Raw genomic sequence first — 57259 nt, 5'->3', positions numbered from 1 at the left:
GCCCTCCGTGATCCGGGACGCCCGGACCGCCAGCGCGCCCGAGAAGATGCCGGGGAACGCCAGCACGTTGTTGATCTGGTTCGGGTAGTCGCTGCGCCCGGTCGCCACGACGGAGGCGTAGCGGGCGGCGACGACCGGGTGGATCTCCGGGTCCGGGTTGGCCATGGCGAAGATGAACGCCCCCGGCGCCATCTTGGCGACCGCCGGCTCCGGCACCGTTCCGCCGCTGACGCCGACGAAGACGTCCGCGCCGTCCAGGGCCGAGGCGAGCGAGCCGGTCAGCCCGGCCTTGTTGGTGAGGGCGGCCAACTCCCGCTTGACGTCCGTCAGATCCTCGCGGTCGCCGGAGACGATGCCCTTGCGGTCGCAGACCACGACGTCGCCGATGCCCGCGCCCAGCAGGATCTTGGCGATGGCGACACCGGCCGCGCCCGCGCCCGAGATCACCACCCGCAGCGAGTCCATCGCGCGGCCGGTCAGCCGGCAGGCGTTCCGCAGGGCGGCCAGGGTGACCACGGCGGTGCCGTGCTGGTCGTCGTGGAACACCGGGATGCTCACGCGCTCCTGGAGCTTGCGCTCGATCTCGAAGCAGCGCGGGGCCGAGATGTCCTCCAGGTTGATCCCGCCGAACGACGGCGCCATCCGCGCGATGGTCTCCACCAGCTCGTCGGGGTCGCGGCAGTCGAGCGCGACCGGGACCGCGTCCACGCCGCCGAAGTGCTTGAAGAGAACGGCCTTGCCCTCCATGACGGGCAGGGACGCCTCGGGACCGATGTCCCCGAGGCCCAGGACCGCGCTGCCGTCCGTGACGACGGCGACGACCTGCGACTTCCACGTGTAGTCGTGGACGAGCTCCGGCTGCTCCGCGATCGCGCTGCACACTCGGGCGACCCCGGGCGTGTACGCCAGGGAGAGGTCGTCCGCGTCACGCAGCGGCACCGTCATGCGGATGGCCATCTTTCCGCCCCGGTGCAGCGCGAACGCCGGATCGACCCCGGTATCCGGGAGATCATTTCGAGGATTGACGATCTCGGAAGTCATTGGAAGGAACCCCTTTACTGCATCACTGTTTTGGTGGCCGCTCCCCGGTCGGGAAACGGGCGGGCACCACGTCCGCGAGGGTGTGCAGCGGACGCCGGGCGCGTCGCACACGAGCCCAGGTCCCCGGGTGAGGGGTGTATCGGGTTGTTTTACCTGATCGATCAGCCACGTACGAGTTGATTCGGTATCGCGACGATGAACGCCCGCTTCCCGCGGTAGCGGAAAACGGGCAGCTTGTGGCCAGTGAGGTAATACCCGCACGGGATATCGGTTACTGGAGAGTCCGCCCGCGCGTGATGCATCTCTCACGCTCGGCGAGGAAACGCGCGCCGGCCGGGGAGTTGTTCACCCCCCGGTGACCGGTACCGGGTGTCCGTTATGCGATCTTGACGTTCCCGGGGTCTGAACGGGCGGCGACCGGTGGCAGGATGCCTCCATCGAAAAGGCACACAAAGCACAAGCGCGCGCGTGTTCCACCGCACACACCGTCGTGACACCCGGAGACGCGTGCCCGACCTCTCGGACCATCCGCCATCCCAGGAGGATCAGGCCATGACTCCCAGCCCCACCTGTCGCCCCCGTCGCTCCCCTCGCTCCCGCCGCCTCGCCGCGGCCGGGGCGCTCGCCGCCGCCGGCGCGCTGCTGCTGGGCGCGTGCGGCGACCAGACCGACGACGAGGGCGACGGTGGCACCGGAGGGCAGAACGCCTCCGAGGAGCCGGCCGGTGCGGACGCCCCGCTCTTCGACCTGCTGCCCGCGGACATCCAGGAGGCCGGCGAGATCAACGTCGGCTCCGACATCGCCTACGCCCCGATCGAGTTCATCGACGAGAACGACCGGATTACGGGCATTGATCCCGATATCGCCGCCGCGCTGGGCGAGGTGCTGGGCGTGGAGTTCACGTTCCAGAACGGCACGTTCGACGGCCTGATCCTCGGCATGAACAACGGCCGCCACGACATCATCATGTCCGCGATGACCGACACCAAGGAGCGCCAGGAGGGCGCCGGCGAGGACGCCCAGGGCGGCGCCGACTTCGTGAACTACTTCCAGGCGGGCTCGGCGATCCTGGTCCAGGCGGGCAACCCCGAGGGCATCGAGTCCCTGTCCGACCTGTGCGGCCTGACCGTCGCCGCACAGCAGGGCACCGCCAACGCCGACCTGGTGCTGGGTCAGCAGGAGGAGTGCGACGAGTCGCTGGAGCCCCTCATCAGCGAGGTGGACGCCGACTCGATCACCGCGCTCCAGACCGGCCGCGCCGCCGCCGTGGTCACCGACTACCCGGTCGCGCTCTACAACGAGCTGACCGCGGGCGGCGGCGACCTGTTCGAGGTCGTCGGCGAGCAGATCGACGCCGCGCCGTACGGCATCGCCGTCCCCAAGGACAACCCCGAGCTGCGCGACGCCCTCCAGGCCGCCGTCCAGGAGATCATCGACAACGGCACCTACGCGGAGGTCCTGGCGGAGTGGGGCGCCGAGGCCGGTGCCGTCGAAGAGGCGACCATCAACGCGGGCGAGTGACCCGTGCCCGACCTCACCAAGACACCAACGCCGCCCGCCCCCGGGGCGGAGCCCGGGGCCGAGGCCATCAGGGCCGTCCCGGTGCGTCACTACGGCCGCTGGTTCGGCGCTCTCGTCGTGATCGGGCTGCTGGCCCTGCTGGTCGTCGCGTTCGCCGGTGCCGAGATCGACTGGGGCGTGGTCGGGGAGTACCTCGACGACGGGACCATCGTCGACGGCGCCCGCAGCACGCTGTGGATCACGCTGCTGTCGATGCTGATCGGCGTCGGGCTCGGCGTGACGCTCGCCGTGATGCGGCTGTCGAAGAACCCGGTGCTGGCGGCCGTCGCCTGGGGCTACATCTGGTTCTTCCGGGGCACCCCGGTGCTCGTGCAGCTCGTCCTGTGGCTGAACCTGTCGTACGTCTTCGACACCCTCAACCTGGGCTTCTACAAGGACGAGATGAACGACGTCATGACGCCGTTCCTCGCCGCCCTCCTCGGTCTCGGCCTCAACGAGGCGGCCTACATGGCGGAGATCGCCCGCGCGGGCATCCTGTCGGTGGACCAGGGCCAGACCGAGGCCGCCCACGCGCTGGGCATGAGCAGGGCCAGGACCACGCGCCGGATCGTGCTGCCGCAGGCGATGCGGGTCATCATCCCGCCCACGGGCAACGAGTTCATCAACATGCTCAAGACGTCGTCGCTTGCGTACGTCATCTACTACGAGGAGCTGTTCCGGGCCGCCGACACCATCAGCTCCCGCAACCTCGCGGTGATGGAGCTGCTGATCGTCGCGACCGTCTGGTACCTGATCCTGACCACGGTCTTCAGCATTGGGCAGTTCTACCTGGAGCGTTACTACGCCAAGGGGTCGAGCCGCCGGCTGCCGCCGACGCCGTGGCAGCGGATCCGGGCCCAGCTCACGTCGTTCCGGCCGAAGAACAAGGTGGGAGGCGTCACCGTATGACCGGGCACCCCATGGTGAAGGCCGAGCGGGTCCACAAGTCCTTCGGTCTCGTCCCGGTGTTGCGGGGCATCGACCTGGAGGTGAAGGCCGGCGAGGTGTTCTGCGTCGTCGGCCCGTCCGGGTCCGGCAAGTCGACGTTCCTGCGCTGCGTCAACCACCTGGAGAAGATCAACGCGGGCCGCCTGTACGTCGACGGGGAGCTCGTCGGCTACCGGCAGAAGGGCAACAAGCTCTACGAGATGCGGGAGCGCGAAGTCGCCGCCCAGCGCCGGGACATCGGCATGGTCTTCCAGCGCTTCAACCTCTTCCCGCACATGACCGCCGCGCAGAACGTCATGGAAGCGCCCATGCAGGTCAAGGGCGTTCGCCGGGCGGAGGCGCGCGAGCGCGCCGAACAGCTGCTGGCCCGGGTCGGGCTGGCCGACCGCATGGAGAACTACCCGTCCCAGCTCTCCGGCGGCCAGCAGCAGCGCGTCGCCATCGCACGGGCGCTGGCGATGGACCCGAAGCTGATGCTGTTCGACGAGCCGACCTCGGCCCTCGACCCCGAGCTGGTCGGTGACGTCCTCGACGTGATGCGGGGGCTGGCCGAGGACGGGATGACCATGATCGTGGTCACGCACGAGATGGGCTTCGCGCGCGAGGTCGGCGACTCGCTGGTGTTCATGGACGAGGGCGTGGTCGTGGAGTCGGGCCGCCCGCGCGACGTGCTGAGCGACCCGCGCCACGAGCGCACACGGGCGTTCCTCTCCAAGGTGCTCTAGAGGGTGCTCCAGGGCGTCACGTCGTGTAGTCGGCGTTGACGCGGACGTATCCGGCGGACAGGTCGCAGCCGTAGACGGTGGCGGCGGCCTGTCCGAGGCCGAGGCCGATCACGATGTCCACCTCGTCCTGCCGCATGGCGGCGGCGAGGCCGGCCAGGGTGTCGGGGCCCGGCTCGTCCGGGTAGACCTCGACGGCGCCGAAGCGGACGGTCACGCGGCCGGGGACGATCGTCGTCTCGTCGGTGTTCTTCCCGATGGCCATCAGCACCCGGCCCCAGTTGGGGTCGGCGCCGTGCACGGCGGTCTTCACCAGCGGGGAGTTGACCACGCTCTTCGCCACGCGCCTGGCCTGCGCGGGGTCGGCGGCCCGCTCGACGGTGACCCGCAGCAGCTTGGTCGCGCCCTCGCCGTCGCTCGCGAGCTGCCGGGTGAGGTCCAGGCACAGGTCCGCCAGCACGGCGGCGAACGCGTCCGGATCGACCGGCCCCGCCGCGCCGTTGGCGATGACCGCCACCGTGTCGGAGGTGGAGGTGTCGGTGTCCACGCTCAGGCAGTTGAACGTGCGGTCCACGGCCGCGCGCAGCGCCGCGTCCAGGTCGGCCGGGGACAGGGCGGCGTCGGTGAAGAGGTAGGCCAGCATCGTGGCCATGTCGGGCTCCAGCATGCCGACGCCCTTGGCCACGCCGACGACGCGGGCCGGACCCACCGCGCGCCCGGCGGTCTTGGGGCGGGTGTCGGTGGTCATCATCGCGCGGGCCACGTCCAGCGGCCGGGCCCCGAAGGCCGCCGGGCCGCGCCCGGCCGCCTCGTCGAAGTGCGCGCGGAGGGCGTCCATCGGCAGCGGGCGGCCGATGACGCCGGTGGAGCCGATGAGCACCTCACCGGCCGGGATGCCGAGGAGCGCGGCGACCCGGCCGGTGATCTCGGCGGCGTTCTCCTCGCCCCGGCGGCCGGTGGCGACGTTGGCGTTCTGGGCGAGCGTGGTCACGGCCCGCAGCCGCTGCCCGGCGGCGTGCGCCCGGCTGAGCACCACGGCCGGTCCGGCGAAGAGGCTCCGGGTGAACATGGCGGCACTGACGGCCGGCCGGTCCGAGGCGACGATCGAGATGTCGTCACCGCTCCCGCGCAGCCCGCCGTGCCCGGTATGAGCGCGGAAACCGGCGGGCCAGGTCGTCGGATGGTTATGCGTCATGCCGCATATGTTTGCAGGGTGGGGCGCCGCCTGTACACCCCGGGCACGGAGTCAGGCCCGTCCCGTAGTGCCCGCGTGGCGGGGGCGGACCCAGGCCGCGTCGCCCGCCTCGACCCAGCCCCAGGAGCGGAGGGCCGCGTGGGCCGGGGCGTTGCCCGGCCCGGGCCGGGCGAGGACCAGATCCGCGCCGGCGCGCGACAGCAGCTCCCGCTGCATCCGCGTCGCCACGCCCTGCCCCCGCCGCCGGGGCACGACCATCAGCCCGGCGAGGAGGAACACCCGGCCTGTTCCCGCCAGTTCGGCCAGGCCGGGCGGAACCTCCGGGAGCTGGAAGCCGTAGGCACAGCCCACCGGCTTCGGATCGCCCGCCAGCACCAGGTCGAACCCCGGCCGGCCCAGGTCGTGATCCGCGAACGCGTGGACGAACTCCTCGCGTGGCAGCGGCCGTGGGCCGGGCGTGTCCTGGTGGGCCGCCACATACAGATCCGCGATCTGCTCCCGGTCCGTCTCGGCCTGCCACCTGCTCAGCCGCCGCAGGAAAACCGTGCTCATCGTCCCCCTCCCCGCGTGTGTCAATCGTCGCACCTCAGCGCCGCTTCTGGAATGGAGTGGTCCGTTGTGGCTAGCGTGTGGGCATGTTTGCTGCCTATGCCGCGCGATTCGACCGGGACGAGCCGCTGAACGGTCTCGAACTCGGTGACCGGCCCGCTCCCGAGGCCCGACCGAACTGGACGGTGGTCGACGTCAAGGCCGCTTCCCTCAACCACCACGACCTGTGGTCGCTGCGCGGCGTGGGGCTGGGCGAGGAGGCGCTGCCGATGATCCTCGGCTGCGACGCGGCGGGCGTGGACGCGGACGGCAACGAGGTCGTGCTGTATTCGGTCATCGGGGCGTCCGGGCACGGCGTCGGGCCGGCGGAGCGGCGGACGATCCTCACCGAGAAGTACCAGGGGACGTTCGCGGAGCGGGTCGCCGTCCCGGCGTGGAACGTGATCCCGAAGCCGAAGGAGCTGTCCTTCGAGGAGGCGGCCTGCCTGCCGACGGCGTGGCTGACGGCGTACCGGATGCTGTTCACCAACGCGGACGTGCGGCCCGGCGACAGCGTGCTCGTGCAGGGCGCGGGCGGCGGCGTCGCCACGGCGGCGATCGTGCTGGGCGCGGCGGCCGGGCTGCGGGTGTTCGTCACGAGCCGGGACGAGGCCAAGGGCAAGCGGGCCGTGGAGCTGGGCGCGGAGGCCGCGTTCGGGGCGGGCGAGCGGCTGCCGCACCGGATGGACGCGGTGATCGAGACGGTCGGCGCGGCGACGTGGTCCCACTCGGTCAAGTCCCTGCGCCCGGGCGGCACTCTGGTGATCTCCGGCGCCACCTCCGGCCAGGCGCCGCCGTCCGCCGAGCTGAACCGGATCTTCTTCCTGGAGCTGAAGGTCGTCGGCTCGACGATGGGCAGCAAGGAAGAGCTGACGTCCCTGCTGAACTTCTGCGCGGCAAAGGGCATCCGCCCCACCATCGACTCGGTCCTCCCCCTGGACCGGGCCCGCGAGGGCTTCGCCCGCATGGCCCGCGGCGACCTGTTCGGCAAGATCGTCCTGACCGTCTGACCCCCGCTGCCGCGCGCCGGTGACAGCCGGTGCGCGGGGTTGACGCCGGGGGAACCACGGGGCCGCACTCCGCGTGTGTCCTCGTATGACGGACAGTGGGGAGCGGCCCGCCGAGTTACCCGCCTATCCGGGGATGGGGGAGTTCGTCGGGGCGCTGGACAAGCTGGTCAGGCAGCCGCGGCGGCAGCGGCGGTGGTTGCCCGTGGTGCTGCTGCTCGGGGCCGGGGCCGCTGGATCTGTTCGACGAGATCGCGCGGCAGCTCGCCCGCACCACCCGTGCCTGTGACGGGGGAACGCTGCGGCTGCCGAGTCTCTGGCTGCTGACGACGGTGGCCGAGGCCGGCGAGGAGGTCAGGTCCGGCCAGTGGCGCGGGCTGCGCGACCACCTCTACGCCCGGTACCGGGAGCGGTCGGCGGTGGCCAGGGGGCTGTGGGCGCTGGGCGGCGAGGAGCCGGGCAGCGGGCTGCGCAACGACGCGGGGCCGCTCAACGCCGTGTGGAACTTCCTGGTGGGCTGGGCCTTCCAGACGCTGCCGCGCCGCCTGTTCGTGATGGGGGCCAAGCGGCGGCTGCGCTGGTTCACGCGGTGGGCGGAGAGCCAGCGCGGACCGATGCCGTTCTTCGAGCAGCTGTGCGAGCTGGTGCCCCGGGCGGCGGACGGTGAGCGGGCGGAGGACCTGGACCGGGTGCTGGTGCAGGCGCTGATGACCGACCTCGACCGGGAGGCCCGGGGCGGGTTCCCGAGGCCCTGGCGTCGGCGGCGGACCAACCGGTTCACCGTGCTGTTCGTGGAGACGGGCGACGAGGGCTCGCGGGTGCAGCGGTTCATCCGGGAGCTGCGGAACGAGGCGAAGGGGCGCGGCGCGACCTCGTTGCTGGTGGTGGCCGACGGGGTCGACGGCATCGCCCACTACATCCCGGACGAGGAGCAGGCCGGCTTCGGCGCGGCGGGGGAGTGGCTGCGGGACGGGCTCACGGACACCCGGCTGGTGGCGTCCGTGACCGGCCTGGTCGTGACGCGGCCGGTCGGGGACCGGCCCGACGACCCGCGCGCCGCCTACCAGCTCCGGCGGCACGCGCGGCTGAAGACCCGGCCGCACCGGATCGGGCCACGCGCCGAACTGGCGGCCGAGATCACGGCGGTGGCGGTGACCGCGGCGCTGGTCGCCGGCGCGTACGCGACGGACCGGCTGCCGCTGGTGGCGGACGACGACTGCCGGGGGCGGACGTTCCTCGGCTCGGACGGCACGTGCGTCGGCGTGCAGGACCTGACCGTGGTGGACGACGCCGCGATCCGCGAGGTGCTCGCGCGGATCGAGGCCGAGAACGCCCTGGTGAACGACGAGACCGCGGACTGGCCCGAGAACTGGCCGCGCCCGCGCACCGTCGTCTACATCGGGCCGCTCAGCGGCGGCGAGGGCCCCGACGACCCGGTGCGCGGCGGGGCGCTGGCCCAGCTCAGGGGGCTGGCGGTCGCGCAGCGGCACGGCAACGAGATCGCCCTCGACACCGGGGAGCGGGTGCCGCTGCGGGTCGTGGTGGCCGACGCCGGGGACCGGTACCGGGACGCCCCGCGGGTCGCCGAGCACATCGCGGAGCTGGCCGCGGACGACCCGTCGGTGATCGGCGTGGTCGGCATGGGGCAGAGCCGCGACACGGTCTTCGAGGGGCTGCGGGAGCTGGACCGGGCCGGGCTGCCGGTCATCGGCACGGCCGGCACGGCCGACGAACTGCTGCGGCACGGCGCGCACTACTACCAGAACGCGCCGACCAACAGCCGGGCGGCGGCGGCCATGGCGGCGTTCATGGAGCACGCCGAGCTGATCGAGCCGGGGACGCCGGCCGAACGGGCGCTGCTGGTGGCGGACGCCCGGGACGCGTACAGCGGCGGCCTGGCGGACTCCTTCCTGGACTCCTACGGCGCCGGGCGGACCACGACGCTGCTCTACAGCCGCGACGACGAGGTGCCCGAGGACGAGGAGACACCGCTGCCGGGGGAGACCGTGGCCAGCCTGCGCGACCTCGCCCGGCGGGTGTGCGACGCGGTCCGCGAGGAGCCGCGCACGGCCGTGGCGTGGGCGGCGCGCGGCAGCGACATCGAGCCGTTCCTGCGCAGCCTGCGGGAGCTGTCCGGGGACTGCCCGCGCCTGACGCTCGTCGGGGGCGACGAGGTCACCAACATGCGGATCTCCGATGCCGATCCCTGGGAGGTCTTCCCCGGGCTGAGCCTGTACTACGTGATGGACGGGGGCGGGCCGGTGCTGGAGGAGAGCCCGGAGGGCCAGGCGTTCGCCGACGCCTACCGGGCCGCCTACGGGGGCGAGGACGAACGGGAACTGACCCGGGCGCTGCGGCTCGACCCGCGCCCGGCCCTGGCCTGGGACGCGCTGCGGTACCTGTCGACGGCGGTGGACGAGACGTGGGAGGCGACCGGCCGCGCCAATGACCGGCTGGCACGGGAGCTGGTCCAGGTGACGCTCTATCAGGGTTTGGGCCCCGACGGCTTCGACGGCGCCACCGGCCGCCTCGACCCGGCGGGTGCCCGGGGCGGCGGGCGCGTGACCGAGGACAAGCTGGTCCTGATCGTGCACGACACCCCGGACGCGGACTCCCACGCGGAACTGATCTGCGGCGCCGTCACCGCCCGCGACATCAGGACGACCTGGGGAGACGGCCACCCCTGCCCGCCGCCGACGCCGGGCGGCGGCTGAACGGCGGCGCCGGGACGCGGGGTGCCGGGACGCGCGCTGCCCCTGGGCAGCGGGAGCGGGCGGGCTCAGCCGCCGGGGGCCCGCAGCAGGGCGACGAGGTGGGCGGCGGTGGCGGACAGGTGGCGGCGGGCCTCCCGCAGGGAGTCCTGTGTGACGCCGTGGTCCCGGGCCGCGTCCCGGACGTCGTCGCGGAGCTTGTCGAGCAGACGCTCCAGCTCGCGGGCCGGGTCGTCCACCGGCTCGGCGGGCTCCGCGCCCCAGCCCGGCGGGTGGGGGTGCTCCACGAACCGGGCCCAGCCGCCGATCTCGTGGCTCAGGCCGTCCAGGCTCTCGCGCACCGCGCCCGGCCAGTCGCCGCTGGCCGCCCGGGACTGCACCCGGTCGTGGATGCGGCGGGCCGCCTCCTCGAAGTGGTGCCGCGTCGCGTCGCTCGCCTCCCGGCGGGCGCGTGCCCTGCCCCCGGCCCCGGCCGCCGCGGCGCGGGTGGCGGCGGTGGCCTGCCGTATCTCCTGGCGCAGATCGCGGGCCGAACCGCTGACGTCCTCCCGGATGTCGGCGGCGAGCGCGGCGAGCGAATCGCGGATCTCCCGCTCCAGCTCGGTCAGCTCCTCGCCGCGCGTCAGCAGCTCGCGCTGGCCCTCGGGCGTCAGCGAGTACACCTTCCGGCCGCCCTCCTCGGTGCTGGTGACCAGGCCCTCGGCGGCCAGCTTCGCCAGCCGCGGGTAGACCGTGCCGGCGGAGGGCGCGTACAGCCCCTGGAAGCGCTCCTCCAGCAGCCGGATCACCTCGTACCCGTGCCGGGGCGCCTCGCCGAGCAGCTTCAGCAGATACAGGCGGAGACGGCCGTGGCCGAAGACGGGAGCCATGTCAGATCTCCTTGTGCGAGGAGGTGGCGGCCGGGTCCGCGTCGGCGGGCGGGCGGCGCAGCAGCGCGATCGGGCCGGAGACGGTCGAGCAGCGGACCATGCCCGCGCCGGAGCCGAGCGTGCCCCCTGCCTGCCGGGCGCCCCAGCCGCCGGTGACGGGCAGGGCGGGGAAGGCGGAGGACACCGCCCCGGCGGCGGTGGTCGCGGAGACGCGGGCGTCGAAGGGCTCGGGGAGGCGGAGCGCCAGCTCGCCGGAGACCGTGCTGAGCCGGATGTCGGGCGGGAGGCTGGAGGGGGCCAGGTCGACCAGCATGTCGCCGCTGACCGACTCACCGCTGAGCACGTGGCCCTGGGCGTCCACCACCGTCAGGTCCCCCGAGACGGAGGCGAACCGCAGCGCGCCGCCGAGCGCCTGGGCGTCGACGTCGCCGGAGACGGTCTCGGCGCGGACCGGGCCGCCGAGGCCGACCAGGGTGGTGTGCCCGCTGACGCCCCTGACCTCCGTGGGCCCCGCGATCCCGCTGACGACGGCCGAGGCGCCCACGACGCCGACCGTGAGCCGGGTGGTGGCGGGCACCGAGACCGACACGACGGCGGAGCGGCGTCGGCCCTTGCGGTCCAGCCAGGTGAGGAAGCCCTGCCAGGGCAGGTCGTCATAGGCGACGGTCAGCCGCCCGCCCTCGGCCCGCACGACCAGCGGCGGCCCCGTGACCTCGGCGATCTCGACGCGGGCGACGGGATCGTCCGTCCCCACCACGTTCACCGTGCCGCCCGCGACGCGGACGCTCAGCTCCTCGACGCGACGGTCGTCGAAGGTGAGCGTCCGGGGCTCGCCGACGGACCACTCGGACTTCTCCGCCATGGAAACCTCCCCTGGAGAGCGGCACACGAAGATATATCGCGTCTCTGGGAACACGATATATCGCGTGCGTCGCGTCGGCAAGGGCGGCCGTCCCGATTCCCCCGCGCGGGGTACCGCGCCGCGGCACCACGCGGGTGTCAGGCGTCCTCGTCGTCCTCGTCGTCCAGGCGGGCCAGCCAGGTGGCGAGGCGCTCGATCGGGATCTCGAAATCGGGGTTGAGGTCGACGAACAGGCGCAGCTGGTCGGCCAGCCACTCCAGCGTCACTTCCTCCTCCCCCCGCCGCTGGGCGAGTTCCTCGATGCCGCGGTCGGTGAAGTACACGAGATGCTCCTGTGGGACGGAACGGTGGGCACGGGGTGGTGAAGAAGAAGGCCAGGATAGGCAGCGGACGGTAGCGGCCGATAACCTGCATGCACACACGGCGACGGGGGGTCGTTATGAGCGGCGGAATCAGCCGGATCAGCCTGCCGGACGGGACCCCGGTCTGGGCCAGGATCTCGGGCGTCGAGCAGCCCGAGCCGGTCCCGGTGCCCGGCGTGCCCGGCCCCGCCGCGCCGCCCGGCGGATTCGGGTACGCCGACACCGGGTTCGCCGACCGCGCCGCCGCGCAGATGGAGAGCCTGCGCGGCCTGATCACCGGCGTCGCCGCCTCGGTCGCGGACGGGCTGCGCGCGGCCAGGCCCGACGAGGTCAGCGTCACCTTCGGCATCGAACTCACCGCCCGCGCGGGCCGGATCGTCGGCCTGCTGGCGGACGGCGAGGCCAAGGGCGCCATCACCGTCACCCTCACCTGGCAGGGCGGGCCCCCGGAGGACCTGGGAAGCGGCACCGCATGACCTGGGGCGACACCGGGGGCGCACAGCCGCTCGACGTGGACCCCTTCGAGACCCTGGCGCCGCTCGCCGCCGCCGCGACGGTACGCATCCATGAGCCGCCGACCGGGTATGACGGGACCGGGCAGGTTTCCCGTCCCTGGGGCAGTGGCTTCTTCGTCGCTCCGAACTGGGTGCTCACCTGCGCTCATGTGGCACTTCGCGGGGGAAGAGGCGAGGGAGGAAGGCGCGAAGTGGGGCTGACCGTCCAAGGCGTGGAGCGCCCCGTCCGGGGCCGGGTCGCGTGGGCGCGGCCGGAGGAGCACCCCGGCGGCGGCCTGTGGCCCGCGCCCGACCTCGCGCTGATCCGGCTGCTGGAGCCCGTTCCGCACGCCTGCGTCTGGCTCACCGAGCGGACCGCCAAGGTCTTCACCCGCAGCGAGGTGGCGTTCTTCGGCTGCGCCGAGTCCGGCGACGGCCTCGTGGAGCCCGTGAGCGGCCGGTGCAGCATCCGGGGCGAGCTGGGTTCCGAGGGCCTGCTGAAGCTGGGCAACGAGGACGAGGTGCCCGAGGGCGCCTCCGGCGGCCCGGTCGTGGACCTGCTGCGCGGCGAGGTCATCGGCGTGCTCAAGGCCCGCCGCCAGGTCGGCCGCGACGGCGGACTGGCCTCCTCCGTCGTGCAGTTGCGCCGCCTGCCCTCGCCCGCGGGACAGGTCCTCGACGAGCACGACGACCTCTACCAGAGCGTGCTGCACGCCCACGACCGCCATCACGCCGAGCGGCACCGCGACGCGCAGATCGCCGAACGCACCTGGACGGACGCCCAGATCGAGGTCCGCGCGACCGCGGGCCGCGCCCTCACGCCCGGTCAGCGGGTCGAACTGCTGGGGCTGCTCGCCGAGTTGCCGCCCCCCGTCTCCACCAGGCGGCTGGACGAGACGCTGACCGCCCTGCGCAGCAGGCCGTACGAGGGCACGCTGCCCGCCCCGCGCGGCTGGCGGGACGGCCTCGGCCTGCTGTACGACCTGCGGCAGGGCGTCACCGAGCTGGAGGCCGTGCTGCGGTACGCGATGTACGCGGCCACCGCCGAACGCCCGTTCCCCGCCTCGCCGGAGTCCGAGTCACGGCTGCTGGACTGGGTCCACGCCACCGCCGCCGCCAGCGCGGAGCTGCCCCGCTGGTTCCGGCACAACCTCCGCTCCGAGCAGGACGCCCGGCTGCGCGAACGGGACGGCGTCCCGACCGGCCCGGGGACCGGCCTGGCGCCGGTGACCATCGGGCCGCCCGCGCCCCTCCGGGCGGACGCCCCCGGACACCAGGCCGCCGGGTACCAGGACGCCGCCGCGCCCGGCGGGTTCGCGGACACCGGCCACGGACAGCCGTACGTGCTGCTGGAGATCACCCCGCGCGCCTGGGAGCGCGGCCGGTACGACTGGCGGGTGTGCGCCGCCCGCACCACCGGCGAACTGACCTCCGTCGACGAGGACTTCCGCGCCGTGGGCCCCGGCGAGCCGCCGGAGCGGCTGCGCGTGGCGCTGGCGGAGGCGTTCCGCCGTGGCGACGAGCCCGACCAGCCGGTGCCGCTGCACGTCGCGCTGCCGTACGCCCTGCTCGGCTTCCCGGTCGAGGAGTGGCGCCTGGCGCCGGACACCGGCCCGCTGGGCGAGCAGCGTCCCGTCGTCGTCCGCTGCACCAACCCCGTGCCCGACGCCGAGGACAGCGACGAGCTGCGCGTGCTGCGCCTCTCCCGCTGGGCCACGATCCACGCCGGCCGCATGGAACCGGACATCCTGGACTGCGCGGACAGCCGGCCGCGCCCCCTGCCGCAGCCCGCCGCGCTGATCGGGCGGGACCCGGCCACCGTTCCCGTCATGTGCCACACCCCGGCCACCGGCGGCGAGCCCGCCGCCCTGCACCGCGTCATGGCCAGCGGGTACAACGTCATCCTCTGGCGGCGCGAGGCGGCCGACCGCGACGAGAACTGCGACGCCTTCCACCGGGGCGTGAAGCGCGCCGTGGGCACGGCGGGGCAGGCCAGGCTCCTGCCCGCGGCGCTGTGGCGGCTGCGCTCGGCCGTCGGGCTCGGCGTGCCGGACGTCGCGTGGTCGCGGGGGCTCTCCCTGCTCTACGACGACCCGGGACGTCCGCTGCCCGGTGCGGACGATCCGCTGGAAACGCCGTGAGGGGCGTCGGCGGTGTGCGTGGCGCAACCCGCGCACATCGCGCGCCCCGCACGGGAAGCCGGACAACTATCCCCTGTGCGCGGCCTTTTCCTCCGGCTACGGTCGGGGGCGGGACGGCGGTCCGGACGGCGAACGAGCGACGAGGAGCAAGCTGTGGCACTGTCTGACGAGACTCCGGAAGGCCCCGGGGGAAGCTCCGTCCCCGGTGAATGGCTCATCTACCGGGGCGCCGGGGAGCCGCACGACGGCATCCGCTCGCTGCCCAAGCCCCCGCCGTGGCGGGACTTCGACGGGCAGCCGCTGGTCGCCCCCGGACCCGCCGCCGACAGCGCCTCCACGCGCCGCCTGGGCGCGTACCGGCACCTGGCCGAGATGCACCGGCCCAGTGCCGAGGAGCTGGAGATCATCAACGCCGCGCTCTACCTGCGCCGCCCCCTGCTGGTCACCGGCAGCCCCGGCACCGGCAAGAGCACGCTCGCGCACTCCGTGGCGTACGAGCTGGGCCTCGGCCGCGTGCTGCACTGGCCGATCGTCAGCCGCACCACACTCGGCGACGGGCTGTACCACTACGACGCGATAGCCCGGCTCCAGGACACCCAGATCGCCGCCGGCAGCCGCGCCGCGGGCGGCCCGGTCCAGGCCGTGCCGGGCGGCATCGGCAGCTACCTGCGCCTCGGCCCGCTCGGCACGGCGCTGCTGCCGACCGCCAAGCCGCGCGTGCTGCTCATCGACGAGCTGGACAAGAGCGACATCGACCTGCCCAACGACCTGCTCAACGTGCTGGAGGAGGGCGAGTTCGCCATCCCCGAGCTGGAGCGCATGGCGGAGCGCGAGCCCGAGGTCGAGGTGCTCACCGACGACGGCGCCAAGGTGACCGTCCGGGACGGCCGCGTCCGCTGCCACGCGTTCCCCTTCGTCGTCCTCACCAGCAACGGCGAGCGCGACTTCCCCGCCCCGCTGCTGCGCCGCTGCATCCACCTGGAGCTGGGCCGGCCCGACCACGAGCGGCTGGCCACGGTCGTACGCGCCCACCTGGGTGATGAGCTGGCGCGCGTGGGCGACGACCTGATCACCCGTTTCCTGGAACGCTCCAGGACCGAGCAGCTCGCGACCGATCAGCTTCTCAACGCCATCTACCTCACCCACCACGCCGAGCCGCCCACCCGCGACAGACTGGCCGACATGCTGATCCAGCGCCTCGACCGGCCGAGGTAGGCCGCCATGGACGACGCCGACTCCCCCGTCCCCGCCGCGGGGCGGGACCCCCTGGCGACCCTCATCCGCGCGCTGCGCGGCGCCGGGCTCGACCCCGACCGGGCCGGGCTGGCCGACGCCCTGTGGCTCGCGCAGTTCTCCCGGCCGTCCGCGCCCGGCGCGGGCGGTGCCGGGGACCCTGCGGACGGGGGTGAGCGGGCCGAGGGGGAGCGGGCCGCGGGGGAAGCCGGGGAGGGCCCGCCCGTCCCCCACACGGCCTACGCGGACCCCCGCGCGTCGTCGCACGACCCGGCGGACGACGCGAGCCGCGCGCCGTCCGGGACGGCGCACGCGGACGGCCGTGCCCCCCGCGCCGGGGACGACACGGTCCGGCTCTACGCCGACCCGGCCGGGTCGGGGCGCCACGCCGCCGGGCTGCCGGAGGACGCGCTGCGGATCGGCGTGCCCGAGGCCAGGGCGCTGCCCGGCCTGCTGGAGCTGGAGCGGGCGCTGCGGCCGTTGCAGCGGTACCGCCCGCCCGGCCGGCCGCCGCGCCGGGCGTCGGCCACGGACCTGGACGAGCACGAGACCGTCGAGCGCACCGCGCGGGCCGGCGGGCTGCTCATGCCCGCCTTCGTGGCGGACCCCCGCGCCCACACCGAGCTCCAGCTCCTGATGGACGCCGCGCCCGCCATGCGCGTGTGGCAGCGGATGCTGGGCGAGCTGGCCGAGGTGTTCGGGCGGCTCGGCGCGTTCCGCGACATCCAGGTGCACTACCTGCACGCCTCCCCGGACGGCGACCCCGCCGTCAGCCGCCGCTTCGACCCGGGAGAGGCGCCGCTGCGCCCGGCGCGGCAGCTCCAGGACCCGACCGGGCGCCGGCTCACCGTCGTCGTCAGCGACTGCGCCGGGCCGCTGTGGCGCGCCGGCGCCGCGCACCGGCTGCTGCACGCGCTCTCCCGGCACGCGCCCGTCGCCGTCGTCCAGCCGCTGCCGGAGCGGCTGTGGCCCCGCACCCGGCTGCCCGTCGAGCACGGCGTGCTGCACCGCGAGGAGGGCTCGCCCGGCCGGGCCAGGCTGCGGTTCACCCCGGAGGCGGGCGGCTGGCCGGCGCGGCCCGCGCCCCCCGGCGCCGTGCCGGTGCCCGTGCTGCCCCCGGGCGCCGGGTCGCTGGGCGCGTGGGCGCATCTGCTGTCCGGGCACGGGGCCGGGTCGGCCCCGGCCGCCGTGGGCTGGGTGCGGGCCGACCAGCCGCCCGCGCCCGCGCGGCGGCAGGACGGGCCGCCGCGCTCCTCGGCCGCGCTGGTCGCGCGGTTCCGCGCCACCGCCTCGCCGGTGGCCGGGCGGCTCGCGGTCTACCTGTCGGCCGCGCCGCTGTTCCTGCCGGTGATGCAGCTCATCCAGCGGACCATGCTGCCCGACTCGGGACCGGCCGAGCTGTCCGAGGTGATGCTCAGCGGGCTGCTGCGGCGGCAGGAGGGCTCGGCGGGCGACGGCCGCTGGTACGAGTTCGTGGACGGCGTCCACGACGAACTCCTCGCCGAGCTGGGCCACGACGAGGCGCTGCTCGTGCTGAAGCACTGCTCGGGCTACGTCGAGCAGCGGTTCGGCCGCACCGGGCCCAACTTCCCGGCGCTCGCCCTGGCCCAGCTGTCCGGCGAGGCCGGGCACGGCGAGGCGTCCGCCACGGCCGGCGAGGCGGCGGAGGAGCCCGCCAAGGAGCGGCTGCCGCAGCCGTTCGCGGAGGTCGCCGCCAAGGTGCTGCGCCGCTTCCTGCCCGAGGCCCCCCTGGCCCCCGCCCCGGCGGGCGAGACCGTGCCGCCGCCGTCCCTGGCGGTCGGTCAGGCCCGCGCGCTGGCCGAACGGTTCGCCGCCGACGGCAAGGTGCAGCACCTGCTCGACGCGGTCCGGACGCTGCGCCAGGCCGCCGACGGCCGCCGGGCCGCCGGGCAGGGCACGGACCCGGAGCTGCTGAGCGAGCTGGCCGAGCAGCTGCTGCGGCTGTGGCGGGTGCAGCGGGAGACCGAGCTGCTGACCGAGGCGCAGAACGTGGCGCGCGCCGCCGCCGCGCACCCCGGCTCGCTGCGCGCCCGCACCGCGCTGGCCCGCGTGCTGCACGTGACGGCGGGGGACAAGCGGGCGGCCGGGGACCCGCGGGCCGCCCTGGACCTGTGGCGGCGCGCCGACCGGGAGTTCGCCGCCGTCTGCGCCACCCCCGGCCTGGACCGGCGGTCCGCGCTGAACCTGACGCTGGAGCGCATCCAGGTGCTGGAGGAGCAGTGGCGGCTGGGCGGCGACACCGCGCTGCTCCAGGAGAGCGTCGGCATGGTGGAGGCCATGGTGGACGCCTGGCCCGCCGGCGAGCCGCAGCCCAGCGGGCTGCCCCTCGCCCACGGCCGCGCCCTGCTGCGCCTTGCGGGCGCGGCGCCGGACGCCGAGCGGGCGGGCGTGTACGCGGGGCAGGCGGCGGGCTCGCTGCGGCGCGGCTGCTGGGCGCTGGAGACGGAGAACGCGCCGCCCGTCGCGCGGGCGCGGGCGCTGCTGGACCTGGCGGACGCGCTGCTGCTGACCGAACGGGACTGGCCGGTCGCGGCGGAAGCCGTCGGCCAGGCCCGGCGGCTCGTGGAGGACCCGGCGCTGGTGGCCGCCTGCCTGGCCCGGTCCGGGCGGCTGTGCGTGCGCCGGTACGCGGCCGAGGGCAGGGCGTCGGACCTGGAGGAGGCGGCGCACTGGTTCCAGCGGGCGACCCGTTCGGTGTCCCGGGACCGGCCCGAGTACAGCGACCTGATCGAGGAGTGGGGCGCCGCCCTGCTGCGGCGGTCCACGCTGCCGGACGGCGGCGCGTTCGTGTCGCAGGCGGTCCGGGTGCTGCGGGACTGCCGGATGGAGACCCCGGCCGGCGACCCGCGGCTGCCGGAGCGGCTGCTGATGCTGGGCCGGGCCCTGACCGCGCGGTACCTCGACACGGTGGACCTGGTCGATCTGCGCGAGGCGGAGCACCTGTTCGGCCGCGCGGCGGCGGACGCGGCGACCGACCTGACGCGGGCCCGCGCCTGGTACGAGCTGGGCGAGACCCACCGCAGGGCCTACCGCCACACCCGCCGCCCCGAGTCGCTGGAGCAGGCGGCGCACGCGTACCGCAAGGCCGCCACGGCGGCCCGCTCGGCCGACCCGGACCCGGCCGACCCGGCCGAACCGGCCCGCCTGGCGGCACGGGCCCTCCACCAGCGCGGCTCGGTCTTCGAGGCGGCCGGGCGTCCCCTGGCGGCGGCCGACGCGTACCGGGCGGCGCTCCAGATGTGGCGCCACGTCCCCGACGCGACGACGGCCACCGCCGCCACCACGGCCCGCCTGGACGCGCTCCTGCGCCGGCGCTGACCCCCGGGAACCCGGGAGCCCGGGAGCCACGGCGCCGGAGAGCGTCGGTCCACCGCCCGGGGCGCGGGGCTCGCGCCGCCGGGGCGTCCTGGTGACGGCCGTGAGGAGCGGGCTCGCAGCGTCGCGGGGACCGGGTGCCGGGGGCCGGAGGGCCCCACGCCGCGGAGCCCCGCGGGGCCGCACTCCGCCGGGGCCCTCCCCTGCCGCGTGACGCGGCGGCCCCCCGTCGTCGTGAGGTGCCCGTCGGCAGCGGTGGGTTTCTCGTGTCGTTCCGGTGGGAATCTCCGCTGGGCCTCAGTCATCGGGAGGAACCATGACGACGCGCCCCCACGACAGGGACGCCGGGCCGCTGCCGGATCTGCTCGGGCTCAGCCTCACCGAGCTGCGCGGGCTCGACCACCCCGTGCTCAGCGCCGTGCTGGAGGAACTGCGCGGACGGGTGCTGGGGGACGGGGCCGGGCAGTTCTACCAGTTCAACCAGAACCTCGGCGATGACCTCGTGCCCGCCGATCCGTCCACCGTGGGGTGACCGCGAGCTTTCGGCCCTTTTCGGGGCTTGACCCGACATAGGGCCGCACCCCCGGTTTGCGCCGCCCGCGCGCCGGAAATTTTCTTCCGGAGCCGTGTGGACGGGCGGGAGGGGGTCGGCACAGCGTGCACGGGACAGCGGAAGCGGTCCGCGAGTCGGCGGTGCCCTTCCGGCAGTTCGTCGTCAAGGTCAACAGCCGGTGCAACCTGGCCTGCCGGTACTGCTACATGTACTTCGCCGCCGACCCCGGCTGGCGCCGGCAGCCCGTCGCCGCCGCGCCGGGCACCCTGCGCCGCGTCGCCCGCCGCATCGGGGAGCACGCCGCCGCCCACGGCCTGCCCGCCGTCTCCCTGGTCCTGCACGGCGGGGAGCCGCTGCTCACCGACCCCGCCGTCCTCGGCGCGTTCGCCGACGACGTCCGTGCCCGCGTGCCGCCCGGCTGCGCCGTCCACGTCACGCTCCAGACCAACGGCGTCCTCCTCACCGAGGAGAAGCTGGCCGTCCTCGCCGCGCACCGCATCACCGTGGGCCTCAGCCTCGACGGCGGCCTGCCCGGCCACAACCGGCAGCGCGTCGACCACGCCGGACGCCCCGCCTGGCCCGCCGTGGAGCGCGCCGCCCGGCTCCTGGCCGCCGCCGGGCACCGCGCCCGGTGGGCCGGGGTGCTCTGCGTCGTCGACCCGGCCACCGACCCGGCCGAGGTCTACGCGTCGGTGCTGCGCCTGGGCCCGCCCGCCGTGGACTTCCTGCTCCCGCACGGCAACTGGAGCCGGCCCCCGCCCGGCCTCCCGGCGCCGCCCGACGACCCCACCCCCTACGGCGACTGGCTGTGCGCCGTCTTCGACCTGTGGTGGCACGCCGACCGCCGCCACACCAGGATCAGGCTCTTCCAGGAGTGCCTGGCCCTGCTGCTGGGCCTCCCGGCCGCCACGGAGAGCCTGGGCCTCCAGCCGTTCACCGCCGTCGTCGTGGAGACCGACGGCACCATCGAACAGGTCGACTCGCTGAAGACCGCCTACCCCGGCGCCGCCGCCACCGGCCTCGACGTCTTCCACGACAGCTTCGACGACGCCCTCGCCCATCCCGGCGTCACCGCCCGCCACACCGGCCTGGCCGCCCTCGCCGGCGCCTGCCGCCGCTGCCCGCTCGTCCAGGTCTGCGGCGGCGGCCACTACGCCCACCGCTACCGCGACGGCCACGGCTTCGCCAACCCCTCGGTCTACTGCGCCGACCTCCAGCGGCTCATCCGCCACATCGCCGCAGCCCTGCGCCGGACGGCCGCGCCGTGACCGCCACCCTCACCGAGCGGGAGGTCCGCGACCTCGGCCGCGCCGAGGGCGGCGACGACACCCTCGCCCGGCTCGCCCTCAGCCAGCACACCCAGCGCCTGCTGCTGCTGCGGCTCCTGCTCGACGCCGTGGACGCCACCCCGGGACCGGCCGCCGCGCCCGCCCGGGACCACGCCCGCCTGCTGGAGGCCGCCGAACGGGCCGCCCCCGGCTCGGCGCGCCGCGTGCTGTTCTACTCGCTCACCGGCCCCTGGGCCGAGCGCTGCGTCCAGTGGCTGGAGACCGGCGCCGACCCGGGCGCCGACCCGGCGGCGGCCGGGGACCTCGCCCACCTCGGCTCCCTCGCCGCCGCCGTCGCGGCCCGCTCCGGCCTCGGCTTCACCACCCGCGTCGTCACCCACGGCGGGCGCCTCACCCTGCCCACCCTCGGCGCCCTGCGCGGCGAGGACCCCGACGGCACCCCGGTCGAGCTGAGCGGCGACGGCCCCACGCTGACCATCCGCCCCGCCGGCCGGCCGCCCGTCGAGGTGCGCCAGGCCCCGGCCGGCGTCTGGCTCTCCGACGACCCGCGCTGGCTGCCGCTGCACACCCTCGACGGCGGCCCCCGCACCGTCCTTCTCGACGACCTCGACCCCGGCCGCCTGGTCTACCGCAGCGGCGCCGTCGGCGTGGCGGCCCGCGACGTGCTCCGTCCCGAGGAACGCGCCCACTGGGCCGCCCTGTGGCGGGCGGCGCTGCCCCTGGTCTCGCTCGCCGGGACCGCCCGCACCGCCGAACTCGCCCTGCTGGACTGCATCGTCCCGCTCAGCGCGCCCGACGCCGCCAGCTCCGGCGGCATCAGCTCCCGCGCGTTCGGCGCCGTCATGACGACCCCGCCGCCCAGCCCCCTCTACTTCGCCGCCGGCCTCGCCCACGAGATCCAGCACCTGAAGCTGACCGCGCTCAGCGATCTGACGCCCCTGGCCCGCGTCGGGCCGGAGGCCCGCCACTGGGCCCCCTGGCGCCCCGACCCGCGCCCGTTCCACGGCCTGCTGCACGGCACCTACGCGCACCTCGCCCTCGCCGACTTCTGGCAGCGCCTCGCCCTCACCCTCGACGACCCCGCCGACCGCGACCACGCCTGGGCGGCCCACGCCCGCTGCTGGACGCAGGTCGGCGCCGTCCTCCCCGTGCTCACCGGCACCCGCCGGCTCACCGAGGCCGGACGCGTCTTCGTCCACGCCGTCGCGGAGCGCCACGAGGAGCTGCGCGAGCCCGCCCCGCCCCGGGGCCACCTGGTGCGCGCCGCGGCGTACGTGGACACCGCCCGCACGCTGTGGCTGCGCCAGCACGGCCGTTGACGCATGACCGGCGGGGGCCAGGTGTATGTTCCCTGAAAGGGCGCTGACGTTCCGTCGGAAACCGGCGCCGGGGGAGAAGCAGGCATCGCCGCAGGGACCCGTACGCATCAGCACGCAACGAGGGAGACGGTCGGATGGCTCCAGGGGAGAGCTCGGCGGGGAGCCGCCCGCCGGACACCGCCCGCCGGCGGATCACCATCAGCTTCGCCGGGTTCAACCGCGCCTGGGCCAGCTGGATCGCGGACCGGCTGGAGCGGCACGGCTGGCAGGTCGCCCTCCAGCCGTGGAACCCGCCGGTCGAGGTGCCGCTCGAGGTCGCCCTGCGCGACCTGCTGCTGGCCGAGGGCCGCATCCTCGTCGTCCTCAGCGACTGGTACTTCAAGCTCGGGCCGCGCACCGACGAGGAGTGGAACGCGGCGCTGCGCGCCGTCGTCGCGCCCCACTCCGACCGCTTCGTCGCCGTCTCCGTCAACGCCCACCCGGTGCCCACCGCCGCCTCCGCGTTCGGCGGCGCCGCCGAGCTGTGGGACATCGGCGCCCGCGAGGCGGAGCGGCGGCTGCTGGGCCTCGTCGGCCCGTCCCCCGCGGAGGGCGAGGCGCCGTCCTCCCGCACCCTCGGCGGCCGGAGCGGGCCGCGCTTCCCGCACGAGCCGCCCCACGTCTGGAGCGGGGTCCCGCGCCGCAACACCCGCTTCACCGGCCGCGAGCAGACCCTCCAGCGCGTCTCCGACCTGCTGCGGACCGCCGAGCCCGGCGCCGCCGTCGTCACCCTGTGGGGCATGTCCGGCGTCGGCAAGACCCAGGTCGCCGCCGAGTACGTCTACCGCTTCGCCACCGAGTACGACCTCGTGTGGTGGGTCCCCGCCGACCAGCGCGGCACGCTCCGCCAGCGGCTGGCCGAGCTGGCCCCCGCCCTCGGCCTGTCCACCGGCCCCGAGTACGGCGAACGGCTCCGCGCCGTGGGGAACGCGCTGCGCCGCGGCACGCCGTACGCGCGGTGGCTCATCGTGCTCGACGGCGCCGACGACCCCGGCCCCATCGCGGACCTCATCCCCAGCGGCCCCGGCCACGTCCTCATCACCTCCCAGAACCGCACCTGGGAGGACCACAACACCCTGCTCCACGAGGTCCCGCTCTACTCCCGCGACGAGTCCGTCGCGTTCATCCGCCGCCGCGCCACCCGCCTCAGCGCCGAGGACGCCGACCTGCTCGCCGAGGCCCTCGGCGACCTCCCGCTCGCCCTCGACCAGACCGCCGGCTGGCTGGCCGACTCCGTCATGTCGGTGCGGGACTACATCGACCTGCTCCAGCGCGGCAGTTACGTCGAGGTCGGCCTGCGCGTCGCCGCCGACTTCCCCATGTCGTACTTCACGGCCTTCGCGCTCCTGCTCAACCGGCTGCGCGAGACCGTGCCCGAGGCCGTCGACCTGCTGCGGCTGTGCGCCTACTTCGCGCCCGGCGCCATCCCCGTCCACCTGCTCCAGGGCATCCCGGCGGACGACCTCCCCGAGCCGCTGGTGGGCCTGATGAACGACCCGCTGCGGTGGAACGCGGCGATCAACAAGCTCGTGCAGTACTCGGTGATCCGCTTCGACGTCCCCGAGACCGAGGCCGACCCCGACGACTCCGGCACCATCCACCTCCACCGCATGGTCCACCAGACGGTCCGCGCCGGCATGGGCAAGGACGACGAGGAGGTCTACTCCCGGGCGGTGCGCCGCGGCCTGTCCGCCACCGACCCGCAGCTCTTCTCCGACACCCGGCGCTGGCCCCGCTTCGCCCGCATCGTGCCGCACCTCGACCCCTCCGGGGCGCTGCGCAGCCGCCACCCGGACATGCACCGGCTGATCTTCAACTGCCTGCGGTACGCGTACATCGCGGGCGAGCTGACCGTCGGCATCCAGCTGGCGGAGCGTACCGACCAGGAGTGGCGCGACATCTTCGGTGACGACCACCCGCTCGTGTGGGACCTCGCCTCCCTCAAGGCCACCCTGGTGCGCGCCACCGGCGACTACGTGCTCAGCGAGCGCCTCGACCGCGCCGTCATCGACCGGCTCAGCGCCCTGCGCGGCTCCCAGGACCTCACCGTGCTGCGCGCCGAGGAGGGCCTGGGCGGCGACCTGCGCGGCCTGGCCCGCTACGACGAGGCCCTGGAGGTCAGCCGCCGGGTGCGCGACGCCTACGCGGAGCTGGTCGGCGAGCGGGACCTGCGCACCCTCACCGCCAACCAGCAGGTCGCCACCTCGCTGCGCTTCCTCGGCCGGTACCAGGAGGCGCTGGATGCCGACCGCCGCATCCTCCAGGCCCGCCGGGAGCTGCTGCGCCCCCGGAGCAACTGGTCGCTCTCCTCGGAGAACGCCACCGCGCTCGATCTGCGGCTGCTCGGCCGGTACGCCGAGGCGCAGTCCCTCCAGGAGCAGAGCCTGGAGACGCACCGCGCGGTGATGGGCCCCGACCACCCGCAGACCCTGAGCGCCGAGTGGAACCTGGCGCTGTGCCTGCTGCGGGTCGGGGACCGGGCCACGGCCCTGGTCCGGCTCGGCGGGCTGCTGGACCGGGTCGAGCGGGTGCTCGGCGAGGTCGCGCCGCTCACGCTGGCCGTCGCCGCGTCGTACGCCTTCGTGCAGCGCGCCCACGGCAACCTCGACCAGGCGCGGGCCGTCGGGGAGCTGACCGCCAAGCGCTACGAACAGCGGCTCGGGCCCCGGCACCCGTACGCCATCGGCACCCGCGCCAACCACGCCCAGATGCTGCGCGCGGTCGGGGAGCGGCAGCAGGCGCACCTGGTCATCAAGGAGTGCCTGGCCGACATGACGTCAGTGCTCGGCCCCGACCACCCCTGGACCCTGGGCATCGCGCTCAACGCCTCCGCCGCCCGCAACCTCGACGGCGACGTGGAGGGCGCGGCCGAGCTGAGCGGGGACACCGTGCGCCGCGCCACCGCCGTGCTGGGCCCGCAGCACCCCCTCGTCCTGGCCGCCAAGGTGGCGCTGGCGACCGATCTGCGCGGGCTGCGGCAGCGCGAGCGGGCCGACGAGGTGGAGGAGGAGGCGCTGTCCGGGCTCACCGCCACGCTCGGCGCCCAGCACCCGGCCGCCGTCAGCGCCCGCTCCCGGGTGCGCCCCGAGTGGGACTTCGAGCCCATGGCGACCTGAGCGGCCCGGGCCGGCCCCGGAAGCCCCGGAAACCGGACGGGCCGGTGACCGCCGCGCGTCTGCGGCGGTCACCGGCCCGTCATGGGACCGGAGGGCCCCTACAGGTCGAACACCTCGTTCACCAGGGTCTGCTGCTCCGCCTGGTGCCGCTTGGCCGAGCCGACCGCGGGCGACGAGGACGCCGGGCGCGACACCCGCCGCAGCCGGTCCACGCGGTCGAGCTGCTCCGCCAGGTTGAGCGCGATGAACGGCCACGCGCCCTGGTTCGCCGGCTCCTCCTGCGCCCAGATGAACGTCCCGGCGTTCGCGTACCGGGCCAGCTCGGCGCGGACCTCGTCCAGCGGCAGCGGGTACAGCCGCTCCAGCCGGACCAGGGCGACGTCGTGCGCCCCGCGCTTCTCCCGCTCGGCCGCCAGGTCGTAGTAGACCTTGCCGGTGCTGAGGACGACCTTCCGCACGCCCGCCGGGTCCACCGTGGTGTCCCCGATGAGCGGCCGGAAGCCGCCCGTGGTGAACTCCTCCGCCGTCGAGGTCGCGGCCTTCAGCCGGAGCATCGACTTCGGGGTGAAGACGATCAGCGGCTTGTGGTGCGGGTTGTGCACCTGCCACCGCAGCAGGTGGAAGTAGTTCGACGGGAGGGTCGGCGCGGCCACCGTCATGTTGTTCTGCGCGCAGAGCTGGAGGAAGCGCTCGATGCGGGCCGAGGAGTGGTCCGGGCCCTGGCCCTCGTAGCCGTGCGGCAGCAGCAGCGTGACGCCCGAGGTCTGGCCCCACTTCTGCTCGGCCGACGAGATGAACTCGTCGATGACGGTCGAGGCGCCGTTGGCGAAGTCACCGAACTGCGCCTCCCACATCACCAGCGCCTCCGGACGGGCCAGCGAGTACCCGTACTCGAAGCCCATCGCCGCGTACTCGCTGAGGAACGAGTCGTAGACGTTGAACCGGGCCTGGTCCTCCGTGAGGTACAGCAGCGGGGTGTAGTCCTCGCCGGTCTTCCGGTCGATCAGCACCGCGTGCCGCTGGCCGAACGTGCCGCGCCGGGTGTCCTGGCCCGCGAGGCGGACCGGGGTGCCCTCCATCAGCAGGGAGCCGATGGCCAGCAGCTCGCCCATCGCCCAGTCGATCGTCCCCTCCTCGACCATCGCGGCCCGCCGCTGCAACTGCGGCAGCAGGCGCGGGTGCACGGTGATCCGCTCGGGGATGTTGACCTGGGACTCCGCGATCCGCTTGACGACCTCGGTGTTCACGCCGGTCTCCACCGCCGTGGGGAACTCCGGCCGCGGCGCGGTGACCTCGGTCGGGGCCGGGGTCACGGTGGCCTCGCGGACCTCCTTGAAGACCTTCTCCAGCTGGCCCTGGAAGTCCTGGAGCGCCTGCTCCGCCTCCTCCAGCGTGATGTCGCCGCGCCCGATCAGCGACTCGGTGTAGAGCTTGCGCACCGAGCGCTTCTTGTCGATCAGGTCGTACATCAGCGGCTGGGTGAACGACGGGTTGTCCGTCTCGTTGTGGCCGCGGCGCCGGTAGCAGACGAGGTCGATCACCACGTCCTTGTTGAACGCCTGCCGGTACTCGAAGGCCAGCCGGCCCACCCGGCACACCGCCTCCGGGTCGTCGCCGTTCACGTGGAAGATCGGCGCCTCGATCATGCGGGCCACGTCCGTGCAGTACGTGGAGGAGCGGGCCGCGGCGGCGGTGGCGGTGTAGCCCACCTGGTTGTTGATGACGATGTGGACCGTGCCGCCGGTGCGGTAGCCGCGGAGCTGCGACATGTTCAGCGTCTCGGCGACCACGCCCTGGCCGGCGAACGCGGCGTCGCCGTGGATCAGCACCGGCAGGACCGTGAAGTCCTTGCCGCCCCGGCCGATGACGTCCTGCTTGGCGCGGGCGACGCCCTCCACGATCGGGTCGACGGCCTCCAGGTGCGAGGGGTTCGCGGCCAGCGAGACCTTGATCGTCTCGCCGCACTGGCCGGTGAACGTGCCCTCGGTGCCCAGGTGGTACTTCACGTCACCCGAGCCGTGCATCGACTTGGGGTCGAGGTTCCCCTCGAACTCCCGGAAGATCTGCGCGTACGACTTGCCGACCACGTTGGCCAGGACGTTGAGCCGGCCGCGGTGGGCCATGCCGATGACGACCTCGTCCAGCTTGTCGGCGGCGGCCTCGTCCAGCACCGAGTCCAGCAGCGGGATGACCGTCTCGCCGCCCTCCAGCGAGAACCGCTTCTGGCCCACGTACTTGGTCTGGAGGAACGTCTCGAAGGCCTCCGAGGCGTTCAGCCGGCGCAGGATGCGGAGCTGCTCCTCGCGCTCCGGCGGGGTGTGCGGGCGCTCCACGCGGTCCTGGATCCACTTGCGCTCCTTGGGATCCTGGATGTGCATGTACTCGATGCCGGTGGTCCGGCAGTACGAGTCGCGCAGGACGCCGAGGATGTCGCGCAGCTTGAGCATCGACTTGCCGGCGAAGCCGCCGACCGCGAACTCGCGCTCCAGGTCCCACAGGGTGAGCCCGTGCTCCTTGATGTCCAGGTCGGGGTGCTTGCGCTGCTTGTACTCCAGCGGGTCGGTGTCGGCCATCAGGTGGCCGCGGACCCGGTAGGAGTGGATCAGCTCGAACACGCGGGCGGCCTTGGTGACTTCGTCGTCGTGGTTGACGTCGATGTCCCGCGCCCAGCGCACCGGCTCGTAGGGGATGCGCAGCGCCTCGAAGATCTTGTCGTAGAACTCCTGCTCGCCCAGCAGGAGCTGGCTCATCATCCGCAGGAACTCGCCGGAGGCCGCGCCCTGGATCACCCGGTGGTCGTAGGTGCTCGTCAGGGTCATGATCTTGGAGACGCCCAGGCGGTTGAGCGCCTCCTGCGAGGTGCCCTGGAACTCGGCCGGGTACTCCATGGAGCCCACGCCCAGGATCATGCTCTGGCCGGGCATCAGGCGGGGCACGGAGTGGACGGTGCCCAGGCCGCCGGGGTTGGTGAGGGAGGCGGTGACGCCGGAGAAGTCCTCCATCGTCAGCTTCCCGGTCCGGGCGCGGCGGACGATGTCCTCGTACGCCTGCCAGAACTCGAAGAAGGTCAGCGTCTCGGCCTTCTTGATGCCGGCCACGACGAGCTGGCGGTCGCCGTTCTCCTTGACCAGGTCGATGGCCAGGCCCAGGTTCACGTGCGGCGGCTTGACCAGGGTCGGCTTGCCGTCCTTCTCCGCGTAGGACCAGTTCATCGACGGCATCGCCTTCAGCGCCTGCACCATGGCGTAGCCGATGAGGTGCGTGAAGGACACCTTGCCGCCGCGGGCGCGCTTGAGGTGGTTGTTGATGACGATGCGGTTGTCGAACAGCAGCTTCACCGGGACCGCGCGGACGGAGGTGGCCGTCGGCAGGTCGCGGGAGGCGTTCATGTTCTTGGCCACGGCGGCGGCCGGGCCGCGGAGCGGCACCAGCTCGGGACCCTCGGCCTCGGCCGGGGCCGGCTTGGCCGCCGGCTTCGCCGCGGCGGGCCGGGCGGGTGCCGCGGCCTGCTGCGCCGGAGCGGCGGGCTTGGCCGGAGCCGGAGCCGCGGGCTGGGCGGGCGCGGCGGGTGCCGCGCCGCTCGCCGCGGGGGCGGCCGTCTCGGGCCGGGTGGGAGCCGGGGCCTGCGGGGCCTGGACGGCGCCTGAGCCGTTCGGCCCCGGGGGGGCGGTGGCGGCGGTCTCATCGCCGCCCGGCTTGTAGTCGGCGAAGAAGTCCCACCAGGCCCGGTCCACGGAGTTCGGGTCCTGGAGGTACTGCTGGTAGATCTCGTCGACGAGCCATTCGTTGGCACCGAAGCCGGCGGCCGGATTCTTCTCGGCGCTTTGGTCGGTCTCGGCACTCGGAGTGTTCGGGGACTGTGGCGACACGGCGGCAACCGCCCTCTTCCGCTTCGCAAGGTCATTGATAGCGGAAATCAAGGCTACGCCTCCCGGAGGGTCCGGCGCAGTCCTCTGCGACCAGACGTGGCCTACGCCACATTCGCGAGGGTGTTTCGGTGCCGGATAGTGCGGGAACGGCACCAAGTTCGGCTCGAAGCCGCTACAAAATCGCCCGTACGGAGCGCGACGGCCGCCGTTCCCGCTCTCAGCTGGGCGGACGGCGCTGTGAGCCGCGCGGGGCGGCCCGGCGCCGGTGCGGCGGCGGTGCGGCGGTGACGTGGACCGTGGGGCGCCCGGGACGGCCCGTGGTCAATTGTTTGCCAGCGCGTTACCCGGAAGGGTGAGGCGGATGCGGCAGCCGCGCCGCGATTCGGCCACGCCGATCGTGCCGCCGTGCAGATCGACCGCCCAGCGGGCGATCGCGAGGCCGAGACCGGTGCCGCCGTCACGCGGAGTGACGCCGTCGATGGTCCCGCGCCCGAAGCGTTCGAACACCAGCTCCCGCTGGGCCTGCGGGATGCCCGGACCCTCGTCCAGCACCTCCAGGACGAGACCGCCCGGCCCGTTGCCGGGGCGCGCCACGACGGTGACCTGACCGTTGCGGGGGCTGTGCTTGACGGCGTTGTCGACCAGGTTGGTGACGACCTGGTCCAGCCGCTCGGGGTCGGCGTGCGCGACCAGGTGCCCGGGGGTGACGTCGAGACGGAACTTGACGTCGGTCCTGGCGTGGCCGCGGCGCAGCGCGACGGTGGCGTCGTGGAGCACCGCGGTCAGGTACGGCTCGACCTCGAAGCCGCGCGGCTGGAGCGGCACGCCGACGCCGTTCTCCAGCCGGGAGAGGTCGAGGAGCTGCTCGACCAGGCGGCCGAGGCGCTCGGTCTGGCGCAGCGCGGTCGCCATCGTCTGCGGATCGGCCTCGGAGACGCCGTCCACCACGTTCTCCAGCACGGCGCGCAGCCCGGCGATGGGCGTGCGCAGCTCGTGCGAGACGTTGGCGACCAACTCCTTCCGCTGCCGGTCCACCGACTGGAGGTCGGCGGCCATGCGGTTGAACGCCAGGGCGAGGTCGCCCAGCTCGTCGCGGCGGGACACGCGGACCCGGCGGCTGTAGTTGCCACGGGCCATCGCCCTGGCGGCAGAGGTCATCTCCACCAGGGGCGCCGCCAGACTGTGCGCGACGAACTGGGTGACCAGCAGGGAGGCGATGATCGCGATGATGGCGATCACCTGGAGCTCGATGTCGGAGCGATAGGCCACCTGGATCAGCACGGTGGTGATCACCACCGAGAGAATCACCAGCCAGCCGAGAGCGGCCTTCACCGAGCGGAACGGATCGAACGGGCGCAGCACGCGCCACATCATGGGCCATACCCGCCGCCAGAGGGAATGGCGAACCGCCTCGGGCACGTGTTCAGACCTCGCTGCTGGCCTGGCTCCGTCCGGCCGGTTCGCCCGCGAATCCGGGGGGAGTTTCCAGGGCGTATCCGACTCCGTGGACCGTCCTGATGCGCTCGGCGCCGATCTTCCTCCGCAAAGCCTTCACATGGCTGTCGACGGTGCGGGTGCCCGAGGCGTCGGCCCAGTCCCAGACCTCGGCCAGCAACTGCTCGCGGGTGAGGACCGCGCGCGGGGAGCGGGCCAGGCACATGAGCAGGTCGAACTCGGTCGGCGTGAGGTGGATGTCCTTGCCGGCCGCGCGGACCCTGCGCTGGGTCCGGTCGATCTCCAGGTCGCCGAGGCGCACGCTGCCGGGACGCGGGGTCGTGGCGGCGACGGCGGCCCGCTCGATTCGTCTCAACAGGACGTGGGACCTGGCGACCAGCTCGCGCATGGAGAACGGCTTGGTCATGTAGTCGTCGGCGCCGACGCCGAGCCCGACGAGCATGTCGGTCTCGTCGTCGCGGGCCGTCAGCATGAGGACGGGCACCGGGCGTTGGGACTGGACCCGGCGGCAGACCTCCAGGCCGTCGAAGCCCGGCAGCATGACGTCGAGAATGAGCAGGTCGGGGTGCCAGGCGGCGGCCGTCTCCACGGCTGCCGGGCCGTCGGCGGCGGTCTGCACGAGGAAGCCCTCGGCCCGCAGCCGGGCGGCGATGGCCTCCACGATGGTGGGGTCGTCCTCGACCACGAGGACCCGCCGCTGGGCGCCGGGCGTGGTCACGGTGGTGGCGCTGTGGATGCTGGCCCGGTCCGGGGCTCCGTGCTCGGCCTGGCCGTTGGGTGACAGTGTCTTCTCCTGATGGTTCCGGTCCATCGGTGCTGTCCTGATGTCGGTCTGCGTCATATCCCGCCCCCGGGATCGTCCTGTGCCAGTTCCGCTGTTTCTGGCAATGAAATGTGCTTCAGATGTGCTGATGAGCACTGGCAAGAGCGTAGATGGCGAACTTGCGTGGCGGCTACGCGGACTGGCTGGCGAGATGGTGCGTGGCGAGAAACAGCACGTCGGGAACAGCTCGGACGTCTGGCACTTCTCTGGTGCGAATGTCATCGAATCCGGCATCGCGGAGATTCTGTGCGAAGTCGGTGGAGGGGGCGGCGGGCCGGACCGCCGGAATCCCCCCGTATGTGAGCCGATCGCGGCGACGTGGGAGCCCTGTGGGGGGAGTGGAGACCGCCGTCGTCCGCCGTGGCGGAACGGCGGACCCGCACGGCGACGCCGGAGCCGAACGGCGCCGTGCCGGGTGTCCGTCCTGTGCGGACGCGTGAGCGGATCGGTGGGGATCGCCCGGGCGCGCCGGTCCGCCGGCGACCGCCCGCTACAGCTCCACCACGATCGCGGTGGCGTCGTCCCCGGCCTTGCCGCGGGGAAACGCCACCCCGCCCGGATCGGCCGCCTCCGCCGCCCGCACCGCGGCGATCGCCGCCGCCGGGCCCCCGTCCCTGAGCAGCGCGAACAGCTCGGGCCAGCCACCGAGGCGGAACGTCTCCACCCACCGCCCGACCCCGTCCGTCACCGCCGCCAGCGCCCGCACCCGGGCGCGCGGCACCGACCCGGTCAACGCCCGTGCCACCACGGCCGGATCGGCCGCCGCCGTGAAGAAGCCGCCCTCCGCGTTCCGCAGGCCCTCCAGGAACCCGGCCCGCCGCCCGGGCGGCAACCGCCGCGCGGCCGGGCGCAGATCGTCCAGCCGCGTGTCCAGCAGCGCCTCGACGGCCCCGTCCGGCCCCTCGATCAGCAGCGCCGAGTCGGAAAGCACCAGGTACTCGACGGTGTCGTCGTCCCAGCGCGCGCCGACCACCGTGGCCTGCGGCGTCCGCGGGTGAGAAAGGTCACAGGAGGTGCGATGGCCGTCCGCCGTGCGGGAGATGGCCCCGGCCAGGCACTCGGCCAGCGGCACGTGCCGCTGGAAAGAGGCCAGTTCGAGCAGGGCCCCGCCCAGCCGGGTGGCGAACCACGCGACGCCGTGACGGCACCCGAAGTCACCCGCGGGGGCGGTCACTCCGTCGAGGAGGACGAGCGCGCCCCCGACTCCCGCCGCGGGTACGGCCGTCGCCGCGAAATCCTCGTTGGGGCGGCCCGGCGTACCGGCCTCGGTGGCGGAGTGGACGCGCATGGTGATCAGTCTGCCGTAGGCTGACTTTGTCAGTGAATGACGGGGTAACGGCCCGGGGCGGCACGGCGAATGCGGATCTTGCCAGGAGCGGAGGCGGAATTCCAGTGGGATGACGGGACTCCGGAGTGTCATGTTCTGTCTTGCGCTTGTCCCTCAACTCTCCTCTGTTGTTCACTCCTTCGGGTGGCCGCTTCGGGGAGCCCGCCCCCTGCCCTGTCGGCGCTGGCAAGGTCGGTGCCTACGTGACGAGAATGCGAGCACAGGTGCGGAAGACGACAGAGCATGACCCCGCCGACGCAGATCCGTCCGCCTCCGCTCCGTCAGCCACCCGCGCGCGCACGGCGCGCAGACGGCGCGTTCGGGTGCGGAACCGGCTGATGGCGGGGCTGCTGCTGACCGGCACCGCCGTGGCCATCGCCGGCGCGCCCGCCGTCTACGCGGGCGTCCGCGACCTGAGCGACTCCCGCGCCCTTGTCGCGGACGCCGGGCTCGCCGAGCGCACCGCCCTCCTCTCCCACCTCGTCGCCGACGAGCGGGACACCCTCGTCGCGGCCCTCGGCGGGGCCGGCGCGGGCGCGGCGGAGGCCGCCCTCCCCGAGGACGCCCGCGCCCGCCTCGACGCCCAGCTCACCGGCGTCCGCGCCGACGTCGAGCCGGAGGTCCGCACCCGCCTGGACGCCCTGACCGAGGCCAGGGAGGCGGCCCTGTCCGGGCGGAGCACCCCGGACGCCACCTACGCGGCGTACAGCGACGTCGTCACCGCCCTGGACGGCGTCCTGCGCGCGGTCAGCCGCGAGCGGCCCGAGCGGGCCGCCGACGCCACCGGCGACGCGCTGCCCGACCTCGCCCGCGCCGTGGACGCCTCCTCAGCAGCCCGCGGGCTGCTGCTCGCCGCCCTCGCCACGCAGGACGGCCAGAGCGGCGAGGGCGGCGAGGGCGACGCCGCCGGGGTCGTCGCCCTGGCCCAGCAGGCCGCCGCCCGCGAGCAGGCCGCCCTCGCCGACTTCCGCGCCACCGCCGACGCCGCCGCCTGGGAGGACTACGAACGGGCCGTCTCCGGGGACGAGGCGCGGACCGCCGGGGACATCCTCGCCGGGCTCACCGACGCCGCCGGGCTGTCCGCCCAGGAGTGGGCGCTCGTCCCGGCCGAGGTGGAGGAGGCCCTGGCCACCCGCACCGGCCTCCAGCGCGACATGCTCCTCTCGCTGGCCGGGGAGCGGACCGCGAGCCTGACCGAGCTGGCCGACGACGACATGACCCGGCTCCAGATCACGGCGGGCATCGTGCTCGCCGCGCTGGTGCTCGCCTTCTCCGTCAACGTGCACACCGCGCGCTCCCTCACCCAGCCGCTGGCCGCCGTCCGCCTCGGCAGCCGCCGCGTCGCCGCCGACCCCACCGGGCAGGAGCCCGTCCGGTTCACCGGCCGCAACGACGAGTTCGCCGAGGTCGTGCACTCCGTCAACGCGCTGCGCGCCCGCGTCGTGACCCTCCAGCAGCAGGCCGCCGCCGCCACCCGGGAGGCCGACGCGGCGGCCCGCGACAGCGGCGGGCTCCGCGCCGAGCGGGACCGCCTGCTGGCCGAGCACAACGAGCTGAACGCGCGCCTGGCCGCCCTGCACGGCGCCGTGCACGGCATGTTCGCCCACCACGCGCGGCGGCTGCTGGTCCTCGTCGGGGAGCAACTGTCGGTCATCGAGGGGCTGGAGGAGCACGAGACGGACCCGGACCGGCTCGCCGTGCTCTTCACCGTCGACCACCTCGCCGCCCGGATGCGGCGGCACGGCGAGAACCTGATGCTGCTGGCGGGCGCCGAGCCGCCGCCGCAGCTCGGGGAGCCGCTGTCGCTGATCGACGTGGCCCGCGCCGCCGTCAGCGAGATAGAGCGGTACGAGCTGGTGGAAACGGCCCCGCCGCCCCCGGCCGCGCGCATCGTCGGCGGCGCCGCGCGCGACGTCAGCCACCTGCTGGCCGAACTGCTGGACAACGCCACGGCGTTCTCCCCGGCCGGCGCGCGGGTGCGGCTGACCGCGCGCTGGGCGGAGGCCGAGCTGGTGTTCACTGTCGAGGACGACGGGGTCGGCCTGTCGGCCGACCGGCTGGCCGAGCTGAACGCCCGCATCGTGGACCCCGTCACCCCGCCGCCGGGCGCCGGGAGCGACGCGCCCGGCCCGGGCATCGGCATGGGCCTGTACACCGTGGCCCGGCTCGCCGCCCGCCACAGCCTGCGCTGCTGGCTCGACGCCCGGCCGGGCGGCGGCACGGTGGCGCACGTGGTGCTGCCGGGCGCGCTGGTCGAGCCGCTGGCGGAGCCGTATCCGTCGGTGCCGGCGCAGGCCGCCGCGCCGCCCGTCGCCGCGCCGCGCGCCGCTGCCGCCGAGGCGGTCGCGGAGCACGCCAGGGCGGCCGACACCACCCCCAGAACCAACGCCGTCACCGGAAGCGGGCTGCCGTTGCGCAACCCGTCCGCGACCGGCGTCGGACCGTCCCCGCAGCCCGCAGCGGGCCGGGCGCGGGCCGTCGACGCCGAGGAGTTGCGCCGCCGCCTCGGCGGGTTCCAGCGCGGCGCCAGGGAAGGACACCGGGACGCCGCCAGGGCGGCGAGCCCATACCCCGGCGAGGCCGGAGAGGAGCTGCCGTCATGACCGCACAGACACGTATGGCCCCGGGCGCGTACAGCAGGGCGGGAGACGACCTGCGCTGGCTGCTGACCCGCCTGGTGGAGGAGGTGCCGGGGGTCCTGTCGGTCGCCGTCGTCTCGGCGGACGGCCTCCCGTTGCTCTCCTCGGAACCCGCCGGCGCCCCCCAGCGCCGCGCGGTGGGCCCGCTGGGCGCGGCGGCCGACCTGGCGACGATCGTCTCCGGGCTCGGCAGCCTCACCACGGGCGCCGCGAACCTGATGGAGGGCGGCCCGGTCCGCCAGACGCTGGTCGCGATGGACACGGGCAACCTGCTGGTGATGTCGATCAGCGACGGCTCGCTGCTCGGCGTCTACACCGAGCCGGAGGCCGACATGGGCGTGGTGACGTACCACATGGCCCTGTTCGTGGGCCGCGCCGGCCACCTCCTGACCCCGGAGCTCCGCGCGGAGCTGCGCCAGGCCACCCCCCGCCCGAACCTGCGCTGACCACGGGCCGGCGGCCGGCGCGCCGCCGGCCCGCCCTCAGCCGGGGCGGACCGCGCCCAGGACCGGGTTGACGGCCACGGGGTCGAGGGTCACCTCGGTGCCGGGGCGGGGGGCGTGGAGGACCTGCGCGTCGCCCGCGTAGAGGCCGACGTGGCTGGCGTCCTCGTGATAGATCACCAGGTCGCCGGGGCGGAGTTCGGACAACGGGATCCTCGGCAGCTCCTGCCACTGCCCCTGGCTGGTGCGGGGGATCGTGACGCCCGCGTGGGACCAGGCGCGGGAGGTCAGCCCGGAGCAGTCGAACGCGTCGGGGCCCTCCGCGCCCCACGCGTAGGGCTTGCCGAGCTGGCCCAAGGCCCAGGTCAGCGCCCGTTCGCCGGCCGGGGAGGGGGGCCGGCCGTCGTCGCCGAGGGCCCCGGAGGCCAGCAGGTCGCGCTGGGCCTCGTCGATGTCCGCCAGTTCGAGGGCCGCCAGGTCGGCCGCCTCCGCCGCGGTCAGGCCCGCGAGCAGCGCGGTCAGTTCGTCCAGGCGGCGGTGGATCTCGTCGCGCTGCCGCCGCCGTTCCTCGGCCAGGGCCTCCTCGGCGGCCAGCGCCTCGCGGGCGGCGGTGGCGAGCGCGTCGGCGCGCCGCTCGTTCGCCACCAGGCGGTCGATCTCGGCGGCCTGGGCCGCCACCACGCGGGTCGCGACCGTCTCGTCGTGCAGGGCCTGCCCCGGCTCCTCGCCCAGCAGCAGCCGCAGCGCGGGCGGCAGCGACACGCCACCCGAGCGGTACTGCCCGGCGGCCAGCCGGCCCGCCAGGCGGCGGGCGCGGGCCAGGTCGGTGCGGGTGCCGGCCAGCCGCTCGGTCAGCCGCTCGACCTCGGCGCGCTGGGCGCTCAGCCGTTCGCCGGTCTCGTTGTACGCGTCGGTCGCGGCGCCCGTCTGCTGGTACAGGGTCCGCAGCTCGGTCAGCAGCGCCTCGGGCCCGCGCGGTTCGGCGGCGGCGGGCGGCGCGGTGAGCGAGGCCAGCGCGAGGGCGGTCAGGGAGGCGGCCAGGGTCTTGATCATCAACGGCACGCACAGCACCCCACCACAGGTCGCGCGCGGGCGCGCGCCGGACGCGTGCGAACGGGGGGTCAGCTCCGCCGGCGGTGGGCGCGGCGCGGCGCGGCGTCGGGCGCGTACACGTAGCGCCAGCCGCGCGGGAGGCGCAGCAGGCGGGTCTGGCCGGCGGCTTCGAGCCGGTACACGTGGACCGTCCCGGGCGCGCCGTCCGCGCCCGGCACGGGCACCTCGTACACCCGGGGCGGCTTGCCGGTCGGGCCCACGAGCACGGGCAGCGTCCGGCCGTCCAGCGGGCCGCCGACGAACGGCGTCTCCTCGCTTCTCACGACGCGGTCCTCACGGCTCGGTCCTCACGGCTCGGAGGACTCCATGGAGTCCAGCTCGTCCAGCGGCAGGTTGGCGAAGATCTCGAAGATGCCCTGCATGCGCGTGATCAGGGAGTCGATCCGGCCGCCCGGCTCCTCCGTGGCGGCGGCGAGCAGCACGGCCCGCGCGACGTCCTCGTCGCGGGCGGCGGTGGCCGCGAGCTGGAGCAGGAGCTGGTCGACCAGCCAGTCGCGCAGCTCCTCCACGGACAGGCCCCGGTTCTCGTCCAGCCAGATCAGCGAGGCGGCCTCCACCGCCGTGATCCAGGTGCGCACCGCCATCGCCAGCCGGGGCCCGGGGGCGGGGGACTGGAGGTGCAGGAACACCTGGCGCGCCGCCGCCCGGCGCACGCCGTCCACGATGGCGGAGGTGCCGGAGGTCTCCACCACGCTGCCGCCCTTGAGCAGCGCGGCAAAGCCCTCGTCGTGCTCCACGACGAAGGCCAGGTAGCGGTCGAGGCCCCGGGCGAGACGCTCGCTGAGCGGGCCCTCGGCGGGCACGGCGAAGCACAGCTCCAGGTCGGCCGCCGCGCTGCTCAGCGCGGCCTCGTAGAGCTGCTGCTTGCCGCCGGGGAAGTACCGGTAGACCAGCGGGCGGGAGACACCGGCCTCGCGGGCGACGTCGTCGAGCGAGACGTCCTCGGGCGGATTGTGGGCGAACAGCCGCAGGGCGGTGGCGATGAGCTGTCCTCGGCGTTTCTCCACGCTGAGCCTGCGGTAGGCAGGTCCGGGTAGTGCGGGGCGGCTGCTCATGTCCTGAAGGGTAGCCGCCCCGCCCGGCGCGGGCGCCGTCAGGCCAGCAGGCCGGAGCTGCGCCACAGGCGGCGGCCCACGCCGCTCATCATCCCGATCTCCTCCAGGAACTCCGTCAGGCGCCGGGCGCCCTCCTGCATCACCCGGCGCCGGTGCTCGCTCGCCCTGACCTGCGCGACGGCCTCGGCCCGGTCCAGGCCGACGTTGGTGTAGACCTGCGGATTCACGAACGCGAGGGAGAAGACGCGGGCGAACTCGCCGGAGGTCAGGCGGGTCACCTCGCGCTCCCAGCGCGGCGCGACCTTCATCTGGCGGCGCAGCTCCTCGCGGGCGTACCGCACGTGCCGCGCCTCCTCGACCACGTGGATCCGGGTCACGCCGCGGATCAGCGGCTGCACGCGCTCGTCGGGGAAGGTCAGGCGCTGCATCCAGTCGAGCACCTCCTCGCCCAGCAGGGTCGCGGTGAACGAACCCGGCGTGGTGGAGACGGTCTTGAAGACGCGGGCGAGGTTGTGGTGGAGCCGGTTCGGCGGGTAGGCGGGCGTGCCGCCCTTGCCGATGGCCCGCGCGAACATCATCGAGTGCCGGCACTCGTCGGCGATCTCGGTGAGCGCGTACCGGACATGCGCGCTGGTGGTGGGCTTGTCGTAGATGTGCCGGACCAGGAGCTGGATCAGGATGATCTCGAACCAGATGCCGAGCGAGGCCAGGGCGGCCGTCTCGTGCCGGGACAGCTCGACGCGCTGCTCCTCGGACATCTCGTACCAGAGCGGGGTGTCGTAGAGGGAGACCAGCTCCGGCGGCCAGAACCACTTGCCCTCCACCCAGGGGGCGTCCCAGTCCAGCTCGGTGTCGGGATCGAAGGAGTGCTTGGCGGAGGCGGCCAGCAGTCGTTCGGCCACCCGCTCGCGGTCCTTGAGGGCGCCGAGCGCGTCCCGCAGCGTCTCGAAGTCGGGGTCGGTGCCGATGACCGGGTCCAGAGCGGCGACCGTACCCGCGGCGGATGAGCGTGTCATGGTTCTTATGAGACTCCCCGTCAACAGGCCAGTCAATGCCCGGGACATGATGGGTTCACGCAAACGTTCGCCCCACCCCCGTCGCGGCCCCCGCGCGTCCCTCGCACCTCATCCGCGCGCGCCCCCGCGCGCCGCCCGTACACCGAGCCGCGCCCTGCCGTTCACCTCCGAGTTCACGCCGGGCGTTCATTTCCGCGACACGGGTTCCCGGCCCTCCGGTAACCGGGTTTCGGTGTGCTGGGTGACTATGACGCGACGACGGACGGCCCGGCTGCCGAGCTGGAGCACCATCCGGGGCCGGGTGGCCATCGTGCTCGCCGTGCCCACCTGCCTTCTCCTCGTGCTGGCCGGAGCCGGGGTCGCCGACCGGGCGGCCGACTGGTCCGCGGCACGCGAGAGCGGGGACCGGGTCACGCTCGCGCTCGACGTGCAGAACCTCGTCCGCGAGCTGCAACGCGAGCACGGCCTGACCAGTGGTCTCCTTGTCGGGGCCGGCCGCTACCGCCCCGAGCTGGCCGACACCAGGCGGCGGGTGGACGCCATCCTGGGCGAGCTGCAGGAGCGGGTCGACGAGGGCGGCGCCCCCGCCTACGCGGACGCCCTCGCCGGGCTGGACCGACTGCCCGAGGTGCGCGCCGGGGTGGACGAGGACGCCATCGACCGCGCCGACGGGCTGGCGTTCTTCTCCGAGGTGATCGCCGACCTCAACGACGCGCAGCTCGCCGAGTACGCCGGCCACGGCGACCAGCGGCTGAGCGACGGCATGGGCGCGCTCCAGGCGCTGTCCGGCGCGACCGAGGCCCTGGCCCGCGAACGCGGCCTGCTGAACGGCGTGTTCGTCGCGCGCCACTTCGAGGAGGGCCAGTTCCTGGAGTTCGCCGCCGCCCGCGCCGACCGCACGTCCGCGATCCGCTACTACGACCAGCTCGCCACCGAGGAGCAGCGCGCCGCGCTGGACGCCGTGTTCGCCAGCGAGGAGGCCGAACTCGTCCGGAGCCTGGAAGGGCGGGCCGAGGCGGGCGCCGACGGCACCCCGCTCGACGTCGACGCCGACGAGTGGTGGGCCGCCGCCACCGCGCTCACCGACCTGCTGCACGAGACGCAGCAGCGCATCGGCACCGATGTCGCCGACCGCACCGACGACCTGCGCGCGGCGGCCACCCGCGAGCTGGTCGGCTTCGTCGCCCTCGGCCTGCTGATCCTCGGGGTCGCGATCGCGCTCGCCCTCCTCGCCTCCCGCTCGATCACCCGGCCGCTGGACGAACTGACCCGGCAGGCCGAGAACGTCGCGGGCCACCGGCTCCCCGAGACCGTCCGCGCCATTCAGGAGGCCGAGCCGGAGGAGGCGGAACGCCTCGAACCGCCCCTGCCCGACCCGCGCCTCGGCGGGGGTGCGGAGGAAGTCACCCGCCTGGCCGCCGCGTTGCACGACGTCGAACGGACCGCCGTCGGCCTCGCCGCCGAGCAGACCGTGCTGCGGCGCAACGGCACCGAGTCCCTGGCCAACCTCGGCCACCGCAACCAGCGCCTGGTCCGCCGCCAACTGCGCCTGATCACCGCGCTGGAGAGCAAGGAGCTGGACCCGGACGCGCTGGCCGAGCTGTTCGAGCTGGACCACCTCGCCACCCGCATGCGCCGCAACGCCGACTCGCTGCTGATCCTCACCGGCCAGCCGCTGCCGCCCCGCGTGTGGACCGGCACCGCGGAGATCGCGGAGGTGGTGCGGTCGGCGGTCTCGGAGGTCGAGGACTACCGGCGCGTGTCGCTGGTCGAGGCCGAGGCATGCCAGGTCCAGGGCTGGGTCGTCTACGAACTGTCGCACCTCCTCGCCGAGTTGATCGAGAACGCGCTGACCGCCTCGCCGCCCGCCCGGCCTGTCGAGGTGTACGGCTGGTGGGACGGCGCCGAGTACTGCCTGGCCGTGGTGGACCGGGGCAACGGCATGACCGAGGAGGAGCTGGCGCGCGCCAACGCCCGCCTGGCGGGCCAGGAGAACTTCCTGGTGGCGCCCACCCGCTTCCTCGGCCACTACGTCGTGGGCACGATCGCGGCCCGGCTCGGCGTCCAGGTGGAGGTCCGGCACACGCAGAGCGCCCCGACGACGCCGACCGCCCGCGGCGCGGGCGTCTCGGCGTACGTCGCGCTGCCGCCCCGGCTGCTGAGCCCGGGGGTGGCGCAGGAGCACCCGACCAGCACGGTCCCGGCCTGAGGAGACGGCGGGCGGGTCAGGCGGCGCGCTCCGCGGGCGGCGGCAGGATCCGGCTCCGGGCGTCGGCGGGCGAGTCGAGCCAGAGCCGGTGCGAGCCGTCGGCGCCGACGGTGAGCCCGTACCGCTCCGGACCCGGCCGCCCGGCCGCCGTCCAGTCCGCCAGCAGCGCCGCGCGTTCCGCCCACAGGTCGCGCGGGCCGTCGTACTGGATGCGGCCGGTCCCGTCCTCGCGCGGCGCCAGCCGCGCCCACGACTGGGACGCCGGGTGCACCAGCCCGTACAGCCGCCGGCCGTCGGCGTCGATGAGGCACAGCTCGTGCACGTCGGGCTGCGCCAGGCCGCCGAGGAACCGGGTCATGTCCCCGCCGGGGTCGGCGGGGACCGCGACCTCGGCCTGCCGGCCCAGCGGCACCAGAAGCGCCGGGATGTAGCTGCGGGCGCCGGGCGGGGTGACGGCGGACGGCCGGTCGAGGACCGGCAGGAACCGCCCGGTGGCCGTGCCGTCCTCCCGGACCGTCAGCACCGCGATCCCCAGCCGCAGCGCGGCCACGATGGTCCCGCCGGGCACGACCTGCGCCGCCCACGCCGGGGGCACCCGGCCGTCGGCGCTGACGGCCAGCAGCCCGCTGAAGGGGGCGTGTTCGGGACAGCCGCGCGCCGGGTCGCCGGGCACCACGGTCGGCGCGAACCCGGCGCGGGCCAGCCGGGCGGCGGCGTCCTCGGTGGCCAGGGACACCACCCGGTCCGCGCCGAGCCCGTGGCACAGCAGCGCCGCGCCGTACCCGTTGCCCTGCCCCACCTCCAGCACGCGGCCGGTCCCGGCCAGGCCGGCGCCGAGCGCTTCGAGCATGGCCGCCGCCGTGCCCGGCCGCACGCTCAGCAGCGGCTCGTCGGCGTGGACCGCCGCCAGGTACTCGGGCTCGCCCGGCCGGTGGGCGTGGAAGTCGGAGACGAAGGTCTCCCGGGGCACCTCGGCGAACGCGGCGTGCCAGCGGTCGTCGCGCAGCAGGCCCTCGGCGGCGAGCACGTCGGCCAGCTCCCGGCGCAACGCGGCGGCCGGACGGGTGGCGGTGGTCATGGGCGGTTCCTCCAGGACGTCGGCGTCACGCGGAGCGTGACTGCGGGGTGTCGCGGTGGTTCGCGATGCCCAACGAGCGGCGGCGCGCGACGTAGTGCGGAGGAAGGTTTCCCGACGACAAGGAAACGGCGGGCGTCGCGTGACCGGCCGCGCGCGCCGAGGGGCCCGGCGGCGGGTGCGCGGCCCCGGGCTCAGCAGCGGAACGTGGCGGCGCCGTGGGTCTCGATGTCGGCGGCCGGGGCCCAGGCGTAGTGGTCGGTGCGGACGAGGAACCACGCGTCGCCCGCGTCGCCCTCGGCGGCGCAGATGACGGTGACGCGCTCCCCCTGGGCGAGGAAGGTGAGCGGCGGGGCGTCCCGGTCCGGCGCCTCCCGCAGCTCGGTCCCCGCGCCCGCGCCCACCTCGGCCCCCGGCGGGCCCGTGTCCGCGTCCCCCTCCTCGGCGGCGGTCCCGGCGATCACCGCCACGGCCACGGCGCCGGCGACGGCGTAGAACGAGAGCCTTCCGAGCAGCGACATGGCGCGCCTCCTCACTCCCCGTGAAACAGCACCAGGCTAAAGGGGGCCGAATGGGCACGCAATTCGTCACGGGGAGTGACGGCGGGTGGTTCTCAGGGCGCGACGAGGGCCTGGAGGGCCGGGCGGAGCATCTCCGTGACGGCGTGCGGCGGCAGGTCCCGCAAGGCGTCGACGCCCACCATCTGGTGACCGATCGTCACGCCGACCACCACGCAGATCAGCAGCGCGGCACGGGCGTCGGCGTCCGGGCCCGGCAGGACGGCGGTGATCTCCTCCACCTGCCGGCCGAAGGTCTCCCGGGCGATCCGCCCGGCCTCGGGGTGGGTGAGCATCGACCGCATCATCGCCAGCGTGGTGGCCGGCAGATTGCCGAGTTTGCTGCCGAGCGTCGTCAGCAGCGCCTCCACGAGCTGGTCGGCGTCCTGCGCGGCGGGGGTCGCCAGCGGCACCGGCACCTGCGCGGCCCGCGCGAACAGCTCCTGCTTGGAGCCGTAGTACTGCATCACCAGCGCCGGATCCACGCCCGCCGCCGCCGCGACGCCGCGGATGGTGGTGCGTTCGAAGCCATGCTGGGCGAACAGGTCCCGCGCCGAGTCCAGGATGCGTTCCTGCGTCCGCCGACGGCGCTCGGCGCGGGAGAGACCGGTGGCCTCGGCGGATCCGGGGGACGTGCTCATGACCCCTGACTCTACTGCTGTGTTCGCGGCCGGGAGCGGTCCTTCCCAATCCCCCGCGAGACCCCCCGAAGATCAGCGCCCCCGCACCGCCCGGTTCACGTCCGAGGGCGCGACGATGCCGACGAGCGCGCCGTCGTCGTCCACCACCAGCGTCCGGTTGGCCGCGCCCGGGTCCAGCCACGGCACCAGGTCCGCCAGCGGCTCGTCCGGCCGCGCCCGCCGCGCCTTCGCCAGCGGCACCATGATCTCGCCCACCGTCGTCCGGCGCCGCTCCGGCACCGGCACCCCGGTGGCCCGGTCCAGGGTGACCAGGCCGACCGGCCCGCCCCGGTCGTTCGTCACCGGGAACGCCACGTGCCCGTGCGACAGCCCCGGATCGGACAGCATCCCGCCGACCGTCAGCCGCTCCGGGACCGTCACCGGGTCGGGCGTCATCGCGGTGCGCACCGGCACCCCGCCCAGGGCGGCGCGCAGCCGCGCCTGCCGGGCCTCCTCCGTCGCCGCCACCACCAGGAACCAGCCGATCAGCGCGGTCCACGCCGCGCCCAGCGCCCCCGTCCACAGGAACGCCCACAGCCCCAGCGCCACCAGCACCCAGCCGAAGACCCGCCCGGCCGCCGACGCGCCCGTCGTCGCCCGCAGCCGGTCGCCGGTCCGCCACCACAGGAACGCGCGCAGCAGCCGCCCGCCGTCCAGCGGCGCGGCCGGGATCGCGTTGAACACCGCCAGCAGCACGTTGATCGCCGCCAGCCAGGCCGCCGCCTCCACCGCCAGGGCGGACGCGGAGGCCGCGGCGAGCAGCCACGCGGCCCCGGTGAACAGCACCCCGAGCAGCAGGCTGACCAGCGGGCCCGAGCCGGCGATCCGCAGCTCGGCCCGCGGCGTCGGCGCCTCGGCGCGCATCCGCGTCGCGCCACCCAGCAGCCACAGCACGATGTCGTCGACCCCGACGCCGTTCCGCCGCGCCACCACCGCGTGCGCCAGCTCGTGCGCGAGCAGCGAGGCGAAGAAGACGACGGCCGTGACCAGGCCCGTCACCCAGTACAGCGGCCAGTCCCGGTCCGGGTAGGCCACCGGCAGCCGCCGGGCCGCCAGCCCGAAGACCACCAGGCCGAAGATCAGCAGAACGCTCCAGTTCACCCCGATCCGGATGCCCGCGATCCGGCCCAGCGAGAAGGTCGCCCGCACCGCGCTCACCTCGTTCCCTTACTCGGCCGCCTGCGGGTACCCGGCCGCCGTCCCGCCATGCCGACCCGCCGCCCCTTCCCTAGACTGGTGTCATGGCTCGGCCGAACGAGGAGGTCGAGGCGCTGCTCCAGGAGTACGCCGACCTCATCGCGATCACCGGCGGAGACGCGTTCAAGCAGCGCGCCTACGAGAGAGCCGCGCGCGCCATCGGCCGCCACTCGGCGGACATCTCCACGCTGGACGCCAGGAGCCTGCGCGAGATCCCCGGCGTCGGGAAGTCCATCGCGGACAAGGTCGAGGAGTACCTGCGCACGGGCCACGTCGCCGCCGTCGAGGAGAGCCGGACCGCCGTGCCGCCCGGCGTCCGCGAGCTGATGGGCATTCCCACCCTCGGCCCCAAGAAGGCGATGACCCTCTACCAGGACCGGGGCATCGCGTCGGTGGACGAGCTGGTCGCGGCCATCCGCGCCGACAGGCTGGACGGGCTGAAGGGCTTCGGCCCCAGGACGCGGGAGAACATCCTGCACGGCGTCGAGGTCCGGCGGCAGTCGGGCGGGCGCATCCTGCTCGACGCGGCCATGCGGCTGGCGGACGAGGCCGTCGCCGGGATCGCGCGGGCCCCCGGGTGCGAACGCTGCGCCTACGCCGGGTCGTTGCGGCGGATGCGGGAGACGATCGGCGACATCGACGTGCTGGCCGCCGCCGGGGACCCGGACCCGGTGATGGACGCGTTCACCGCGCTGCCGCTGGCCGCCGAGGTGATCGTGCGCGGCAGCAAGAAGACGTCGATCCGCACGGTCACCGGCTTCCAGCTCGACCTGCGGGTGCTGCCGCCCGACGCGTGGGGCGCGGGCCTGCAGTACTTCACCGGCTCCCAGGCGCACAACATCCGCACCCGCGAGATCGCCGTGCGGAAGAAGCTGAAGCTGTCGGAGTACGGGCTGTTCGAGGCGAAGAGCGGCAAGAAGGTCGCGGCCGGGACCGAGGAGGAGGTCTACGACCGGCTCGGCCTGCCGTGGATCCCGCCCGCGCTCCGCGAGGACCGGGGCGAGGTCGCCGCCGCGCTGCGCGGGGAGCTGCCCGAGCTGGTCACCGAGGACGACATCCGGGGCGACCTGCACACCCACACCGACCTGACCGACGGGCTGGCCCCGCTGGAGGAGATGGTGGCCACGGCGGCGGCGCGCGGCTACGCGTACTACGCCGTCACCGACCACGCCCCCGAGCTGCGGATGCAGCGCATGACGCGGGAGAAGATGCTCGCCCAGCGGGACCGGGTCCGGGCGCTGGACGTCGCGCACCGGCGGATGCGGCTCCTGCACGGCACCGAGCTGAACATCGACCCGGAGGGGAACGTCGACTGGCCCGGCGACTTCCTGGCCGGGTTCGACCTGTGCGTGGCGTCGATCCACTCGCACTTCGGGCTGGACCGGGACGCCCAGACCCGCCGCCTGATCCGGGCCTGCGAGAACCCGCACGTCAACATCGTCGGCCACCTCACCACCCGCAAGATCGGCAAGCGCGCGGGCATCGACGTGGACCTCGACGCGGTCTTCGCCGCCGCCGCCCGCACCGGCACCGCCATCGAGGTCAACGGTCACCCCAACCGCCTCGACCTGCGCGACGAGCACATCCTGCTGGCGCGGCGGCACGGCGTGCGGTTCGCCGTGGACAGCGACGCGCACGCCACGGCGGAGCTGGGCAACATGCGCTACGGCGTCGGCACCGCACAGCGCGGCTGGCTCACCCGGGACGAGGTGATCAACGCCTGGCCGCTCACGCGGCTGAGGCGCTTCCTCGCGAAGAGCCGGCGGAGCTGAAGTGTGTCAGGAACCAGTCGCGGGCCAGCTCCGCCACCTCCGACAGGGCGCCGGGCTCCTCGAACAGGTGGGTGGCGCCCGGCACCAGGGTCAGTTCGTTCGGGCAGCGCAGTGACTGCCGGGCGGTCCGGTTCAGCTCGATGACCTGCGGGTCGTTGCCGCCGACGATGAGGAGGGTGGGCGCGGCCACCTCGGCCAGCCGGTGGTCGGCCAGGTCCGGGCGCCCGCCGCGCGAGACGACGGCGGCGATCCGCTGCCGCCGCTCCGGCTCGGCCGCCGCCCACAGCGCGGCGGCGGCGCCGGTGCTCGCGCCGAAGTAGCCGACGGGCAGGTCGGTCACCGCCGTCTCCAGCCACCCCGTGGCGTCCGTGAGGCGGCGGGCCAGCAGGCCGATGTCGAACACGTTGGTCCGGTCGTGCTCCTCGTCGGCGGTCAGCAGATCGAACAGCAGCGTGCCCAGGCCGGAGTGGTTGAGCGCCTCCGCGACGAAGCGGTTGCGCGGGCTGTGCCGGCCGCTGCCGCTGCCGTGCGCGAAGACGACGACGCCCGGCGCGCCGTCCGGGACCGACAGCTCGCCCGCCAGCTCGGCGTCCCCGGCCGGGATGGTGACCTCGTGGGAGGTGCCGTGCTCCAGACAGGCGATGACCTCGGCGTCGGTGGTCGGCGCGAAGTCCCGGTAGAACTGGCCGACCGCCGCGAAGCCGGCCGGGGTGTGCGGGCAGACGAACTCGTCGGCGTCGTCCCCGACCCGCAGCGCCGCGTCGCCCGGCGCGACCGGGACGGCCAGCACGACGCGGGCGGCGCCCCGCGCGCGGGCCGAGCGGCAGGCGGCGCGGGCCGTGGCGCCGGTCGCGACCCCGTCGTCCACGATCACGACGGTGCGGCCGGTCACCGAGATCCGGGGCCGTTCCCCCCGGTACTGCTCGGCCCGCCGCGCCAGCTCGGCCCGTTCCCCGGCCTCGACCTCGGCCAGCGCGGCGTCGCCCACGCGGGCACGGCGCAGCACCTCCTCGTTGATCACCCGGGCGCCGTCCTCCGCGATGGCGCCCATGGCCACCTCCGGCTGGAACGGCACCCCGAGCTTGCGCACGAGACAGACGTCCAGGGGCGCCCGCAGCGCCCCGGCCACCTCGGCGGCGACCGGGACCCCGCCCCGGGGCAGCCCCAGCACCACCGGGTCCCGCCCGCGCAGCGGCTCCCGCAGGGCCTGGGCGAGCCGCCGCCCGGCGTCGATGCGATCGGCGAAGATCATGCCGCTGTCCTCCTCGGCATCCCGGGCCTCCTTCGCGGCGCCTTCTCGGAAGCCCTCCCTGTCTCCATGGAACCGCTTCGGACGGCCCCGCGCGCGGCGGGCCGCCCGGGGGGGCGACCCGCTCGGGTCCGGGTTCAGTCCGCCGGGGCCACCTCCACGGCCAGGTCGTTGTCCACCGTGTAGTACGGGCGGACCGCCGTCGTGCCGACCGTCGTCGACGGGTACAGGAAGACGTGCTTCTTGTCCGCCACGTCGTCCAGCAGGCGGGCCACCCGGACGCGCGGGGCCTTCCGCGCCGGGCGGACGAAGACGTCCCAGAACGCCGGGTCGGGGCCGGGCGGCGGCGGGAAGTCGTAGGGGGCCGTGAAGGAGAACGCGTCGGGGGCGTCCGCCGTCAGCGGCGCCTCCACGACCGGGCCGCCCTTGCCCCGGCAGCGCAGCAGGGCCGCCGCGCCGTCGCCCAGGGTGGTGCCCAGCAGGCGGCCCCGGACCGTCATCGCGCCCTCCGCCACCCGGATCTCGGCGGCCTCGGCGTGGGCGGGCCGCAGCCAGGCCCGGAGGGCGAACCAGCGGTCCTTCGTCGCGTACGGGATGCGGACGGCCAGCGGCGGCGCGCCGGTGGGGTGCCCCCCGGCGGCCAGGACGCGGACGTCGCGCAGCCCGGGGCGCAGGCGCCGGCGCTCGGTCTCCGGGGCGTCGGGGCGGGGCAGCGCGAACACGTCCCAGCGGCCCTCGGCCAGCGGCGGCTCCGGTTCGAGAACGGCCCGCAGCCGCCCGGGGGTGCCGGGGACGGGCGCGAGGTCCAGGGTGCGGGTCTCCGTCTCCGGCTCGTCCTTCTTCTTCGGGCGCAGCCGCAGCAGCAGCCGCTCGTCCCCGGTGGTCTCCGGGAGGCCGAACTCGATCGTGACCCGGCCCTCGCCGTCCACCGAGCAGTCCGCGCGCGGTGCCTCGTTCATCGTGGTCCCTGTCCCTTCCGTACGGTCCGCAGCGTGGTGACGGCCACCGCGAACGCGGCGTCCTTGACGGCGTGGCCGCTGCTGACCAGCCGCCGGCGGAACGGGATCCGCAGGCCCCGCGCGCGCCGGCCGCGCTTGGCGGCCAGCAGATCGGCGAACAGCTCCTCCGCCTGCCGGACCACCGGCACCGGGTCGTAGCGCCGCGAGTTCTGCAGCGCGGCCCGGCCCATCCGCAGCCGCAGCTCGTCGTCGCGGATCAGGTCCAGCAGCGCGGCGGCCAGCGCGGCCTCGTCGCCCACCGGGACCAGCCGGCCGTCCATGCCGTCCTTGATGATCTCGCCGGGCCCGTACGGGCAGTCGGTGGAGACCACCGGCAGGCCGCAGCGCATGGCCTCCACGATCGTCATGCCGAACGGCTCGAAGCTGGAGGTGACGGCGGCGATCGAGCCCTTGACCCACTCCGCCTCGATGGGGGTGACGGGCCCCATGAGGAAGGCGTGGTCGTTCAGGCCCAGTTCGTCGATGACCTCGCGCAGCCGGTCCTTCTGGTCGCCCTTGCCGTAGACGCGGAGCTGCCAGTCGGGCCGTTCGGCGGCGACCCGGGCGAAGGCGCGGATCAGCAGCTCGTGGCGCTTGGAGCGGACCAGCCGCCCGGCGGCGATGACGATCTTGCCGGTGGAGTCGGCGGGCGGCAGGACCGGCTCGGGGACGCTGTTGGGCAGCGCCGTCACCCGCACGTCGGGCAGCCGCATCTTGCGCCGGTACGCCTCGGCGTCCGCGTGGGTGACGGTCGTCAGCGCGTCGAGCCGGGAGTAGACGCGGCGCAGCTCGTTGCGCAGCGCCGGCGGGTGGCTGTCGAGGGTCAGGTGCTCCTGGCCGACCAGCACGGCGTGCCGGGGCCCCTGGAGGGCGAGGTGCACGTTGAGGCCGGGGCGGGTGCCGATGACGACGTCCGCGTCGAGGTCGGCCAGGGTGGCGGCGATCCGCTCGTCGGTCAGCTCGCTGTACTGGTCGTGCCGGTACTCGGCGGCGGGGAAGACGCGGGCCGGCTTCTGGTGCAGCGGGTGATCCTTCTCGGTCCTGAGGTCCACCAGGGCCCGGATTCGCACTTTCGGGCTGATGGTGAAGTTGGGCTCCTCACGGTGCCGGTTGATCGAGATGATCTCCACGTCGTGCCGTTCGGCGAGGGCCTGCGCCAGGTTGAACGTGGTCTTGATCGTCCCCCCGATCCCGTAGGCGTTGTGAAGGAGGAAAGAAATCTTCATGGGGGCATAGACCTCTGCGGTGCACGGGCGGTTGCCGCCGTTCGTTGGGAGACGAACGTAGCGCAGCAATCCGTGCCCGGACACTCACACTGCGCAGTCGGGTGCCCGTCCCCCGTCGCGTGGGCGGGCCCGGGGGTCAGCCCCGCCCGCCGTTCCACGCCCACTCCGTGACCTCGGGCAGGTCGGTGCCCTGCTCGCGGATCCAGTGGTGGTGCCGGTACCGGATGTCGGCCATCCGCTGCCGCAGGTGCGCGGCGCGGACGGCGAGGCCGGGGACGCGGTCGATGACGTCCATGACCAGCCGGTAGCGGTCGAGGTCGTTGCCGACCACCATGTCGAACGGGGTGGTGGTGGTGCCGCGCTCCAGATAGCCGCGCACGTGCGTCTGGTCGTGGTTGGCGCGCTTGTAGGTGAGGCGGTGGATCAGCCACGGGTAGCCGTGGTACGCGAAGATCACCGGCCGGTCGCGGGTGAACAGCGCGTCGTAGTCGCGGTCCGGCAGGCCGTGCGGGTGGGCGTCGGAGGGCAGCAGGCGCGCGATGTCCACGACGTTGACGACGCGGACGGCCAGTTCGGGCAGGTGTTCACGGAGCAACTGGGCGGCGGCCATGATCTCCAGCGTCGGCACGTCCCCGGCGCAGGCCAGCACCACGTCCGGCTCCGTGCCGTTGACCTCGGTGCCCGCCCACTCCCAGATCCCGGCGCCGCGCGCGCAGTGGGCGCGGGCGTTGTCGATGCTCAGCCAGTCGAAGCAGGGCTGTTTCCCGGCGACGACGACGTTGACGTACTCGCGGCTGCGCAGTACGTGATCCGCCACCGCCAGCAGGGTGTTGGCGTCCGGCGGCAGGTACACGCGCACGACCTCGGGGGACTTGTTGAGGACGTGGTCGACGAAGCCGGGGTCCTGGTGGCTGAAGCCGTTGTGGTCCTGCCGCCAGACGTGGGACGTGAGCAGGTAGTTGAGGGAGGCGATGGGCCGGCGCCAGTCCAGGCGGCGGGAGGTGAGCAGCCACTTGATGTGCTGGTTCGCCATCGAGTCGATGATGTGGATGAACGCCTCGTAGCTGGAGAACATCCCGTGCCGCCCGGTGAGCAGGTAGCCCTCCAGCCAGCCCTGGCAGAGGTGTTCGGACAGCACCTCCATCACCCGGCCGCCGCGCGCCAGGTGTTCGTCGACCGGCAGGACCTGCGCGTCCCACGCCTTGTCGGTCGCGTCGTAGACGGCCTGGAGCCGGTTGGACGCGGTCTCGTCCGGGCCGACCAGGCGGAAGTCGCGGCGCTCGCGCGTCGCGGCCATCAGCCGGGCGAGCAACTCGCCCAGCACACGGGTCGGTTCGTGCGCGGTCGCGCCGGGGGACGGCACCGGCACGGCGCAGTCGGCCAGCGGCGGAACGGGCAGCTCGCGCAGCAGCAGGCCGCCGTTGGCGTGCGGGTTGGCGCCCAGGCGGCGCGGCCCCTCCGGCATCGCGGCCAGCACCCGGTCGGTCGGGGTGCCGTCCTGGTGGAACAGTTCGCGCGGCCGGTAGGAGCGCATCCAGGACTCCAGCTGCCGCAGGTGATCGGGGTTCTCCCGGGCGGAGTCGAGCGGGATCTGGTGCGAGCGCCACGTTCCCTCGACGGGCAGGCCGTCCACCTCCGCCGGGCCGGTCCAGCCCTTGGGGGTGCGCAGCACGATCACCGGCCACCGGGGGCGTTCCGTCGCGCCGTCGAAGCGGGCGGCGCGCTGGGCGGCGTCGATCCGGTCCAGCGCGGTGTCCATGGCGGCGGCCAGGGCCTGGTGCACGGCGGCCGGGTCGTCGCCCGGCTCGCCCGTGACGTGGATCGGCTCGTGGCCGTAGCCGCGCAGCAGCGCGTCCAGTTCGGCCCGGGGGAGACGGGCCAGGACGGTGGGGTTGGCGATCTTGTAGCCGTTGAGGTGCAGGATCGGCAGCACGGCGCCGTCGTGCACCGGGTCGAGGAACTTGTTGGCGTGCCAGGACGCGGCCAGCGGCCCGGTCTCGGCCTCGCCGTCGCCGATGACGCAGGCCACCAGCAGCCCGGGGTTGTCGAACGCGGCGCCGTACGCGTGCGCGAGGGAGTACCCCAGCTCGCCGCCCTCGTGGATCGAGCCGGGCGTCTCCGGCGCGACGTGGCTGGGGATGCCGCCGGGGAAGGAGAACTGCTTGAACAGCCGCGCCATGCCCGCCGCGTCGCGGGTGATGTCGGGGTAGGTCTCCGTGTAGCTGCCGTCCAGCCAGGAGTTGGCGACGACGGCCGGTCCGCCGTGCCCGGGGCCCCAGACGCAGATCGCGTCCAGGTCCCGGGCGCGGATCACCCGGTTCAGGTGCGTGTGCACGAGGTTGAGCCCCGGCGAGGTGCCCCAGTGGCCCAGCAGCCGGGGCTTGACGTGCTCCGGCCGCAGCGGCTCGGTGAGCAGTGGGTTGGCGAGGAGGTAGATCTGGCCCACGGAGAGGTAGTTGGCGGCCCGCCAGTGCGCGTCGAGCGCGGCCAGCTCTTCGGGCCCCAGCGGCGTGGGCGTGGCGGTCGTCGGGGCCTGCGTCATGTGCGCTCCTTCACGCGTGCTCCCTGTGCGGCGCGCCGACCGGCTTCGACTCGGGCGAGCCGCGCTGCCGCAGGTGGACGGAGAGAACCGCCATCGAGGCGATGGCGAGGAACTCGGACTGCCAGTTCTGGAGCGTCCGGCTCCAGAACTCGGCGGAGGTCACGTACTGGCCCCAGTCGTCGGTGTCCCGGCGCCGGAGCCGCTGCTCGTCGTTGTAGGCGGTCAGGGCCTGTCTTCCGGATCGTGGGGGCACCTCCCGGACGCCGGTCCGGGGGAGGATCAGGCCGCGGGGTCTGGCTCCCCCGGGCCCCTCGGGGGCCCAGGAGGTACCCCCATGCGCCGGCAAGGCGCCGGATCGCAGCTCGTACGGTGGGGGCACCTCCCAGCCGCCGGGCTGGGGGAGCGTCGTAGCCCCGCGAAGATCCGGAATCCGGAAGAGAGGCCCTGGGCCGGACGCCGACTGGGCGAGCCACGACAGCGCGAACAGCCCGCCCATGGCGAGGCCGGGCGAACGGGAGTACACCGCCTCCCGCCAGCCGCCGGCGCCCGCCCAGCGCGGCGCGCCGGGCGGCGCGTACCGGCCCACGCGCTGCTCGCGCCGCGATCCGGTCCCGGTCCGCGCGGCGGGCTTGGACTCGGGGGAGCCGCGCTGGACCAGCCAGACGGTGGCGAAGACGTAGGGGAAGAACCGCAGGCACTCCGACTGCCGGTTCTCGGTGACGTCCACCGCGAAGTCGGCGGAGGTGACATACGCGCCGAACGCCACCGGCCCGGCGCCCTCGGCACGCCGCTCGCTGTGCACTCGGTGTGCCCGGCCACCGCCTGCCCGGCCAGCGCGAGCAGGAACGCGGCCCCGAACGCCAGGCCGAGCCCGTTGTCGCGCAGGAACCGGCGCACGGCGCGCGCTCCCGGCCGCCCCTCAGCGGCCTCTGGCCTTGCGGGTGTCGGAGCGGTTCTCCTTGCGGATCGCGTCCCGCAGCTCGGACTTGCTCATCCGGGACCGCCCGTCGATGCCGAGCTTCTTGGCGACGCCGTACAGATGCTCCTTCGACGCCTGCTCGTCCACGCCTTCGCCGCTGCGCCCGCCCTGCTGCCGGGGCCGGGCCGACCGCGGGTCGGAGGGGCCCTTGCGGTTCTTCTCCTTGGGCTCCCAGTGGTCGCCCACCTTCTCGTGGGTGTGCTTCAGCGCCCCGTACGCGACCCGGTGGGCCCGCTGGCCCTCGCCGTACTGCTCCACCGCCGAGTCGTGCGCCTTGATCCAGGTCCGCTGGGCCTTGGCGTCCGAGCGCTCCAGCGTCGACGGCAGTTCCTCGCGTCCCGGCACGGTCACCACCTCCATGGTCCTCGGTCCTCGCTTCACGGATCTTCGCGGGTACCCGGCCGCGAAGCGGCGAAACGGTGACGAACCGCGCGGCCCCGGTGGCAGCCGGTTACCTGTCGGCGCGCCGGACTTTGTAGCGTTCCCCGTGTGACCTCTTCCCTCGCACAGACCTCAGCACCGGGCGGCATCACCGGGTGGGCGACCGGGCTCATGGACACGCTCGGCGCGCCGGGGGCCGGGGCGGCCATCGCCCTGGAGAACCTCTTCCCGCCGCTGCCCAGCGAGGTGATCCTGCCGCTGGCCGGGTTCACCGCCAGCCAGGGACAGATGAACCTGTGGGCCGCGCTCCTGTGCACCACGCTGGGGTCGGTGGTGGGGGCGGTCGCGCTCTACGGGGTCGGGGCGCTGCTGGGCCGGGACCGGCTGATAGCCGTCGCGGCGAAGCTGCCGCTGGTGAAGGTCGCGGACATCGAGAAGACCGAGCGGTGGTTCCTCAGGCACGGGCCGAAGGCGGTGTTCCTGGGCCGGATGATCCCGCTGTTCCGCAGCCTGATCTCCGTTCCGGCGGGCGTGGAGCGGATGTCGCTGCCCCTGTTCACGGTGCTGACCACCGTGGGGTCGGCGGTCTGGAACACCCTGTTCGTGCTGGCCGGTTACCGCCTGGGCGAGGACTGGTCGAAGGTCACCGACGCCGTCGGGCTGTACTCCAAGGGCGTCGGCGCCTTCGCGGCCCTGGCGGTGCTGGCGTTCCTCGTCGTGCGGCTGACCCGCCCCGGCCCGGGCAAGCGCCGGGCCTGAGCGGGCCGTCGGCCTCAGGCCGGTTCGACGCCGGGGCGGCCGTTCTCGACGCGCAGGCGGGCCTGGGTGCGGGCGGGCGACGTCCGCTCGCGGACCGTGCCGACCACCCGGACCCGGGCGTCGACGCCGTCGGGGCCGATGTCGAACAGGTGGTAGCCGCGGTGGGCGTCCACCAGCTTCCAGTGCGGGTTGTCCGGCAGCCGCGGGTCCCACTGGGCGTGGAACGCGGCCTGGTCCTCGTCGCCGTTGGAGCTGATCGAGCAGCCCACGAACTCGGCGCCGACGACCGGTGACGACGGGTCGGCGAAGTCCCGCTTCAGATCGGCCACCATGGTCAGGTGGCGGTCGCCGGTGAGCACCACCGGGTTGCGGACCTCGGCCAGCACCCCGAGCAGCTCGTCGCGTTCGGCCTGGTAGCCGTCCCACGCGTCGTAGTACCAGCGCTTGCCGGCGCCGGGCAGCAGGTCGGTCTCGGCCATCATGATCTGCGAGCCGATCAGGTTCCAGCGGGCGGGGGAGCGGCGCAGCCCGTTGATCAGCCACTCCTTCTGCTCGGCGCCGAGCATCGTCATCCACGGGCGCCGCGCGGCCTCCTCGCTGGTGGCCTGGTCGCTGCGGTACTGGCGGGTGTCCAGCACCTGGAGCCGGGCCAGGCGGCCGAAGTCGAGGCTGCGGTGCATGCGGATGTGCGGGCCGTCGGGGATCGCGGTGGCGCGGACCGGCATGTGCTCGTAGTACGCCTGGTAGGCGGCGGTCAGCCGCTGCGCGAACGCGCCGGGCGACTGCCGGTCGGGATCCTGCGGGATCTGGCCCGCGAAGTCGTTGTCCACCTCGTGGTCGTCGAACGTGACGATCCACGGCGCGGAGGCGTGCATCCGGGCCAGGTCGGGGTCCGAGCGGTACTGGGCGTAGCGATTGCGGTACTGGACGAGGGAGTACGGCTCGCCGGAGCCCTCGTGGCGCCGGACGGCGGTGCTGGAGGGGGCGGACTCGTAGATGTAGTCGCCGGTGAACAGCACGGCGTCCACGTCCTGTTCGGCCATGTCGGCATAGGCGTTGAACCAGCCGTGCTGCCAGTTCTGGCAGGACGCCAGGGCCAGCCGCAGGTGCCCGGTGGAGGCCAGCGGGTGCGGCGCGGTGCGGGTGCGGCCGACCGGGGACAGTTCGCCGCCGGCGCGGAAGCGGTACCAGTGGTCGCGGTGCGCGCGCAGGCCGCGCACGTCCACGTGCACGCTGTGGCCGAAGCCCGGTTCGGCCGTCGCCGTGCCGCCGCGGACGATCCGGCGGAACGCGGCGTCCTCGGCGACCTGCCACTCCACCTCCACGGCCCGGTCGGGCATGCCGCCGCCGGCCAGCGGGGCGGGCGCCAGCCGCGTCCACAGGACGACACCGTCGGGGAGCGGGTCGCCGGAGGCGACGCCGAGCGTGAACAGTCCCGCGGGGAGCGGGCGGGTCGCGGCGCGGACGGAGCCGGGGGAGGCCAGCGGGCCGACGGCGGCGGCCCCGACCGCCGCCGCGCCACCAACGAGGAATCGACGCCTGGCGGTTGCGGACATGTGGGGGTCCCTCTCGTCGATCGGACGATCTGTCTTGGGTGACCGAGAGGGACGGTGACAGCCGAGCGGGACGGTGCCCTGGCCGCATCCTGAACGTCCGGGATCGGGGACATGACAGCCTGTTTCCGCAGGGCGGAAACGGCCGGCACCGGTGTTCCGCCGCCCGCCCTGGGCGAACGGGTACGCCGACCGGGCCCGTTGAACGGGTGGACCCATGGGACGGGCAGGTGGGACGGGCAGAAGAGAGAGCTGTCGGGACCGGTGGCCCGACCGGCACGCTGAGGGCATCGGTCCTCATCAGCAGCCGAGGAGACACCTCACATGGCAGTGACCACGAACCCCCTCACGGGGAACAGCACTTCCCTGCCCGGCGGCGGCACGTCCGCCCCGGCCACCACCGAACGCCCGGATCACGCGATCCGGTCGAGACTGACGGCGCTGAACGCGTTCCTGCTGAGCGGCCTCACCCTCTGGCTGGGGCTGGTCACGCTCAACAACGTCGACGACTTCGGCACCAACAAGGCGCTCATCACCAGCATGATCACCATGGGCGACCTCAAGGACGACCCGGTGCGCGGCAACGGCCTGGAGTGGCGGGCCCTGCCGGAGTCCCTGGCGAGCCCCGCCCTCATCGGCGTCATCGTCTACGAGGTCGTCGCCGTGGCGCTGCTCGCCTGGGCGGCGACGGCGATGTGGCGCCGGGCGCGCGGCGAGACCGTCAGCATCAACACCACCCGGCGCGCCAACTACGCGCTCGCCGGATTCATGGGGCTGTTCTTCGTCTTCCTGTGCGGCGGCATGTTCTACGGATACTGGATCTACATCGGCTCCGCGCAGCAGGTGCACTTCACGGGCCTGATCATCGGCCTGCTGACGACCGTCCTGGTCAACCTGCCGTCGGTGACCGGAGCCCAGAAGGAACACTGACCCCCGAGCACCCCCACCACCCCCGGC

Annotated in this window: 45 protein-coding genes (1 of these 45 cut by a window edge); 20 read left to right on the top strand and 25 right to left on the bottom strand. The window is 74.4% G+C overall.

Features of this window, described 5'->3' with window-relative positions; all coding sequences use genetic code 11:
* Positions 1-1041, bottom strand: partial view of an NAD(P)-dependent malic enzyme gene (locus ACSNOC_RS00225; protein WP_436745108.1) — the 5' portion only. The gene continues 156 nt to the left of window position 1, outside the view; only the first 1041 of its 1197 coding nucleotides appear in the window; it begins with the start codon at positions 1039-1041; its stop codon lies beyond the left edge, outside the window.
* A gap of 552 nt (positions 1042-1593) precedes the next feature.
* On the opposite strand from ACSNOC_RS00225, the gene ACSNOC_RS00220 reads away from it, so the two are divergent.
* Genes ACSNOC_RS00220 through ACSNOC_RS00210 form a run of 3 tightly spaced genes read left to right on the top strand, consistent with a single transcriptional unit; the run spans position 1594 to position 4274 of the window.
* Positions 1594-2562, top strand: a complete 969-nt coding sequence (locus ACSNOC_RS00220; RefSeq protein WP_436745107.1) for an ABC transporter substrate-binding protein — start codon at positions 1594-1596, stop codon at positions 2560-2562.
* A 3-nt stretch (positions 2563-2565) separates the two neighbouring features.
* The gene (locus ACSNOC_RS00215) at positions 2566-3510 is read left to right on the top strand and encodes an amino acid ABC transporter permease (RefSeq protein ID WP_436745106.1); all 945 of its coding nucleotides are present in this window, start codon (positions 2566-2568) and stop codon (positions 3508-3510) included.
* An 11-nt stretch (positions 3511-3521) separates the two neighbouring features.
* A complete protein-coding gene (locus ACSNOC_RS00210) occupies positions 3522-4274 on the top strand; it encodes an amino acid ABC transporter ATP-binding protein (RefSeq protein WP_436745182.1) in 753 nt (250 codons plus the stop codon).
* A gap of 16 nt (positions 4275-4290) precedes the next feature.
* Here the strand turns inward: ACSNOC_RS00210 and argJ are convergent, their stop codons facing one another.
* Both argJ and ACSNOC_RS00200 read right to left on the bottom strand, forming a co-directional pair.
* Positions 4291-5466, bottom strand: a complete 1176-nt coding sequence (argJ, locus tag ACSNOC_RS00205; RefSeq protein ID WP_436745105.1) for a bifunctional glutamate N-acetyltransferase/amino-acid acetyltransferase ArgJ — start codon at positions 5464-5466, stop codon at positions 4291-4293.
* Between the two features lie 51 nt (positions 5467-5517).
* Positions 5518-6018, bottom strand: coding sequence for an N-acetyltransferase family protein (locus tag ACSNOC_RS00200; RefSeq protein WP_436745104.1), 501 nt, complete (start codon positions 6016-6018; stop codon positions 5518-5520).
* An 83-nt stretch (positions 6019-6101) separates the two neighbouring features.
* Between ACSNOC_RS00200 and ACSNOC_RS00195 the strand changes: the two genes are divergently transcribed.
* From ACSNOC_RS00195 to ACSNOC_RS00185, 3 genes are all read left to right on the top strand, one after another.
* Positions 6102-7064, top strand: a complete 963-nt coding sequence (locus ACSNOC_RS00195) for a zinc-binding dehydrogenase (RefSeq protein ID WP_436745103.1) — start codon at positions 6102-6104, stop codon at positions 7062-7064.
* 85 nt (positions 7065-7149) lie between these two features.
* Complete coding sequence (locus ACSNOC_RS00190) at positions 7150-7350, top strand: hypothetical protein (protein WP_436745102.1); 201 nt, start codon at positions 7150-7152, stop codon at positions 7348-7350.
* A gap of 43 nt (positions 7351-7393) precedes the next feature.
* A complete protein-coding gene (locus ACSNOC_RS00185; protein ID WP_436745101.1) occupies positions 7394-9775 on the top strand; it encodes an ABC transporter substrate-binding protein in 2382 nt (793 codons plus the stop codon).
* 65 nt (positions 9776-9840) lie between these two features.
* On the opposite strand, the gene ACSNOC_RS00180 is transcribed toward ACSNOC_RS00185, so the two are convergent.
* The 3 genes from ACSNOC_RS00180 to ACSNOC_RS00170 form a co-directional block, all read right to left on the bottom strand.
* On the bottom strand, positions 9841-10641 hold the full coding sequence (locus tag ACSNOC_RS00180; RefSeq protein WP_436745100.1) for a PadR family transcriptional regulator: 801 nt from the start codon (positions 10639-10641) through the stop codon (positions 9841-9843).
* A gap of 1 nt (position 10642) precedes the next feature.
* Positions 10643-11503, bottom strand: coding sequence for a DUF4097 family beta strand repeat-containing protein (locus ACSNOC_RS00175; RefSeq protein ID WP_436745099.1), 861 nt, complete (start codon positions 11501-11503; stop codon positions 10643-10645).
* A gap of 137 nt (positions 11504-11640) precedes the next feature.
* The gene (locus ACSNOC_RS00170) at positions 11641-11826 is read right to left on the bottom strand and encodes a DUF6104 family protein (RefSeq protein WP_436745098.1); all 186 of its coding nucleotides are present in this window, start codon (positions 11824-11826) and stop codon (positions 11641-11643) included.
* A 116-nt stretch (positions 11827-11942) separates the two neighbouring features.
* Here ACSNOC_RS00170 and ACSNOC_RS00165 point away from each other — a divergent pair, with 116 nt between their 5' ends.
* The 8 genes from ACSNOC_RS00165 to fxsT all read left to right on the top strand — a co-directional run bounded on the left by ACSNOC_RS00165 (position 11943) and on the right by fxsT (position 25385).
* On the top strand, positions 11943-12341 hold the full coding sequence (locus tag ACSNOC_RS00165) for a CU044_2847 family protein (protein WP_436745097.1): 399 nt from the start codon (positions 11943-11945) through the stop codon (positions 12339-12341).
* Positions 12338-14500 (top strand): trypsin-like peptidase domain-containing protein, encoded by a 2163-nt coding sequence (locus ACSNOC_RS00160; protein WP_436745096.1) that lies wholly within the window; start codon positions 12338-12340, stop codon positions 14498-14500. The genes ACSNOC_RS00165 and ACSNOC_RS00160 overlap by 4 nt, the downstream gene beginning before the upstream one ends.
* Before the next feature lie 153 nt (positions 14501-14653).
* Positions 14654-15715, top strand: a complete 1062-nt coding sequence (locus ACSNOC_RS00155; RefSeq protein WP_436745095.1) for an AAA family ATPase — start codon at positions 14654-14656, stop codon at positions 15713-15715.
* 6 nt (positions 15716-15721) lie between these two features.
* Positions 15722-19072: an SAV_2336 N-terminal domain-related protein gene (locus ACSNOC_RS00150; protein ID WP_436745094.1), complete on the top strand. Its 3351-nt coding sequence runs from the start codon at positions 15722-15724 to the stop codon at positions 19070-19072.
* Between the two features lie 313 nt (positions 19073-19385).
* A complete protein-coding gene (fxsA, locus tag ACSNOC_RS00145) occupies positions 19386-19601 on the top strand; it encodes an FxSxx-COOH cyclophane-containing RiPP peptide (RefSeq protein WP_436745093.1) in 216 nt (71 codons plus the stop codon).
* 125 nt (positions 19602-19726) lie between these two features.
* Positions 19727-20890 carry an FxsB family cyclophane-forming radical SAM/SPASM peptide maturase gene (locus ACSNOC_RS00140; RefSeq protein WP_436745092.1) on the top strand — a complete coding sequence of 388 codons (1164 nt, stop codon included), beginning with the start codon at positions 19727-19729 and terminating at the stop codon, positions 20888-20890.
* Positions 20887-22230, top strand: coding sequence for an aKG-HExxH-type peptide beta-hydroxylase (locus tag ACSNOC_RS00135; protein ID WP_436745091.1), 1344 nt, complete (start codon positions 20887-20889; stop codon positions 22228-22230). The genes ACSNOC_RS00140 and ACSNOC_RS00135 overlap by 4 nt, the downstream gene beginning before the upstream one ends.
* Positions 22231-22364: 134 nt before the next feature.
* A complete protein-coding gene (fxsT, locus tag ACSNOC_RS00130; RefSeq protein ID WP_436745090.1) occupies positions 22365-25385 on the top strand; it encodes an FxSxx-COOH system tetratricopeptide repeat protein in 3021 nt (1006 codons plus the stop codon).
* Between the two features lie 98 nt (positions 25386-25483).
* On the opposite strand, the gene ACSNOC_RS00125 is transcribed toward fxsT, so the two are convergent.
* The 4 genes from ACSNOC_RS00125 to ACSNOC_RS00110 form a co-directional block, all read right to left on the bottom strand.
* Complete coding sequence (locus ACSNOC_RS00125; protein ID WP_436745089.1) at positions 25484-29254, bottom strand: multifunctional oxoglutarate decarboxylase/oxoglutarate dehydrogenase thiamine pyrophosphate-binding subunit/dihydrolipoyllysine-residue succinyltransferase subunit; 3771 nt, start codon at positions 29252-29254, stop codon at positions 25484-25486.
* A gap of 321 nt (positions 29255-29575) precedes the next feature.
* Positions 29576-30628 carry a HAMP domain-containing sensor histidine kinase gene (locus ACSNOC_RS00120; protein WP_436745088.1) on the bottom strand — a complete coding sequence of 351 codons (1053 nt, stop codon included), beginning with the start codon at positions 30626-30628 and terminating at the stop codon, positions 29576-29578.
* Positions 30629-30677: 49 nt separating this feature from the next.
* Positions 30678-31550: a response regulator transcription factor gene (locus ACSNOC_RS00115; protein ID WP_436745087.1), complete on the bottom strand. Its 873-nt coding sequence runs from the start codon at positions 31548-31550 to the stop codon at positions 30678-30680.
* Between the two features lie 472 nt (positions 31551-32022).
* Positions 32023-32820 carry a protein phosphatase 2C domain-containing protein gene (locus ACSNOC_RS00110; protein ID WP_436745086.1) on the bottom strand — a complete coding sequence of 266 codons (798 nt, stop codon included), beginning with the start codon at positions 32818-32820 and terminating at the stop codon, positions 32023-32025.
* A 377-nt stretch (positions 32821-33197) separates the two neighbouring features.
* Here ACSNOC_RS00110 and ACSNOC_RS00105 point away from each other — a divergent pair, with 377 nt between their 5' ends.
* Together ACSNOC_RS00105 and ACSNOC_RS00100 are read left to right on the top strand one after the other, a co-directional pair.
* Positions 33198-35462: a nitrate- and nitrite sensing domain-containing protein gene (locus ACSNOC_RS00105; RefSeq protein ID WP_436745085.1), complete on the top strand. Its 2265-nt coding sequence runs from the start codon at positions 33198-33200 to the stop codon at positions 35460-35462.
* On the top strand, positions 35459-35944 hold the full coding sequence (locus tag ACSNOC_RS00100; RefSeq protein WP_436745084.1) for a roadblock/LC7 domain-containing protein: 486 nt from the start codon (positions 35459-35461) through the stop codon (positions 35942-35944). Before ACSNOC_RS00105 ends, ACSNOC_RS00100 begins: the two co-directional genes overlap by 4 nt.
* 36 nt (positions 35945-35980) lie before the next feature.
* On the opposite strand, the gene ACSNOC_RS00095 is transcribed toward ACSNOC_RS00100, so the two are convergent.
* The 4 genes from ACSNOC_RS00095 to ACSNOC_RS00080 all read right to left on the bottom strand — a co-directional run bounded on the left by ACSNOC_RS00095 (position 35981) and on the right by ACSNOC_RS00080 (position 39125).
* Positions 35981-36994 (bottom strand): C40 family peptidase, encoded by a 1014-nt coding sequence (locus ACSNOC_RS00095; protein WP_436745181.1) that lies wholly within the window; start codon positions 36992-36994, stop codon positions 35981-35983.
* Between the two features lie 68 nt (positions 36995-37062).
* Positions 37063-37317: a hypothetical protein gene (locus ACSNOC_RS00090; protein WP_436745083.1), complete on the bottom strand. Its 255-nt coding sequence runs from the start codon at positions 37315-37317 to the stop codon at positions 37063-37065.
* Between the two features lie 24 nt (positions 37318-37341).
* A complete protein-coding gene (locus tag ACSNOC_RS00085) occupies positions 37342-38109 on the bottom strand; it encodes a TetR/AcrR family transcriptional regulator (RefSeq protein ID WP_436745082.1) in 768 nt (255 codons plus the stop codon).
* A gap of 38 nt (positions 38110-38147) precedes the next feature.
* Positions 38148-39125, bottom strand: coding sequence for an AurF N-oxygenase family protein (locus ACSNOC_RS00080; RefSeq protein ID WP_436745081.1), 978 nt, complete (start codon positions 39123-39125; stop codon positions 38148-38150).
* A 247-nt stretch (positions 39126-39372) separates the two neighbouring features.
* Between ACSNOC_RS00080 and ACSNOC_RS00075 the strand changes: the two genes are divergently transcribed.
* On the top strand, positions 39373-41334 hold the full coding sequence (locus tag ACSNOC_RS00075; protein ID WP_436745080.1) for a nitrate- and nitrite sensing domain-containing protein: 1962 nt from the start codon (positions 39373-39375) through the stop codon (positions 41332-41334).
* A 16-nt stretch (positions 41335-41350) separates the two neighbouring features.
* Here ACSNOC_RS00075 and ACSNOC_RS00070 read toward each other — a convergent pair whose 3' ends face one another.
* From ACSNOC_RS00070 to ACSNOC_RS00055, 4 genes are all read right to left on the bottom strand, one after another.
* The gene (locus ACSNOC_RS00070; RefSeq protein ID WP_436745079.1) at positions 41351-42412 is read right to left on the bottom strand and encodes a protein-L-isoaspartate O-methyltransferase family protein; all 1062 of its coding nucleotides are present in this window, start codon (positions 42410-42412) and stop codon (positions 41351-41353) included.
* Between the two features lie 191 nt (positions 42413-42603).
* Positions 42604-42930, bottom strand: a complete 327-nt coding sequence (locus ACSNOC_RS00065; protein WP_436745078.1) for an SH3 domain-containing protein — start codon at positions 42928-42930, stop codon at positions 42604-42606.
* A gap of 92 nt (positions 42931-43022) precedes the next feature.
* Positions 43023-43607 carry a TetR/AcrR family transcriptional regulator gene (locus ACSNOC_RS00060; RefSeq protein ID WP_436745077.1) on the bottom strand — a complete coding sequence of 195 codons (585 nt, stop codon included), beginning with the start codon at positions 43605-43607 and terminating at the stop codon, positions 43023-43025.
* Between the two features lie 72 nt (positions 43608-43679).
* Complete coding sequence (locus ACSNOC_RS00055) at positions 43680-44804, bottom strand: site-2 protease family protein (protein WP_436745076.1); 1125 nt, start codon at positions 44802-44804, stop codon at positions 43680-43682.
* Positions 44805-44887: 83 nt separating this feature from the next.
* On the opposite strand from ACSNOC_RS00055, the gene polX reads away from it, so the two are divergent.
* Positions 44888-46615, top strand: coding sequence for a DNA polymerase/3'-5' exonuclease PolX (gene polX, locus ACSNOC_RS00050; RefSeq protein ID WP_436745075.1), 1728 nt, complete (start codon positions 44888-44890; stop codon positions 46613-46615).
* On the opposite strand, the gene ACSNOC_RS00045 is transcribed toward polX, so the two are convergent.
* From ACSNOC_RS00045 to ACSNOC_RS00020, 6 genes are all read right to left on the bottom strand, one after another.
* Positions 46572-47867 carry a phosphoribosyltransferase family protein gene (locus tag ACSNOC_RS00045; RefSeq protein ID WP_436745074.1) on the bottom strand — a complete coding sequence of 432 codons (1296 nt, stop codon included), beginning with the start codon at positions 47865-47867 and terminating at the stop codon, positions 46572-46574. The two genes, polX and ACSNOC_RS00045, sit on opposite strands and share 44 nt — an antisense overlap.
* 134 nt (positions 47868-48001) lie before the next feature.
* A complete protein-coding gene (locus ACSNOC_RS00040; RefSeq protein WP_436745073.1) occupies positions 48002-48823 on the bottom strand; it encodes a transferase in 822 nt (273 codons plus the stop codon).
* Positions 48820-50088 carry a glycosyltransferase family 4 protein gene (locus ACSNOC_RS00035; protein WP_436745072.1) on the bottom strand — a complete coding sequence of 423 codons (1269 nt, stop codon included), beginning with the start codon at positions 50086-50088 and terminating at the stop codon, positions 48820-48822. The genes ACSNOC_RS00040 and ACSNOC_RS00035 overlap by 4 nt, the downstream gene beginning before the upstream one ends.
* 136 nt (positions 50089-50224) lie before the next feature.
* Entirely contained in the window at positions 50225-52630 is a 2406-nt protein-coding gene (locus ACSNOC_RS00030) for a phosphoketolase family protein (protein ID WP_436745071.1), read from the bottom strand.
* 10 nt (positions 52631-52640) lie between these two features.
* On the bottom strand, positions 52641-53432 hold the full coding sequence (locus ACSNOC_RS00025) for a DUF6766 family protein (RefSeq protein ID WP_436745070.1): 792 nt from the start codon (positions 53430-53432) through the stop codon (positions 52641-52643).
* Positions 53433-53549: 117 nt separating this feature from the next.
* Positions 53550-53954 (bottom strand): ChaB family protein, encoded by a 405-nt coding sequence (locus tag ACSNOC_RS00020; protein ID WP_436745180.1) that lies wholly within the window; start codon positions 53952-53954, stop codon positions 53550-53552.
* A 207-nt stretch (positions 53955-54161) separates the two neighbouring features.
* Here ACSNOC_RS00020 and ACSNOC_RS00015 point away from each other — a divergent pair, with 207 nt between their 5' ends.
* Complete coding sequence (locus ACSNOC_RS00015) at positions 54162-54749, top strand: DedA family protein (RefSeq protein WP_436745179.1); 588 nt, start codon at positions 54162-54164, stop codon at positions 54747-54749.
* Positions 54750-54763: 14 nt separating this feature from the next.
* Here ACSNOC_RS00015 and ACSNOC_RS00010 read toward each other — a convergent pair whose 3' ends face one another.
* Positions 54764-56305, bottom strand: coding sequence for an alkaline phosphatase D family protein (locus tag ACSNOC_RS00010; protein ID WP_436745069.1), 1542 nt, complete (start codon positions 56303-56305; stop codon positions 54764-54766).
* Between the two features lie 321 nt (positions 56306-56626).
* Between ACSNOC_RS00010 and ACSNOC_RS00005 the strand changes: the two genes are divergently transcribed.
* Entirely contained in the window at positions 56627-57232 is a 606-nt protein-coding gene (locus ACSNOC_RS00005; RefSeq protein ID WP_436745068.1) for a DUF2165 family protein, read from the top strand.
* Positions 57233-57259 lie beyond the last annotated feature (27 nt).

This window comes from Streptomyces sp. URMC 129, assembly GCF_051386415.1.
Lineage (GTDB): Bacteria > Actinomycetota > Actinomycetes > Streptomycetales > Streptomycetaceae > Streptomyces.
Note: the sequence above shows the minus strand (reverse complement) of the source record. Positions and strands in the feature narration are given on the sequence as shown.

What these genes read in the sequence shown, in the direction of transcription:
- ACSNOC_RS00220 (WP_436745107.1), top strand. Translation starts at nt 1,594, where the DNA reads ATGACTCCCAGCCCCACCTGTCGCCCCCGTCGCTCCCCTCGCTCCCGC.
- ACSNOC_RS00210 (WP_436745182.1), top strand. Translation starts at nt 3,522, where the DNA reads ATGGTGAAGGCCGAGCGGGTCCACAAGTCCTTCGGTCTCGTCCCGGTG.
- argJ (WP_436745105.1), bottom strand. Translation starts at nt 5,466, where the DNA reads ATGACGCATAACCATCCGACGACCTGGCCCGCCGGTTTCCGCGCTCAT.
- ACSNOC_RS00200 (WP_436745104.1), bottom strand. Translation starts at nt 6,018, where the DNA reads ATGAGCACGGTTTTCCTGCGGCGGCTGAGCAGGTGGCAGGCCGAGACG.
- ACSNOC_RS00195 (WP_436745103.1), top strand. Translation starts at nt 6,102, where the DNA reads ATGTTTGCTGCCTATGCCGCGCGATTCGACCGGGACGAGCCGCTGAAC.
- ACSNOC_RS00190 (WP_436745102.1), top strand. Translation starts at nt 7,150, where the DNA reads ATGACGGACAGTGGGGAGCGGCCCGCCGAGTTACCCGCCTATCCGGGG.
- ACSNOC_RS00180 (WP_436745100.1), bottom strand. Translation starts at nt 10,641, where the DNA reads ATGGCTCCCGTCTTCGGCCACGGCCGTCTCCGCCTGTATCTGCTGAAG.
- ACSNOC_RS00175 (WP_436745099.1), bottom strand. Translation starts at nt 11,503, where the DNA reads ATGGCGGAGAAGTCCGAGTGGTCCGTCGGCGAGCCCCGGACGCTCACC.
- ACSNOC_RS00165 (WP_436745097.1), top strand. Translation starts at nt 11,943, where the DNA reads ATGAGCGGCGGAATCAGCCGGATCAGCCTGCCGGACGGGACCCCGGTC.
- ACSNOC_RS00160 (WP_436745096.1), top strand. Translation starts at nt 12,338, where the DNA reads ATGACCTGGGGCGACACCGGGGGCGCACAGCCGCTCGACGTGGACCCC.
- ACSNOC_RS00150 (WP_436745094.1), top strand. Translation starts at nt 15,722, where the DNA reads ATGGACGACGCCGACTCCCCCGTCCCCGCCGCGGGGCGGGACCCCCTG.
- fxsA (WP_436745093.1), top strand. Translation starts at nt 19,386, where the DNA reads ATGACGACGCGCCCCCACGACAGGGACGCCGGGCCGCTGCCGGATCTG.
- fxsT (WP_436745090.1), top strand. Translation starts at nt 22,365, where the DNA reads ATGGCTCCAGGGGAGAGCTCGGCGGGGAGCCGCCCGCCGGACACCGCC.
- ACSNOC_RS00120 (WP_436745088.1), bottom strand. Translation starts at nt 30,628, where the DNA reads ATGATGTGGCGCGTGCTGCGCCCGTTCGATCCGTTCCGCTCGGTGAAG.
- ACSNOC_RS00115 (WP_436745087.1), bottom strand. Translation starts at nt 31,550, where the DNA reads ATGACGCAGACCGACATCAGGACAGCACCGATGGACCGGAACCATCAG.
- ACSNOC_RS00110 (WP_436745086.1), bottom strand. Translation starts at nt 32,820, where the DNA reads ATGCGCGTCCACTCCGCCACCGAGGCCGGTACGCCGGGCCGCCCCAAC.
- ACSNOC_RS00105 (WP_436745085.1), top strand. Translation starts at nt 33,198, where the DNA reads ATGGCGGGGCTGCTGCTGACCGGCACCGCCGTGGCCATCGCCGGCGCG.
- ACSNOC_RS00100 (WP_436745084.1), top strand. Translation starts at nt 35,459, where the DNA reads ATGACCGCACAGACACGTATGGCCCCGGGCGCGTACAGCAGGGCGGGA.
- ACSNOC_RS00095 (WP_436745181.1), bottom strand. Translation starts at nt 36,994, where the DNA reads ATGATCAAGACCCTGGCCGCCTCCCTGACCGCCCTCGCGCTGGCCTCG.
- ACSNOC_RS00085 (WP_436745082.1), bottom strand. Translation starts at nt 38,109, where the DNA reads ATGAGCAGCCGCCCCGCACTACCCGGACCTGCCTACCGCAGGCTCAGC.
- ACSNOC_RS00080 (WP_436745081.1), bottom strand. Translation starts at nt 39,125, where the DNA reads ATGACACGCTCATCCGCCGCGGGTACGGTCGCCGCTCTGGACCCGGTC.
- ACSNOC_RS00075 (WP_436745080.1), top strand. Translation starts at nt 39,373, where the DNA reads ATGACGCGACGACGGACGGCCCGGCTGCCGAGCTGGAGCACCATCCGG.
- ACSNOC_RS00070 (WP_436745079.1), bottom strand. Translation starts at nt 42,412, where the DNA reads ATGACCACCGCCACCCGTCCGGCCGCCGCGTTGCGCCGGGAGCTGGCC.
- ACSNOC_RS00065 (WP_436745078.1), bottom strand. Translation starts at nt 42,930, where the DNA reads ATGTCGCTGCTCGGAAGGCTCTCGTTCTACGCCGTCGCCGGCGCCGTG.
- ACSNOC_RS00060 (WP_436745077.1), bottom strand. Translation starts at nt 43,607, where the DNA reads ATGAGCACGTCCCCCGGATCCGCCGAGGCCACCGGTCTCTCCCGCGCC.
- polX (WP_436745075.1), top strand. Translation starts at nt 44,888, where the DNA reads ATGGCTCGGCCGAACGAGGAGGTCGAGGCGCTGCTCCAGGAGTACGCC.
- ACSNOC_RS00045 (WP_436745074.1), bottom strand. Translation starts at nt 47,867, where the DNA reads ATGATCTTCGCCGATCGCATCGACGCCGGGCGGCGGCTCGCCCAGGCC.
- ACSNOC_RS00040 (WP_436745073.1), bottom strand. Translation starts at nt 48,823, where the DNA reads ATGAACGAGGCACCGCGCGCGGACTGCTCGGTGGACGGCGAGGGCCGG.
- ACSNOC_RS00035 (WP_436745072.1), bottom strand. Translation starts at nt 50,088, where the DNA reads ATGAAGATTTCTTTCCTCCTTCACAACGCCTACGGGATCGGGGGGACG.
- ACSNOC_RS00030 (WP_436745071.1), bottom strand. Translation starts at nt 52,630, where the DNA reads ATGACGCAGGCCCCGACGACCGCCACGCCCACGCCGCTGGGGCCCGAA.
- ACSNOC_RS00015 (WP_436745179.1), top strand. Translation starts at nt 54,162, where the DNA reads ATGGACACGCTCGGCGCGCCGGGGGCCGGGGCGGCCATCGCCCTGGAG.
- ACSNOC_RS00010 (WP_436745069.1), bottom strand. Translation starts at nt 56,305, where the DNA reads ATGTCCGCAACCGCCAGGCGTCGATTCCTCGTTGGTGGCGCGGCGGCG.
- ACSNOC_RS00005 (WP_436745068.1), top strand. Translation starts at nt 56,627, where the DNA reads ATGGCAGTGACCACGAACCCCCTCACGGGGAACAGCACTTCCCTGCCC.